The 44,165-nt window shown below is 51.2% G+C and carries 33 protein-coding genes, 1 tRNA gene and 1 CRISPR repeat array (1 of these 35 only partly in view); of the genes, 13 read left to right on the forward strand and 21 right to left on the reverse strand.

Going from position 1 to position 44,165, the window contains the following annotated elements:
• Positions 1-942 carry the start of a 5-methyltetrahydropteroyltriglutamate--homocysteine S-methyltransferase gene (gene metE, locus JW499_RS12425; protein ID WP_205210911.1) on the reverse strand. 1,341 nt of this gene lie to the left of the window's left edge, so only the first 942 of its 2,283 coding nucleotides appear in the window; the start codon lies at positions 940-942; its stop codon lies off the left edge, out of view.
• 172 nt (positions 943-1,114) lie between these two features.
• Complete coding sequence (locus tag JW499_RS12430; RefSeq protein ID WP_205210912.1) at positions 1,115-1,528, reverse strand: YbaN family protein; 414 nt, start codon at positions 1,526-1,528, stop codon at positions 1,115-1,117.
• Positions 1,529-1,943: 415 nt separating this feature from the next.
• On the opposite strand from JW499_RS12430, the gene JW499_RS12435 reads away from it, so the two are divergent.
• The 3 genes from JW499_RS12435 to JW499_RS12445 all read left to right on the forward strand — a co-directional run bounded on the left by JW499_RS12435 (position 1,944) and on the right by JW499_RS12445 (position 5,943).
• Positions 1,944-3,131, forward strand: coding sequence for an acyl-CoA dehydrogenase (locus tag JW499_RS12435; protein ID WP_205210913.1), 1,188 nt, complete (start codon positions 1,944-1,946; stop codon positions 3,129-3,131).
• Entirely contained in the window at positions 3,131-4,339 is a 1,209-nt protein-coding gene (locus JW499_RS12440; protein ID WP_205210914.1) for a CaiB/BaiF CoA transferase family protein, read from the forward strand. Before JW499_RS12435 ends, JW499_RS12440 begins: the two co-directional genes overlap by 1 nt.
• A gap of 146 nt (positions 4,340-4,485) precedes the next feature.
• Positions 4,486-5,943, forward strand: a complete 1,458-nt coding sequence (locus JW499_RS12445; RefSeq protein WP_205210915.1) for an NAD-dependent succinate-semialdehyde dehydrogenase — start codon at positions 4,486-4,488, stop codon at positions 5,941-5,943.
• Between the two features lie 853 nt (positions 5,944-6,796).
• On the opposite strand, the gene tal is transcribed toward JW499_RS12445, so the two are convergent.
• From tal to JW499_RS12485, 8 genes are all read right to left on the reverse strand, one after another.
• Positions 6,797-7,753: a transaldolase gene (tal, locus tag JW499_RS12450; RefSeq protein WP_205210916.1), complete on the reverse strand. Its 957-nt coding sequence runs from the start codon at positions 7,751-7,753 to the stop codon at positions 6,797-6,799.
• A 25-nt stretch (positions 7,754-7,778) separates the two neighbouring features.
• Positions 7,779-8,714 carry a tRNA dihydrouridine(20/20a) synthase DusA gene (gene dusA, locus JW499_RS12455; RefSeq protein ID WP_205210917.1) on the reverse strand — a complete coding sequence of 312 codons (936 nt, stop codon included), beginning with the start codon at positions 8,712-8,714 and terminating at the stop codon, positions 7,779-7,781.
• Between the two features lie 438 nt (positions 8,715-9,152).
• Complete coding sequence (locus JW499_RS12460) at positions 9,153-9,413, reverse strand: Txe/YoeB family addiction module toxin (RefSeq protein ID WP_205210918.1); 261 nt, start codon at positions 9,411-9,413, stop codon at positions 9,153-9,155.
• Positions 9,385-9,669 (reverse strand): type II toxin-antitoxin system Phd/YefM family antitoxin, encoded by a 285-nt coding sequence (locus JW499_RS12465; RefSeq protein ID WP_091356575.1) that lies wholly within the window; start codon positions 9,667-9,669, stop codon positions 9,385-9,387. The genes JW499_RS12460 and JW499_RS12465 overlap by 29 nt, the downstream gene beginning before the upstream one ends.
• A gap of 400 nt (positions 9,670-10,069) precedes the next feature.
• Entirely contained in the window at positions 10,070-10,822 is a 753-nt protein-coding gene (locus JW499_RS12470; protein WP_205210919.1) for a helix-turn-helix domain-containing protein, read from the reverse strand.
• Between the two features lie 152 nt (positions 10,823-10,974).
• Positions 10,975-12,903 (reverse strand): FAD-dependent monooxygenase, encoded by a 1,929-nt coding sequence (locus JW499_RS12475; protein WP_205210920.1) that lies wholly within the window; start codon positions 12,901-12,903, stop codon positions 10,975-10,977.
• A 438-nt stretch (positions 12,904-13,341) separates the two neighbouring features.
• Positions 13,342-13,560, reverse strand: coding sequence for a hypothetical protein (locus JW499_RS12480; RefSeq protein WP_205210921.1), 219 nt, complete (start codon positions 13,558-13,560; stop codon positions 13,342-13,344).
• A gap of 195 nt (positions 13,561-13,755) precedes the next feature.
• Positions 13,756-14,442 (reverse strand): class I SAM-dependent methyltransferase, encoded by a 687-nt coding sequence (locus JW499_RS12485; RefSeq protein ID WP_205210922.1) that lies wholly within the window; start codon positions 14,440-14,442, stop codon positions 13,756-13,758.
• A gap of 86 nt (positions 14,443-14,528) precedes the next feature.
• Between JW499_RS12485 and JW499_RS12490 the strand changes: the two genes are divergently transcribed.
• Entirely contained in the window at positions 14,529-14,924 is a 396-nt protein-coding gene (locus JW499_RS12490) for a diacylglycerol kinase (protein WP_205210923.1), read from the forward strand.
• A 5-nt stretch (positions 14,925-14,929) separates the two neighbouring features.
• Here JW499_RS12490 and JW499_RS12495 read toward each other — a convergent pair whose 3' ends face one another.
• The 9 genes from JW499_RS12495 to JW499_RS12535 form a co-directional block, all read right to left on the reverse strand.
• Entirely contained in the window at positions 14,930-17,617 is a 2,688-nt protein-coding gene (locus JW499_RS12495) for a nitrate reductase (protein WP_205210924.1), read from the reverse strand.
• 124 nt (positions 17,618-17,741) lie between these two features.
• Positions 17,742-18,077, reverse strand: a complete 336-nt coding sequence (nirD, locus tag JW499_RS12500) for a nitrite reductase small subunit NirD (RefSeq protein ID WP_091357126.1) — start codon at positions 18,075-18,077, stop codon at positions 17,742-17,744.
• A gap of 16 nt (positions 18,078-18,093) precedes the next feature.
• Entirely contained in the window at positions 18,094-20,640 is a 2,547-nt protein-coding gene (nirB, locus tag JW499_RS12505; RefSeq protein WP_205210925.1) for a nitrite reductase large subunit NirB, read from the reverse strand.
• Positions 20,637-22,004, reverse strand: a complete 1,368-nt coding sequence (locus JW499_RS12510) for an NAD(P)/FAD-dependent oxidoreductase (RefSeq protein ID WP_205210926.1) — start codon at positions 22,002-22,004, stop codon at positions 20,637-20,639. Before JW499_RS12510 ends, nirB begins: the two co-directional genes overlap by 4 nt.
• Positions 22,005-22,263: 259 nt before the next feature.
• Complete coding sequence (locus JW499_RS12515) at positions 22,264-24,018, reverse strand: bifunctional protein-serine/threonine kinase/phosphatase (protein WP_205210927.1); 1,755 nt, start codon at positions 24,016-24,018, stop codon at positions 22,264-22,266.
• A gap of 68 nt (positions 24,019-24,086) precedes the next feature.
• Complete coding sequence (locus JW499_RS12520; RefSeq protein ID WP_205210928.1) at positions 24,087-25,556, reverse strand: NarK family nitrate/nitrite MFS transporter; 1,470 nt, start codon at positions 25,554-25,556, stop codon at positions 24,087-24,089.
• Between the two features lie 233 nt (positions 25,557-25,789).
• Entirely contained in the window at positions 25,790-26,698 is a 909-nt protein-coding gene (locus JW499_RS12525) for an ABC transporter ATP-binding protein (RefSeq protein ID WP_205210929.1), read from the reverse strand.
• A gap of 18 nt (positions 26,699-26,716) precedes the next feature.
• Entirely contained in the window at positions 26,717-27,700 is a 984-nt protein-coding gene (locus tag JW499_RS12530) for an ABC transporter permease (RefSeq protein WP_205210930.1), read from the reverse strand.
• Positions 27,701-27,788: 88 nt separating this feature from the next.
• On the reverse strand, positions 27,789-29,198 hold the full coding sequence (locus JW499_RS12535; protein ID WP_205210931.1) for a CmpA/NrtA family ABC transporter substrate-binding protein: 1,410 nt from the start codon (positions 29,196-29,198) through the stop codon (positions 27,789-27,791).
• Positions 29,199-29,633: 435 nt separating this feature from the next.
• Here JW499_RS12535 and gltX point away from each other — a divergent pair, with 435 nt between their 5' ends.
• On the forward strand, positions 29,634-31,127 hold the full coding sequence (gltX, locus tag JW499_RS12540) for a glutamate--tRNA ligase (RefSeq protein WP_205210932.1): 1,494 nt from the start codon (positions 29,634-29,636) through the stop codon (positions 31,125-31,127).
• 1,395 nt (positions 31,128-32,522) lie between these two features.
• A tRNA-Ala gene (locus tag JW499_RS12545) sits at positions 32,523-32,598 on the forward strand.
• 128 nt (positions 32,599-32,726) lie between these two features.
• Here the strand turns inward: JW499_RS12545 and JW499_RS12550 are convergent.
• The gene (locus JW499_RS12550; RefSeq protein ID WP_205210933.1) at positions 32,727-32,882 is read right to left on the reverse strand and encodes a hypothetical protein; all 156 of its coding nucleotides are present in this window, start codon (positions 32,880-32,882) and stop codon (positions 32,727-32,729) included.
• A 100-nt stretch (positions 32,883-32,982) separates the two neighbouring features.
• Entirely contained in the window at positions 32,983-33,321 is a 339-nt protein-coding gene (locus JW499_RS12555; RefSeq protein WP_332874431.1) for a HipA domain-containing protein, read from the reverse strand.
• Positions 33,322-33,507: 186 nt separating this feature from the next.
• Here JW499_RS12555 and JW499_RS12560 point away from each other — a divergent pair, with 186 nt between their 5' ends.
• From JW499_RS12560 to cas6f, 7 genes are read left to right on the forward strand one after another with little or no spacing between them, the layout of a single operon-like run.
• A complete protein-coding gene (locus tag JW499_RS12560) occupies positions 33,508-33,843 on the forward strand; it encodes a hypothetical protein (protein WP_205210935.1) in 336 nt (111 codons plus the stop codon).
• Between the two features lie 29 nt (positions 33,844-33,872).
• Positions 33,873-34,820, forward strand: a complete 948-nt coding sequence (cas1f, locus tag JW499_RS12565; RefSeq protein WP_205210936.1) for a type I-F CRISPR-associated endonuclease Cas1f — start codon at positions 33,873-33,875, stop codon at positions 34,818-34,820.
• 2 nt (positions 34,821-34,822) lie between these two features.
• Positions 34,823-38,173, forward strand: coding sequence for a type I-F CRISPR-associated helicase Cas3f (gene cas3f, locus JW499_RS12570; protein ID WP_205210937.1), 3,351 nt, complete (start codon positions 34,823-34,825; stop codon positions 38,171-38,173).
• Positions 38,174-38,230: 57 nt separating this feature from the next.
• Positions 38,231-39,601, forward strand: a complete 1,371-nt coding sequence (gene csy1, locus JW499_RS12575; protein WP_205210938.1) for a type I-F CRISPR-associated protein Csy1 — start codon at positions 38,231-38,233, stop codon at positions 39,599-39,601.
• Positions 39,598-40,530 (forward strand): type I-F CRISPR-associated protein Csy2, encoded by a 933-nt coding sequence (csy2, locus tag JW499_RS12580; RefSeq protein WP_205210939.1) that lies wholly within the window; start codon positions 39,598-39,600, stop codon positions 40,528-40,530. The genes csy1 and csy2 overlap by 4 nt, the downstream gene beginning before the upstream one ends.
• Before the next feature lie 2 nt (positions 40,531-40,532).
• Positions 40,533-41,537, forward strand: a complete 1,005-nt coding sequence (gene csy3 / locus JW499_RS12585; RefSeq protein WP_205210940.1) for a type I-F CRISPR-associated protein Csy3 — start codon at positions 40,533-40,535, stop codon at positions 41,535-41,537.
• 5 nt (positions 41,538-41,542) lie between these two features.
• A complete protein-coding gene (cas6f, locus tag JW499_RS12590; protein ID WP_205210941.1) occupies positions 41,543-42,109 on the forward strand; it encodes a type I-F CRISPR-associated endoribonuclease Cas6/Csy4 in 567 nt (188 codons plus the stop codon).
• 130 nt (positions 42,110-42,239) lie between these two features.
• Positions 42,240-44,012: direct repeats of the CRISPR family, unit length 28 nt; unit sequence GTTCACTGCCGAACAGGCAGCTTAGAAA.
• Positions 44,013-44,165 lie beyond the last annotated feature (153 nt).

Here is a 44,165-nt window from a genome sequence, read left to right on the forward strand (position 1 = left end):
CTCAGCAACCGGTGTGAGACGCTCAGCCACGGCTGTAATATCGGTTTTCCAGATATTGCGACCATCGATGGCCCCCACTGAGAGCACCTGGTCTGTTCTGAGCTGTTCGCTGAAACGGATAAACTCATCACCGCCACGCACTGCATCCAGATGAAAACCATCCACTGGCAGGTAGGCAGTGAGATCAAAGTTATGGTCCAGCGCATCAAAGTAGGTGGTCAGCATCAGCTTCAGTCCGGTGCCACAACTGCTCAGGGTCTGATAAGCCTCGCGATAGGCTTCCTGCCATTTAGGTGACAGCTCCAGTACCAGCGCCGGTTCATCGATCTGCAGCCAATCGATATTTTTGCGTGAAAGTAGATTCAGCAGACCTTTATAACTGTCAAGCAGAGCAGGTAACAGCGTTAGTTTATCGAACGCCTGTGAAGCACATTTAGCCAGCCACAGGTAGGTCACCGGGCCGATAATTACAGGCTTTACCTGATGGCCGGCTTGCTGTGCTTCGGCTATCTCCGCCAGCAGTTTTTCCGGATTGAGAATGAACTGTTGTGTAGCAGTCAGCTCTGGTACCAGGTAGTGATAGTTGGTATCAAACCATTTAGTCATCTCGCAGGCACGGGTTGCCTTGCCTGATGGTGCCCGTCCCCGGGCCATGCGGAAATAATTATCAAAGCTATCACAGCTGCCATCGCTGAAACGCTGAGGAACCACACCCAGCAGTACCGAGTGATCCAGCACCTGGTCATACAGAGAGAAATCATTGACAGTGACCAGATCCATGCCACTTTCAGCCTGAATATTCCAGTTTTGCATTCGCAAAGTCTTTGCCACATCAGCCAGCTCATTGCGGCTGGATTTTCCATGCCAGTAGTTCTCAAGGGCGAACTTCAGTTCGCGCTGAGCACCAATACGGGGAAAGCCCGGAATATGTGTTTTCACCATCTTCTCCTGTTGATAGTTCTTTAGAGTCGTTCTTTGAGACAGCGGTTTGTCCCGAAAGAGGAGATGATTATGGTGATGATTTAATATGAGGTAAATTGATATAAAATCACAAATTATTGAATTAAATTAATAATGTCGTTTTTCCCTATCCCATGATCAAAAATAGATGGGGCTATTTCAGGGATTGCTCTGATGTCGTGTCAGCAGATAGCGGACGTTTTGAGGGTTTTCGCCAGACATACCAGAGCGCCAATATAACCGTAGCGGCAGCGACCGCTTTCAGACCAGGATGGAAACTCAGAAATAGCAACGGATAGCTGATCATTATCAGCATCATGCCGCTGGCGAATAGCTTTGCCTTCAGTGGGATCACCCCGTGCTCTTCCCAGTCACGGATATAGTGACCAAACCAGCGATGGTTGAGCAGATACTGGTGCAGACGCTCCGAACTGCGGGAAAAGCAGAATGCTGCAACCAGCAGGAAAGGGGTGGTCGGGACCAGTGGCAGTAACAGTCCGATAATCCCTAACAGTACGAAAAAAAAACCGCTCAGCAGGAAAAGTGTCCGGATCAGTGTTTGTCGCACAGTGTGTCCTCAATGAATTGTCTTGATTCATCCTAGCAGGCTGATGACCTCAGATCTTCAATTATCGTATCGCGATGGAAAGCTGCAGCAGAGACCCGGCGGTTTTGGTCAGTATTTTAAACAGTGTCCCGGAGGCGTCTCCCTGCAGACATCAGCACCATTACAGGTCCGTTAGTGCGGCAGATAGACTGTAATGTTATGCATTCTTCTACCTCCCCCGGATGGGGCATATACCTGAAAGCGGGGGCAGCGGTAGTATCGCTATCAGGACAAAATCGATATCGCCATCGTTGTTACATAGGCTTGATTTTGTAAAAAATAATGAACAATATGCTGCTATCATTCCTAACAGAACCGGTGGAAACCGCTCTCAGAAGCGGTGGCTGCACATAACGAGAAGCAAGAGGCGTGTTCCATGAGCAAATCTTCTACAAAGCCTGCATTTAACTGGGAAGATCCGTTTTCCCTTGAAACTCAACTGACCGAAGAGGAGCGGATGGTACGCGATGCCGCCCGTGATTACTGTCAGGGTCAGCTGTTACCGCGGGTTACAGAAGCCAACCGTAACGAAATTTTCCACACCGAAATTATGCAGGAGCTGGGTGAACTCGGTTTATTGGGTTCCACCCTGCCAGAGCAGTACGGTGGTTCAGAAGTTAACTATGTGTGTTACGGACTGGTTGCGCGTGAAGTTGAACGGGTCGACAGTGGTTACCGTTCTGCGATGTCGGTGCAGTCCTCGCTGGTGATGCACCCGATCTATGCTTACGGCAGCGAAGAACAGCGGATGAAGTATCTGCCCAAACTGGTTACCGGTGAGTGGATCGGTTGTTTTGGCCTGACTGAGCCTGATGTAGGCTCAGATCCAAATAACATGAAAACCCGCGCCACTAAAGTGGAGGGTGGTTACATCCTTAAAGGCGCGAAGATGTGGATCACCAACTCGCCGGTTGCCGATGTGTTCGTGGTCTGGGCGAAGCTGGACGGTGTGGTCCGCGGTTTTGTACTGGAGAAAGGGATGCCGGGACTGAGTGCGCCTAAGATTGAGGGTAAGTTCTCTCTGCGCGCCTCGGTGACCGGTGAGATCGTCATGGAAGATGTGTTTGTCCCTGACGAAAATCTGCTGCCCGGTGTTGAAGGGCTGGCCGGTCCGTTTGGCTGTCTGAATAAAGCCCGCTACGGTATCGCCTGGGGTTCACTGGGGGCGGCTGAGTTCTGCTGGACCGCTGCCCGTCAGTACACCCTGGACCGGATTCAGTTCCAGCGTCCGCTGGCCGCAAACCAACTGGTGCAGAAAAAACTGGCCGATATGCAAACTGAGATCTCTCTGGGTCTGCAGGGCTGTCTGCAGATGGGTCGTCTGATGGATGACAATCGTTGCCCGGTTGAACTGATCTCGCTGATGAAGCGCAACAACTGTGGTAAGTCTCTGGATATCGCCCGGGTTGCCCGTGATATGCACGGAGGTAACGGTATCTCCGATGAGTTTGGTGTGATTCGTCATGTAATGAACCTGGAAGCAGTCAATACCTACGAAGGCACCCACGACATTCATGCTCTGATTCTGGGGCGTGCGATGACAGGCATTCAGGCGTTCTTCTGATGGCTGGCGCGCTGAGTCATATCAAAGTACTTGATCTCAGCCGTATTCTGGCAGGCCCCTGGGCCGGCCAGATGCTGGCAGATTTTGGTGCTGAAGTGATTAAGGTGGAGCGTCCTGGCTGTGGTGATGATACCCGTGGCTGGGGGCCTCCGTTTGTTAAGGACCCGGATGGCAACCCGACAGACGCCGCCTATTTTCATGCGGCGAACCGGGGTAAACACTCAATTGCAATTGATATGACCACCCCTGAGGGGCAGGCGCTGATTAAGCGTTTGGCAGCAGAGGTCGATGTTGTTATCGAGAACTATAAAGTGGGTGGCCTGAAAAAATATGGTCTCGACTATGACAGCCTGAAAACGGTCAATCCCGGGTTGATCTACTGCTCTGTCACCGGTTTTGGTCAGGACGGACCCTATGCGCAACGGGCCGGTTATGACTTTATGATTCAGGCGATGGGCGGCTTGATGAGTGTTACAGGTGATGCCGATGGTCAGCCAATGAAGGTGGGCGTTGCACTGGCGGATGTGATGACCGGTCTGTATGCCTGTAATGGTATTCAGGCGGCGCTGTTGCACCGTAATGAAACCGGTGTGGGGCAACATATCGATATGGCCCTGCTGGATGTACAGGTAGCAACGCTGGCGAATCAGGCGATGAACTACCTGGTGGGGGGCAAGCCACCGGTACGACTGGGGAATGCCCATCCGAATATCGTCCCTTATGAGGCGTTCCCGACCGCCGATGGTCACATTATTCTGGCGGTGGGCAATGATGCTCAGTTTGCCCGCTTCTGTGCCCTGGCGGGCGCCCCGGAACTGGCGGATAATCCCGCTTTTGTCACTAACTCATTACGGGTTGAAAACCGCGCACAACTGACACCGCTGGTGGCCGGGCTGATGCGTAGTCACAGCAGTGACTGGTGGCTGGAGAACCTTGAGTTGCAAGGGGTGCCGTGCGGGCCGATCAATACGCTGGATAAAGTGTTTGCTGATCCGCAGGTGAAACACCGGCGGATGCAGGTAGATCTGCCACATCCTGCGTGTGGCAGCGTGCCTGGCGTTGCCAGTCCGGTGAAATTTTCCCACACCCCGATAGAGTACAACGCTGCGCCACCGATGCTGGGGCAGCATACCGATGAGGTACTGGCCTCTCTGGGACTGAGCGAAGCGGAAATTACACAATTAAAAGAGCTGAACGTTGTTGCCTGAGATCTGGTTTACTACCTTTATAAGGTCTGTATAACGTTCTGAATATAAGAGTGCTGGATATATAAGCGCTGTAATTAAAAGTTCTGTCTGTTGATACACGCCCCGATATCGGTATCGGGGTGTTATTGCTGTTTTTGGAGTTACACATGATTACCCTGAAAGATCCGTCGCTGTTAAAGCAACACGCCTACGTCAATGGTCAGTGGATTGACGCCCTGAATGGTGAAACCAATGCGGTACTGAATCCGGCCACCGGTGAGCAGATCGCCACCGTGCCGGATCTGGGGGCAGAAGAAACCGAAGCGGCCATCGCCGCCGCTGACGTGGCTTTTAAAAGCTGGAAAAAGAAGACGGCTAAAGAGCGTTCTGTACTGCTGCGTAAATGGTTTGAACTGATCGTTGCCAACAAGGATGATCTGGCTATTCTGATGACCGCAGAACAGGGCAAGCCCATTGCAGAATCAGCCGGTGAAGTGTTGTATGGCGCGTCATTTATCGAATGGTATGCGGAAGAGGGTAAACGGGCCTACGGTGATGTTATCCCGTCCCACGCAGCGGATAAGCGCATTATCGTGACTAAAGAGCCGATCGGCGTAACCGCAGCGATTACCCCCTGGAACTTCCCCAATGCGATGATCACCCGTAAATGTGCCCCGGCCCTGGCAGTGGGCTGTACGATGATTATCAAGCCCGCTGAAGATACGCCGCTATCGGCGCTGGCATTGATGGAGCTGGCAGACCGTGCTGGTATTCCGGCAGGTGTTGTCAACGTTGTCACCACTAAGCGTCCAATCGAAGTGGGCAAAACCCTCACCGATAGCCCGGTGGTGCGTAAGCTCTCCTTTACCGGTTCTACGCCGGTGGGTAAACAGCTGATGCGTCAGTGTGCCGACACAGTGAAGAAAACTTCGATGGAGCTGGGGGGGAATGCCCCGCTGATTATCTTTGATGATGCGGATCTCGATAAAGCGGTGCCAGCCGCGATCGCCTCTAAATATCGCAACTCCGGTCAGACCTGTGTCTGTGCTAACCGTCTGCTGATTCAGAGTGGTATCTATGAAGAGTTTGCTCAGCGCTATGCCGCCGAGGTTGCCAAACTGCAGGTGGGTAACTGTTCTGAAGGTGAGTTTCAACAGGGGCCGCTGATCAATAAGGCCGCGCTGGATAAAGTGACCTCGATGGTTGATGATGCGGTGGCCAAAGGGGCGCGGATTATTTCCGGAGGCAAACCCCATGCTCTGGGCGGGAATTTCTACGAACCGACCATTGTTGCTGATATCACTAACGATATGCGTCTGGCCCATGAGGAGATTTTTGGCCCGGTGGCGCCGCTGTTCCGTTTTGACACTGAAGAGGAAGCGGTGCAGATCGCCAACGACACTGAGTTTGGTCTGGCGGCGTACTTCTTTACCCGAGATTATGCCCGCGTCTTCCGCGTGTCTGAAGCGCTGGAATACGGCATGGTCGCGGTTAACGATGGCATTCTGTCAACCGAGGTGGCTCCGTTTGGTGGTGTTAAAGAGTCGGGTACCGGCCGGGAAGGTTCTAAGTACGGTATGGAGGACTACCTGGAGATCAAATACACCCTGGTGGGCGGGCTGTAACAGCACTGACCGGTTAAAAAGGTTCTTCACGCCAGAGAGTACTGGAAGAGGGTACCGGAGCAGGGGCCTTTAGAATCTAAAATAGGTTCACCACAGAGGACACAGAGAGCACAGAGAACAGCCGGTTAATAGTACTTCTCTGTCCTCTGTGATCTTAGCATGCCCTTTGGGTACTGTGGTAAAACGCTTTTAAGCGTCAGGCGTTCAGATTTTTGCCTGTTGGTTCTGGTTTGCCGGAAAAGCCTTCCATCGTGGTAGATAGTACCGGAGCAGGGGCCTTTAGAATCTAAAACAGACTCACCACTGACTCACCACAGAGGACACAGAGAGCACAGAGAACAGCCGGTTAATAGTACTTCTCCGTGTCCTCTGTGATCTTAGCATGCCCTTTGGGTACTGTGGTAAAACGCTTTTAAGCGTCAGGCGTTCAGATTTTTGCCTGTTGGTTCTGGTTTGCCGGAGAAGCCTTCCATCGTGGTAGATAGTACCGGAGCAGGGGCCTTTAGAATCTAAAACAGACTCACCACAGAGGACACAGAGGACACAGAGGACACAGAGAGCACAGAGAACAGCCGGTAAATAGTACTTCTCCGTATCCTCTGTGATCTTAGCATGCCCTTTGGGTACTGTGGTAAAACGCTTTTAAGCGTCAAGCGTTCAGATTTTTGCCTGTTGGTTCTGGTTTGCCGGAAAAGCCTTCCATCGTGGTAGATAGTACCGGAGCAGGGCCTTTAGAATCTAAAATAGGTTCACCACAGAGGACACAGAGAGCACAGAGAACAGCCGGTTAATAGTACTTCTCCGTGTCCTCTGTGATCTTAGCATGCCCTAGCGTTGATTAATTTCAGCCGGGTTATAGCTGGCTGAGCAGCTGCTCCAGTTTCACCTGATCCGCGGCGAAGTTGCGGATACCCTCTGCCAGTTTTTCTGTGGCCATGGCATCCTCATTCATTGCCCAGCGGAACGCCTGTTCACTGTTTTCAAGCTTTGGCTCATCACTCATCGGAGCATCAGCAAAAAGTTTCTGGTCCAGCGGTATTCTGGTTCCCGCCAGTTCTTCAATTAGTCCCGGGCTGATCGTCAGACGGTCACAGCCTGCCAGTTGGCGGATCTCTTCGCTGTTGCGGAAGCTGGCTCCCATGACCACCGTGTTATAACCGTACTGTTTGTAGTAGTTGTAGATCCGGCTGACCGAAAGTACGCCGGGATCTTTAGGGCCACTCAGTTCTGTGCCTTCAGGGCTGTTGGCTTTATACCAGTCAAGAATCCGACCGACAAACGGCGAGATCAGGAACACCCCGGCATCGGCACAGGCCACCGCCTGGGCGAAGCCAAACAGCAGCGTCAGGTTGCAGTTAATGCCCTCTTTTTCCAACTGACGGGCCGCTTCGATCCCTTCCCAGGTCGATGCGATTTTGATCAGCACCCGCTCATTACCGATGCCCGCTTCGTTATACAGGCCGATCAGTTTCTTCGCTTTGGCGATGGTTGCCTGGGTATCAAACGACAGGCGAGCATCCACCTCGGTGGAGATACGCCCGGGGATCAGCGAAAGGATTTCGCAGCCAGCCAGCACCGCCAGCTTATCGGTCATGTTGGCCAGTTGTTCCGCTTCGCTGCCACCCTGACTCAGCGCCCAGGCTCTGGCCTGTTCCAGATAGGGGCGGTAAGCCGGGTCCTGACTGGCTTTCAGCAGCAGGGAGGGGTTGGTGGTTGCATCCACCGGTTTCAGATCGCGGATCGCATTAATGTCGCCGGTATCGGCAACAATGGTGGTCATCTTTTTAAGCTGATCCAGCTGGCTTTCCATTGTTATATTCCTTTTCCATAATCTTTTAGAACGCAGCTACTTTAGCAACCGCGTGTTTCAAAACGTCGACATCAGCGCCGGCCTTGTGAGCATTTTCGCTCAGATAGCGGCGGAACTGGCGTCCGCCCGGCTGGCCGTGAAACAGGCCCAGCAGATGGCGGGTGATATGGCCCAGATAGCAACCCTGACTGAGTTGTTCTTCAATGTAGGGGTACATCTGCTCGATAATCTCTATGCGGGTTTTCACTGCCGCGTCCGGGTTATAGAGCTTGTCTACCTCCGCCATCATATAGGGGTTGTGGTAGGCTTCCCGGCCGATCATGACACCATCAACATGTTGCAGATGTGCTTTGCTTTCATCCAGTGTTTTGATACCACCGTTTATCAGCACTTCCAGATCGGGAAACGCCTGTTTTATCTGGTAGACCCAGTCATAGTTCAACGGTGGTATATCCCGGTTTTCTTTCGGACTTAACCCCTGAAGTATCGCTTTTCTGGCATGGATTATAAAGGTCTTACAGCCGGATTCCCGGACAATCGAGACGAATTGATGAAGTTCTTCATAGCTGTCCATATCATCAATGCCCAGCCGGTGTTTCACCGTCACCGGAATGCTCACAGCGGACTGCATCTTTTCCAGGCACTCAGCGACCAGATCCGGATGGGCCATCAGGCAGGCACCGATCATATTGTTCTGCACCCGGTCGCTGGGGCAACCCACATTGAGGTTAACCTCATCATAGCCAGACTCTTCGGCCATCCGGGTGCAGGTGGTCAGGTCATCGGGATTACTGCCGCCCAGTTGCAGCGCCAGAGGGTGTTCCTGCTGGTTGTACTGCAGAAACCGTTCCCGGTCGCCATGAATCAGCGCGCCGGTGGTGACCATCTCGGTATAGAGCACAGCGTTCTGACTGATAATCCGGTGGAAATAACGGCAGTGTCGGTCGGTCCACTCCATCATGGGTGCGACTGAAAAGCGTCTGTCCGGCGTATTCCGCGGGGTTGCTGGGGTGTGGCTGTTTTTTGCTGATGTTTTCAATGGTTTGTTTTTGGTTAAATTAGGTTGTTTTAGGGTGTTTTTGGGGAAGCAGTGCTACAAAGAATGCTCCATTTTGTCGAGGCACACTGATTGATAGAGCACTGAGTGCTGACTGTTTACACCCCATACCGCTGCGGCCGAATCTGTTGCGTATCACGCCCTCATCTGTAATCAGCGGAAAGGCGCGATTATATATCAGGAAAGAAAAACATTCGATCAGCATAAAGCCGCGAAGTTGTGGGCGAAACAACAGGAGATAAAACCGTCCCGGTCTGAAATGGAGTTCAGAAAGTGATGGGGTGATTGGTAGACGCTTTTTGTAACTTAAAGATTTTTCTATGGCTATAGAAAAAGTCTGATTTAGTAGTGATAACGGCACTGGGCAATAAGAATCGTGTCGTTGTCTACGGTATAAATCAGCCGATGCTCTTGGTTTATTCTGCGAGATACAAATCCGGATAGATCTCCTTTGAGTCTTTCCGGTTTGCCTATCCCTGTAAATGGAGTGCGCATTGAAGCTTTTATTAGCTCATTTATTCGAGCTAAAATTTTCGGATCGTTTTTCTGCCAGTATAGATAATCGTCCCAGGCTTCATTTGCCCAGCTCAATTTCCTCGCCATTTTCGATATCCTGTAGGTCGTGTACGACCACTCTACCAGCCTTTATATCTGCTACTGCGTTTAGTAAGCGCTCGGCGTTTCGAGGGCTTCTGAGTAGATATAATGTTTCGTTGATGCTGTCGTAATCCTCTTTAGATAGCATTACAACATCACCGCCGTTTTTTCGGGTGATAACAGTTGCTTCGTGAGAATCACAAGTCGCATCCATTACACTCTTTAGACTGGCGCGAGCATCGCTGTAGTTAACGATGTTCATGTCAAACCCCTTGTTTGCTCTAACCAGGATACTATTTTGCAGCCTGGGTATGTTTCTTTAACTCGGTTTACGAGCTACGTGTTTATGATCTATGCATTAATAGTTGTACAGGTAATTGTACATTTATATTTTGTGTTACGTCAAACTCTACCTTCTCATCCAGTATATATCTTCAGATTATTCTGACTTATTAGTTAGGCGTTTAGTGTTAAAAAACAAAAATGGTTATTTATATTTTATAAATCAATAGTTTATTTGCATAAAAATTTTTCTGATATGCAAGGATATTAGTCGGCCTTAGCGCCTCTATGAACTATTTTCTGCACAACGCCGAGCCATTCTTTCATATGGCGGAAGTAGAGTATTGCCATTCCGAAAGCCTGATAACGTCAGTTGCTAATCACACAAACCGGACCAGTTCGGATTTGCGACAGATCTTTAGTTTTTTGAATGCTCTTTTTTTGTAGGTGATGATAGTCGATTCCGATAATCCAAGTTCATTACCAGTCGATTTGGCGGTATGGCCCTGCAGAATCATATCGCAGATCTGCGCTTCGCGTTCTGAGAGGCCTGATACCAACAGGGATTTAATCACCCCGCGCTGTTTGCGTTCATCGCGAAAATGTTTAAGCAGCAAAGATCCGATCAGTGACGATACCTGTTTCAGTGAGTCAAGCTGTCCGTCAGCAAAGCCATCCTCCTTTTTGCTGTAAAAGTTCACATAAAAGAGATGTTGGCTTTTTCGGTCCAGCACGATAAATGAAAACTTGGTATCGAAATGGGGGACGTTAAAAAAGCGCCGGCGATAAACGGGAGGGAGTTGCCTTTTTTCCAGCAGGCGGTAGGGCGCCACGTCCGTTTGGCAGAGCACGGACGCCTTGAGTTCCTGCAACATCGGGTCATCCAGATAGGCGCCATCCAGATAGAGTGAAGCCAATTCGAGTCCCAGGTCAGGATGCTCGACATTATGCGCCAGGCGGCAAGTCGCGTACTCGCCATTGGGCGAGAACTCGAACACCATATACTGATCGATCTGGGCGAGGGCTTTCATCATCTGAAAGAAGCGGGGATAAAACTCACCACTGCCGAGCCGGTCAATGCAGCCTGCAACCTGCTCAGCTATATCTGGCCAAATATCTCGTGAGCTGTGCATATCGACCTCTGATAGCAGAAATAACGCCAAGTATAGTGCTACAGCTGAGTTAACTCACGCAGCAGGGCTTGATCAACCTTCTGAGTACAGTGTTTCTTCGTGAGCGGGTTAGCGCCTCCGGAAAGGTTACTTCCGGGGCGCTTTAAACCTGTTTATGAAAGCATAAAACCATCAAAGAAAGCACTCAGCTGATCATATCCATTGAGGGGGAGGATAGTGGCAATATGCTGATCGGGTCGCACCACGACCATACAACCGCTGCTGCGATCAATACCCCGCTGCTCAAAAACATCCTTACCAGGGTCAGCACGGAATATCTTTTCGTAATCCCTCAAGCCGTACTTACCTTTGGCAGGCCAGAGGAGTTCAGGCATCGCTTCGATTGACAGATCTTGCTGCTGGAATACTGCATAGAGATCAATCACCGAGTCGACGTCTGCACCGGCAGGCGTATATTTCCGCACCGGTGAAGTTTCAGCGTTTGCCAGGAAGTCGACCAGTTTGCCTGAGTCGGAGGTTGCATCCAGAGGGGATTGCTGACTGCCAAAGATAAAGAGCCGCCAGCGGCCATCGGCTTTATTCAGGTGGCCCAGGTGTACGGGGCAGCCATCCGCCAGGCGAACCGCTTTGGCCGAATGGAAGCGTTCTCCGATATGGAAGCCGGTTGCCAGGCGCTGGTTTTCGTGACCGGTACAGAGATAGGATTCATCGTAGCCAATAGATGTACCGGCAATAAATCCATTCTGGCGGGCAACGAATTGCTCGATATCTGCCGTACTTTTTTTGACCGGCTGTGAATTTCTGTTTGCCGTTGGGCGAGTGGCGACCAGGGCTGACATTTCACGGTCAGCATTGATCAGCATAAAGGCGACTTTGCGACGCTCTGTCTCATAGGTTTGCAGCAATCGGGGATCAGACCTGCCCTGCAACACAGCGGCCAGTTTCCAGCCCAGGTTAAAGGTATCAGGCAACGAAGTATTCAACCCCCAACCCCCTTTGGGGCTGTGTGTATGGCAGGCATCACCGGCCACAAACGCGCGCGGAATCAGGCCTTGCGGATTACCCGCCGGGGTGTCGTCAAAGCTCTCAGCAACACGCTGACCCACCTCGTAGATTGACCACCAGGCGACCTCTTTAACATCCAGTTGGTATGGCTTCAGGATCAGTTTCGCCTTGGCAATAATATCGTCGACAGTCAGATTAAGCCCGGACGCTCTATGCCCCCTGGCCAGCAGATCGAGCTCGACATAGAGGCGGACCAGGTAGCCACCCTCGCGGGGGACGATCATTACCGCGCCGTTGTCTTTCGACTGGATAAAGCTTTTCACCCGGATATCCGGAAAGTCGGTGACCAGCAGAACATCCATCACGCCCCAGGCTTTGTTAGCCGAGTCACCCTGTAGCTCAATTCCCAGGTTTTTACGCACCGCACTGCGTGCACCATCACAACCGACCACATAGCGCGCTTTAACGGTCTCGACCTTGGACGATTGCGTTGCATCGTTGCGTTCAAAGGTGGCCGTGATGGGGTGCGCACTCAAGTTCTGGGTGAGACCCTTATCAACCTCCAGCTCAAGCAGCCGACGGTTATAATGTGGAATCAGGTGCGTGACTGAGTTTTCCATGCCTTCGAGTAAGATATCGTGTAGCCGTGCCTGATTGACTACCCCATGGGTAAATTCGGAGAGACCCAGTCGTGCATCGGGCACTTTGTGGGTTCGCTTAATGTTCTCCGGATGTTGGGCATCCGGCTCCCAGAATGCATTCTGGTGCAGTTGGTAGGTTTCTTTCACAAGCAACTCACTGCTGTTAAACCCTTCCATAATCTCCATCGTGCGACAGGATATGCCATCCGCCTGACCAAATAACAGTGGCCCGGATTTCTGTTCAACAATACAGGTTTTAATATCGGCGAACTCCGACAGCTGTCTTGCCAGCGCCAGCCCTGCAGGGCCACAGCCGACAATTAAAACGTCCACCTCGGTTGGCAGGTCCGCCATCGGTGGTGGACTAGCGGGTTCCCGGGCTGAATCTGGAATCTGATAGTTACCGGGTTTAAAGCCGTTGAGATGATACTGCATCACATAATCCTCTTAGCCTGACGTAGTCGCTGGCGGGTATTGTTATTGTCTGTCGAGAGTTGGCATTCAACATTGATCGATAGTGTGTAGTTTGATCGATAGTGTGTAGTTTATGTGGATATGTTCGCAGAGCCTGTCACCTGAAAATGGGGACAATTGAGGGATGGCTATAAACATGCTGATCGGAAGCGGTAAGCCGGCTAAGGTATTCAACTGAGGGTATTCAACCAGGGTATTTATCGCTTATTTTCGGGTAGGGGTGAGCCCTGGCCTGACAGCCAGTTGTTTTTTGAAGTGCAGCATTTTGCTCCCTGATTTAATCCGTGAAAATAAATCAGGGAGCTGTGGGGTGACTATGCTTGTCTGTCATCAAGACTATGCTGAAGACTTATTTTTTGTGGCGCAGTGTTTTTATCAGCGATCCTGTTTCGATTCAGGTTATTGCCGTTTGGATATTTCCCGCATCAGACCACTCAGATCAAGCCCCTGAAGTTCTGCAAGTTTCTGAATATCGTTCTGGGTACGGGGAGGCACTTTGCTAGCGGCTTTAATGGCCTGCTTTTTCTCTGCGGTTTTTTGTTTAACTTTTTCCAGCAGATTATTTAACTGTTCCAGACTGAGATGACTCAGCTGTTCATCTACTTCATTACTAAACATCGGATATGTAAATTTTCCTGAGAGACGATCTAATCCTTACGTTCCTGCAGTGGTTGCAGATCACTCATACATCCATGGTAGACCGCGCAACAGCGAGCCAGAGGCGGTTTTTGCCGTCTGCCTGGTTAAGCAACGTTAAATTATCTCTGAGCGGGTTGTGCGGGAGGCTAACTATAGCACTCAAACCGTTTGTTTTTAAACTGATATTGCAGCTATTCTCACTGCCCGGCCATTTTTAAAGGTTTCAACGGCTGAAATCTCAAAACCACACTGTCGCAGCAGCGCCGTAATATCCTCAGGGTGATAGCGGTTATGTTCCTGAAAATGCTGAAACGCATCCACCAGGGCATCGTAGTCCGGCGTCTGGCTTGCCAGATCGATCTCACCATATTGATGCTGCAGATAATCCGCCAAAGGCTGGCGCACCATATCGCAGAGAATAAGCACACCACCGGGTTTCAGCCAGTGGCGCAGTTTACTGAACAGCGTTACCGGCTGGTGCAGTTCATGAATCAGCAGATTGGCCAGGGCGATATCCACTGAGTGTTGCGGCAGTTCGGTTGCGGGGTTGTTGAGATCATCACAGATAATGCTCACATTAGCTGCCAGATCGTCCATCCGCTCCAGCATATAGGGCGCCAGCTCAAACCCTGTCAGAGTCGCCTGAGGATACTGTTGTGCCAGTTGGTTCAGCCACAGACCGGTGCCGCAGCCCAGGTCGATAACTGAAGCCTGATCTGACAGCAGTGCAGCGCAATGATGCTGCCAGAACGCCTGAAAATCTGCGTCATGATTTTTTGCGTAGCTCTGAACGGTTTTTTCGGCCGCTTTCTGACCATCACCACCATGATGATGGCGCAGATATTCGGTGGTTTTTTGCATCTTTGTTACAGTGTCCCGCTGACCATAGTATGGCGATTATTTTCATGTTTTAATGCCCGCTTCGCAAACTAAAAGTTGCTATTCAGATGCATCAGATCAAGCGTACCGGCGTTAAACGTTTCTATTTTGCCACTAAATATTCAATGCAGGGAATTAAAGCCGCCTGGCAGGAGGAGCCTGCTTTTCGCTATGAGGTCTGTGCAACCGTGGTTATGCTACCCGCGGCCTTCTGGCTGGCCCAGTCAGGCATTCAGCTGGCACTGTTGCTGGCTTGCTGTTTTCTGGTGCTGGCGTTTGAGATTGTTAACTCGGCGATTGAGGCGGTAGTGGATCGTTGGGGGCCGGAATATCATGAGCTGGCCGGGCGGGCCAAAGATATGGGCTCCGCCGCCGTCTTTATGATGCTCAATATGACCTGGGTGGTATGGGCTGGTGTTGCCTGGGACAACGGCTATCTGGATTTTGTCAAAGCGCTGTTTTAAAAAGATTAGTTCAGCAATGCTCTGATCTCCGGCAGGCAGGAGCCGCAGTTACTGCCGCACTTCAGTTTGGCCGCCAGTTCGTCGGTGCTCGCCGCGCCCTGACTGATCGCCTGCTGGATCTGCTTTTCCCCCACCTCAAAACAGCTGCAGATAATCGCACCGCAGTCGGTGCTGTTATCCACCGGTTTACCGGCCAGCAGAGCCATCCGTTGTGCCGCAGTACTGATCGGTTGGGCAAACTGCTTACTCAGCCAGGCGCTGTTGGGCAGAGCCTCTTTCAGATGAGCTTTTTTCAGATGAGCTTCTTTTGGATGAGCCCGGCTGGCGGCGAAAAACAGCAGTTCAGGCTGGTTGCCGTTAAAGCTTGCCAGACGATAGGCGGATGTTGAATTCAGTTCGATCCGGTCTGGGCTGATAGTGGTGATACTGGCCAGCCACTGCTGCCAGCTATCGGGTTGTTGCAGGCCTGCCAGCTCATAGCGGAATCCTTTTGTCAGGGGAACCTTACACCAGTATTCGCAGGGCAGGTCGGCGAGCTCTTTATCGCTGATCAGAATACCCCGCCAGAGGCTGTTCAGTGTGCGGATAGTGACCGGACAATACTTGGACTCGGGTTGCCCGGCAATCGGATCACAGATCGGGGCTATCAGGCTGTCCACCCGGGCCTGTGAGGTAAACTGCGCGCTCCAGTGGATCGGCATAAACAGTGAACCGGCAGGCTGCCTGTCGGTGACGTTGGCACGCACCACACAACGGCCGAGGGCGTTGCTGACTTCCACCAGATCATTATCAGCGATCTGTTTCTGTGCGGCATCTTCAGGTGAGATCTCCACAAACGGCTGATCAATATGATTGAGCAGGCGGCTGGCTTTGCCGGTGCGGGTCATGGTGTGCCACTGATCGCGGATACGGCCGGTGTTGAGCACCAGAGGGAACTGTTCTGAGGTTCGGTTAACCGGCGCTGTCGGCGTGACAGCAACCATCCGTGCCCGGCCAGACGGAGTGTTGAACTGACCACTCTGAAACAGCCTCTTTGGGTTTAAGTTTGCTTGCTTAGCTGCTGGCCAGCGGACCGGCTGCAACTGGTTATACTGTTCTTCAGTGAGGGATTCCAGGGCGCTGATATCGAAGTAACGCCGGCCGTTATTCCTGTATCCGGAAAGGGCTGCATGCTCGGTAAATATCTGCCCCGGTGAAGTGAATTCAAAGCCCGCGTCAAACCCCATGGCCCGGGCCACGGAGCAGATAATCTGCCAGTCATGGCGGCTCTTGCCAGCGGGTTTGAGAAACCCCCGCTGCCGCGATATAACCCGTTCGGAGTTGGTGACGGTGCCGTCTTTTTCTGCCCAGCCGGTGGCGGGCAGCAGTACGTTGGCGCAGGCGGTGGTGTCGGTTTTTTCAATGCAGTCAGACACCACCACTAACTCGCAGCGTTGCAGTGCCTCGCGGACAAGATCGGCGTCAGGCAAACTGGCGACAGGGTTGGTGCCCATGATCCAGATCGCTTTGATGCGGCCATCATGCACCGCCTGGAACATATCCACCGCTTTCAATCCCTCCTGGTGGACCATGTTCGGTGCCTGCCAGAAGGTCTCAACCAGTTCGATATTAGCCGGATCACTGAAATCCATATGCGCCGCCAACTGATTGGCCAGTCCGCCGACCTCCCGTCCACCCATGGCGTTGGGCTGGCCGGTAATGGAGAAGGGCGCAGACCCCGGTTTGCCGATCTTTCCGGTAGCAAGGTGGCAGTTGATGATCGCATTGCCCTTATCGACCCCGGATGAGGACTGATTGATCCCCTGAGAGAACAGGGTGACGACTTTCTCCGTGCGGCTGAACCAGTCATACAACAGACCCAGACCGGTTTCAGGCAGACCACAGCGTCGGGCGGATTCTGCCACACTGCCGGTCAGTTGCTTCGCCGCTAGCAGGGCGCTGTCAAAGCCCTCGGTATGGTTGTCGATAAAGGTGGAATCCAGGGCGTCATTGTCCGCCAGATAACTCAGCAGGCCGGTAAACAGATAGCCATCGCTACCGGGTTTGAGTGGCAGATGCAGATCGGCAATATCGCAGGTAGCGGTTTGCCGGGGGTCGATAACCACGATCTTCATCTCGGGGCGGGCTTTTTTGGCAGCCACAATCCGCTGATAAATAACCGGATGTGCCCAGGCGGTGTTCGAACCGGTGAGAATCAGCAGTTCGGCCAGTTCCAGATCTTCATAGCAGCCGGGCACCAGGTCGGCACCAAAGGCCCGTTTGTGGGCCGCCACTGCAGAGGACATACAGAGGCGGGAGTTGGTATCGACATTGGCCGAGCCGATAAAGCCTTTCATCAGCTTATTGGCGACGTAATAGTCTTCGGTCAGAATCTGACCGGAGAGGTACAGTGCGACAGAGTCGGGGCCGTGCGCCTCGATGGTTTTACGAAACCCCTGGGCAACATGATCGATGGCCTGCTCCCAACTGACGCTGGCGCCATCAATCCGGGGTTCCAGCAAGCGGCCTTCCAGGCCGGTTGTTTCATGCAGGGCAGACCCTTTTACACAGAGACGCCCCTGATTGGCCGGATGATCCCGGTCGCCGCTGACCGCGATCAGCTGGTTGTCGCTGACCTCGGCGTTGACACCACAACCGACGCCACAGTAGGGGCAGGTGGTTTTAACCTGGCATGTGTCTGAGGTGTTCGTCATCTATCAGGGTTTCCTGTGTATCTGTTTCTCTGTTAGGGGGTTCACTCAGCGGTTAAATCAGCGCTGACATCAGAGCCGATATAAGAGCCGATATAAGAGCCGATATAAGAGCCGATATAAGAGCTTATATAAGCACCTCGACCTGACCCTGCTCAATCCGGGCAGGCCACGCCTGAATGCGGGTGTTTTCATCATCCAGGCAGCGACCGGTTTTCAGGCAGAAATGCTGTTTATAAACGGGCGAGGCGACAAACAGATCATCCCCTTTTGAACCGATCAGTCCCCGTGACAGGACATTGGCCTGGCTGAATGGGTCGTGGTTAGCAATGGCAAATACCGCTTGCTGCTTTTTGACATAAAACAGTGCCACCTGAGTGTCTGCCACCAGGGCGCAGATGCCAGAGTCAGCGATCAGATCATTTTGGCTGCATACGGCAGTCCAGTGTTTGGTAGTAGTCATCATTCTTTCCTCTGTATCAGCTCACCAGTTTGATCGGTTCGGCCTCAACCTCAGCCTTTTCCTGCGGAGTTGCCGGGCGAATTTGCTGGCGCTCCTCGACAAATACGACGTTGCTGTCTGGGGCTTCTGAGTTAACGAAATGGCGGAACCGCTTCAGCGCTTGCGGGCTTTCCAGGGTGGTTTTCCACTCGCACTGATAGGTGGATACAACATGGGCCATCTGTTGTTCCAGCTCCTCGCCCAGGCTCAGGCTGTCGTTGATAATCACCTGACGCAGGTAGTCCAGCCCGCCCTCCATATTTTCCATCCAGACGGAGGTGCGCTGCAGGCGGTCCGCGGTCTTGATGTAAAACATCAGGATGCGGTCGATGTAGCGGATCAGGGTGTCACGGTCGAGGTCGGTGGCAAACAGGTCGCCGTGGCGGGGTTTCATGCCACCGTTGCCGCAGACATACAGGTTCCAGCCTTTTTCGGTGGCGATCACGCCGATATCCTTGCTCTGCGCTTCAGCGCACTCGCGGGTGCAGCCGGACACGGCAAACTTGATCTTGTGCGGCGCACGCAGCCCCTTGTAACGGTTTTCCAGATCGATCGCCAGACCGACACTGTCATCCACCCCGAAACGGCACCAGGTGCTGCCAACACAGGATTTAACGGTTCGCAGGGATTTGCCGTAAGCGTGGCCGGTTTCAAAGCCTGCCTCGATCAGCTCCTGCCAGATATCCGGCAGTTGCTCCAGCCTGGCACCGAACAGGTCAACCCGCTGACCGCCGGTGATCTTACTGTAGAGGTTATATTTCTTCGCTACCTGACCCAGTACAATCAGCTTGTCGGCGGTAATTTCACCACCGGCGACCCGGGGCACCACCGAATAGGTGCCATCTTTCTGCATGTTCGCCATAAAGGTGTCATTGGTATCCTGCAGGCTGACGTTTTGCTCCGTCAGGATGTAATCGTTCCAGCAGGACGCCAGAATACTGCCCACCGCAGGGCGGCAGATTTCACAACCATGGCCGCGGCCATGTTGCTCCAGCAGCTCATCGAAACTGCGGATCTCTTCAATGCGGATGATGTTGTACAGATCCTGACGGGTATAAGGGAAGTGCTCGCACAGATCACGATTAACTTCGACCCCCATCTCCTCCAGTTCATGGTTTACCAGATCGGTCAGCAGGGCCGAACAGCCGCCACAGCCGGTAGCCGCTTTGGTGGTTCCTTTGACATCGGCCAGGGTGCAACAGCCGCCATCCAGCGCCATGCGGACATCGGCTTTGCTGACATCGTGACAGGAGCAGATCTGGGCGGTTTCCGGCAGCGCCGCAACCCCCAGGCCGGTTTGTTTGTCGTCGCCGCGGTTGGGCAAAATCAGCGTGTCCGGGTATTCCGGCAGGTGGATACCGTTGAGCATATACTGCAGCAGCGTGCCGTACTGTTCAGCATCACCCACCAGAATAGCGCCCAGCAGTAGCTTACCGTCCTCTGACACCACCAGTTTTTTGTACACTTCGGCACGCTCATCGACAAAGCTGTACACCCGAGCTCCAGGCGTCTGGCCGTGGGCATCGCCAATACTGGCAACATCGACCCCCATCAGTTTCAGCTTGGTGCTCATATCGGCACCGGTGAAACTGTCGCTTCCACCGGTCAGGTGAGACACCGCGACTTTGGCCATCTGGTTGCCGGGTGCCACCAGGCCGAATATCTGTCCGTTCCACAGGGCGCACTCACCGATGGCATAGATCGAGGGGTCGGAGGTCTGGCAGTTGTTATTGATCACGATACCGCCGCGCTCGCCTACCTCCAGATCAGATTGACGGGCCAGTTCATCCCGGGGACGGATGCCGGCAGAGAACAGGATCAGATCGGTCTCCAGCACCTCGCCATCGGCAAAGTTCATTTTGTGGAAACACTGTTCGCCGTCATCGATCAGTTGAGTATTCTTTTGCGTATGCACGCTCACGCCCAAAGCTTCGATCTTCTGCCGCAACATGGCACCGCCGCCATTATCCAGCTGCACCGCCATCAGTCGTGGGGCAAACTCCACTACATGGGTTTCCAGGCCAAGGTCGGTGAGCGCTTTAGCCGCTTCCAGCCCCAGCAGGCCGCCACCGACAACGGTGCCCACGCGGGATTTTCTGGCCGCTTCGGCAATCGCATCGAGATCGTCAATGGTACGGTACACCAGACACTGTTGACGGTCGTGGCCGGGTACCGGAGGCACGAACGGATAGGAACCGGTCGCCAGCACCAGCTTGTCGTAGCTCAGTTCGCGGCCTTTGTCGGTGGTCACCGATTTATACCCTCTGTCGATCCCGGTAACGGTTTCACCGGTGAGTACATTCAGTCCCCAGCTGCGGTAGAGATCCGTATTCCCCATCGCCAGGTCTTCAGCGGTCGCCCCGGAGAAGTAAGCGCTCAGATGCACCCGGTCATAGGCCAGTCGGCTTTCTTCACAGAACACGGTGACTTCAAAATTATCCAACTGACCACTATCGGCCAGGCTCTGCAGAAATTGGTGGCCAACCATACCGTTGCCGGCGATTACCAGTTTTGTTTTACTCATGAGGTTGCTCCTGTTGCCAGACATAATTCAGGTGCTGAAGTCCGGATCTCTTCTACACCGACAGGGGTTAATTGGGGGATCGATTCAGCTTCGCAGTAGCGCCGGCCAAAAATCAGGTCCGGCGTCAGGTGCTCAACCTGTTGCTGGGTCTGAATCAGTTCGAAGTACCAGTTACCATCATTCACAGCGCCATAGAGCACGGCGCCGGTGAGTCTCTGGTCACGGAAAATCAGTTTTCGATAGGTGCCGCTGGTGAGGTCCTGACAGATCACCGACTCGCTTTCCGGGCTGTCGAGAAACTCACCGGCGGAAAACAGGTCAATGCCTGAAACCTTCAGTTTGGTGGCACAGGGCTGCACCCGGAAAAGGCTGTCTGAGGTGCGGCACAACTGGTCTGCCAAAACGGTTGCCTGATCCCACAGGGGGGCAACCAGGCCGAAGGTGTGGCTGCCGAACTGGGTGCATTCTCCCAGGGCATATACATTCGGATGAGAGCTCTGCAGCCGGTCATTGACCAGCACCCCTTTGTCGCAATCGATTCCGCTGACCTTAGCCAGCTTGTGATTGGGCGTGATACCGATGGCGATAACGGCCAGTCCGGTGTGTATCACCGAATCATCACTCAGGGTTACCTGCTGAAGTGTTTCCGGGCGTGGGTGCACTTCGCTTTTTGAACCTCCAGAGAGGTAGGCAGAGTTCTCATCAGAAGATACCTGACCGGAGAACTGGCTGATTTCAGCATTCAGCCGGAAGGTGATGCCGCGTGCTTCCAGCGACTGTTGCAACATTTTGCCTGCTGCGGGATCCAGCTGTCGGTTCAGCAGCCAGCCACCGCGATGGATAACGGTGACCTCCAGCCCCTGTTGACGCAAGCCCCAGGCGGCTTCAAGTCCCAGTAATCCACCGCCGATCACCGTAGCATGCCGGGTATTGCTGACTTTGCTCATGATGCGGTCAATGTCATCGAGATTGCGGAAGCTCAGGATGCCATCCAGATCACAGTTCCGGGCTGCGGGAGGGATTACCGGTTCAGACCCGGTGGCCAGCACCAGTTTGTCATAGCTAAAGAGGCTGCCGCTTTGACAGGTCAGGGTCTGGGTTGCCGTATCGATTGCGATAACCGGGTCGCCACTGTGAAGGGTGATACTGTTTTCCTGATACCACTGCTCTGAATGGGTGATAATCTCATCTGCTCTGATCTCTCCGGCGAGTACGGGCGAGAGCATTATGCGGTTGTAATTGGCATAACCCTCAGCGCCGAATACGGTGATCCGGTAGAGATCCGGATCCCGTTTCAGAATCTCGTCCAGCAATCGGCCGCATGCCATGCCGTTGCCAATAATGATGAGATGAGCTTTAGCCATAAAAAAAATCCAAAAAAAAATGGCATTCACCAACCAGTACGAGTGCGAAGTACTGGAGGATGAACACCATTGTCCAAAAAAATATGAGAAGCCTAAGATAGGCATATCAGATAATGCAGATGCTATGCCATTTATTTTTTAGTCTTTTAAAAATAATTAGTTACAGTTGTTCTGGTGATTATTTAGTCATCCAGAAGGTCTTTTTCGTGCACCAATAATGCTAATCTGGTCGAATACCGCACCTTTGTGGTGCCACGATTTAGCGGGTGTACAGATACAGCAGCACCAGATCAGACATCAGCAACAGCAGACAGAATATCTGCCATACCAGCAGTGGGTTTTTCCTGATCAGCGGCTGCTTGCTGATATCCGCCGCCAGCTTCTGATTGGGGGTGGTAAAGTCCTGAATAAATTCCGACAGCGCCTGATAGCGATGCACCGGGTTGGGTTGCAGGGCTTTCTGCAGGCAGCCTTCCATCCACAGTGGCAGGTCTCTGCGCTGGTGGATCGCGGGCCGGTAACTGAGTTCGGTATAGTTGGCGATGCTGACCTGCTTAACCGAGTGCTCCTTAAACGGCAGTGTGCCCGTGAGCATTTCGTAGCTGATGACCGCCAGAGAGAAAAGGTCCGAGCGGAAGCTGCCTTTTTGTCCCATCAGGTATTCAGGGGCGATATAGTTGACCGACCCCTGGGGCACCGACTTATCCAGTGGTGAGCCCAGTTCGTTGATGCCGGCGATCAGCACCGTTCCGAAATCCAGAATTTTAACCTGGCCATCCCGGTTGAGCATGATGTTTTCAGGCTTCAGATCCTGATGCACCATATCCTGCCGCTGGAAGGCGCGCAGTCCTTTGATCGCCTGTTGAATAATCGGGGGCACCAGATCGGGAGAGGGGTGTGGATGATCATCCATCCACTGCCGCAGATTTACCCCCTCTATATACTCTCCTAAATAATAGAGGAAGCGTTTTTCCCCCGCTGGACTGAAGGTTTTCATCACATTAGGGTGGTTTAGCTGTTGGCCAACCCACTCCTCACGCACGAAGCCGTCGAGATAGAGCGGGTCATCGTCAAAGTTGACGGAGGGGGCTTTGAGGGTGTAAATCTGGCCACTGCTGAGTTCCCGGACTTTGTACATATGGCTGCGGGTACCACTGAAAATAATATCCAGTACCTCATAGTCGTCGATTCTGTTACCCACCTTCATGACCGGCGGGATCGGTAAGCGGGTCAGTCTTCGGTGACTTTCATCCAGCGTCTCAGCTGGCAACTGATCCACCCGTACCAGCAGCACGGTGAGATTGTCATCGCTGCCGTTTGCCAGGGCCTGCTCAACGATGCGCTTTGCTACCGTTTCAAGGCTGTCTTGCTGAATATGGCTTAGCAGCGCCTTCAACTGGTTCACACTGAGATATTCATGAACGCCATCGGTACTCAACAGCAACAGATCGCCGTTGATCAGATCCTGCTGCGAAAAATCAACTTCAAGATGCCGGTCAGCGCCCAGTGCCCGGGACAGATAGTTACGCCCCCGTTCCGTGCGGCTGTGATCGTTGGTGAGCTGTTCCAGCTGCTGATTGCGCCACTGATAGATGCGGGAGTCCCCGACATGAAAGGTGTACAGCGTACTGGACTTAATGATCAGTGCCGAAAAAGTTGTCAGCATACTGTCGCGGTGTGCCGGGAGGACGTTGTTCTGCTGATGCAGCCAGCTGTTTAGCCCGGTCACCACCCGTGAAACCGACTGTTTAACACTCCAGCTGTGCGGGGTGCTGAAATAATCCTCAATAAAACTGGTCACAGAGGTCTGACTGGCGATATGCGAATCCTGACAGCTGCTGACACCATCGGCAATGGCGGCGGCTGCCCCTTTAAAGCGGCGGCTGTTGTTGTCCGGCGGCTGGTGAGCGGCGAAGGCATCCTGATTGACCGGTTTTTGTCCTGCGGTTGAATAGCCGCCAAAGCTAACTTTAAGGTCAGCAGAGGCTTTCTGCGGGCGTTGCTGTGCGGTCATACTTTCACCTGTAATAGGGGTGCTGTCCCGATACTGTTCGAAAACAATACCCGGACAGCGGTGCTTCTTCAGGTCACACTAATCAGTTCTACGGTTCCATCATCATTAACTTCTGCCATATGGCCTTTAGGCTCTTCCAGGAACAGCAGCGTGACAAAGCCCAGCACGGCGGTGGCGGCGATGACTGTAAAGAATGTCTGGTAGCTTACCATAGACAAGACTGTCAGATAGAACACCGCGCCGACATTGCCATAGGCGCCGGTCATGCCTGCCACCTGGCCGGTCAGACGACGCTTAATCAGAGGGACGACGGCAAAAACGGCGCCTTCACCCGCCTGCACGAAGAAGGAGCACGCCATCGCTGTGATCACTGCGATGATCAGAGGCCAGCTGTTATCGATCATCGCCATCAGTGCATAACCCACCGCCAGACCCGCAGTAAGAATCAGCAGGGTCTTTTTGCGGCCGAAACGATCACTGATCCAGCCGCCTCCGGGGCGGGACATCAGGTTCATAAAGGCGTAAGCCGAGGCCAGTAGCCCCGCAACCACCATATTCAGTTCAAACACATCTGCAAAGAGCAGTGGCAGCATCGACACTACCGCCAGTTCTGAACCAAAGGTGGCGAAGTAGAGGATGTTCAGTACCGCTACCTGCTTAAACTTGTATTGTTCAATCTCTGGCACCGGTTTTATAAACACTTCCCGGTTAACGTTGTAGGCGCTGTAGCAGTCATAGATGAATATAGCGATCAGCGACAGGTTGATAATCAGTGCGGCGGTTGCACTGATAACACTGACACCCGCCGGGGACAGCTTCCAGGTCAGCAGCGCCAGCGCGGCATACATCGGAATCTTCATAATCAGCAGAAACAGGAAATCCCCTTTGCTGGTGACCTCCAGCCCGCCAATTTTTTTCGGTTTGAAATAGGTTGAGCCTTTCGGTGTATCGCTGACGTTGGCGTACCAGATGAAGCTGAATACCAGACTGATGAGACCGGTCAGACCGACCGCATAGCGCCAGCCATCGTCACCGCCAAACAGCAGGGCGAGGGTTGGCAGGCTCATGGCCGCGGCGGCTGAACCAAAATTACCCCAGCCGCCATAAATACCCTCGGCGGTGCCCAGTTCATTGGCTGGAAACCACTCACTGACCATGCGGATACCGATGACAAAACCAGCCCCGACAAACCCCAGCAGAAAACGGGAGATAGCCGCTTCGGCGAAATTATCCGCCAGGGCAAACATAAAGCAGGGGATGCTGGAGATCAGCAGCAGTGCGGCGTAGGTGAGTCGTGGGCCGTATTTATCGGTCAGCATACCGATAATAATGCGGGCCGGAATGGTCAGGGCGACGTTAAGAATCAGTAGTGTTTTGATCTCAGCTTTGCTCAGGCCCAGCGATTCAGCAATCGCACCCAACAAGGGGGCATGGTTGAACCAGACAAAAAAAGTGATGAAGAATGCGATCCAGCTGAAATGCAGGATCTTCATCTTCCCGCTAAGCGAGAAAAGATTAAATTTGGTGGCTTCATTCATGCGTAGTGCCTTTGCTTATTGTTAATAATCCGGAACAAAAAAAAACGCCCGGAAACCTTCCATACATTGATGGAGTTTCCGAGCGCCATTGCTCAAATAAGTGCGCCGAACAGATTAATTGCCTCTTTTCGGTGCACTTAATTAACCCTGTTAATCTCTGGTGCTTCCCGCTAAAAGATAGATTGCGCGCTAACTGTCTGTTTCTATGTAACTATTCTTGTTACGCCAGATTGTCAGGCGGCTTCCTCGCTGTTCTGTTCTGCGCTTGATTGTTCAGTATCATGCAGGTTTTGTGCCTGTTTATCGCTTTCAGTCTTTTTTTCAGATAACGCGGAGACCTTTACCTCTTCACCGGGTTGGCGCTGCTTTTCATAGAGGAAGCTCAAAACTGCGGCACGATAGTGGTTATATTGCGCATCATCCGCCAGCTCCAGTCGATGGCGGGGGCGCTCGAGATTGACCTCAAGTATCTCTCCCACCGTGGCCGCCGGGCCATTGGTCATCATTACGATGCGATCAGAGAGCAGCACCGCCTCGTCAACATCGTGAGTGATCATAATCACGGTGTTATTCAGATCCGCCTGAATCTCCATCAGTGAGTCCTGCAGGTGCGCACGGGTGAGTGCGTCCAGTGCGCCAAAGGGTTCATCCATCAGCATCACCGTGGGTTCCATCGCCAGTGCCCGGGCGATGCCAACCCGCTGCTTCATGCCGCCAGAGATCTCATCCGGGCGCTTATGCATCGCATGATCCATATGCACCAGCTGCAGGTTGTGTTCGATCCACTCCTTCATCTCGGCTTTAGATTTGCTGTTTTTAAAGACCTGCTTTACCGCCAGCTCGACATTCTCATAGGCGGTCAGCCAGGGCAGCAGCGAGTGGTTCTGAAACACCACCGCCCGTTCCGGGCCGGGTTCGTTAACCTCTTTGCCATCCAGTAGTACGCCGCCTTTAGTGGCCTGATAGAGGCCGGCCACGATATTCAGCACGGTGGACTTACCGCAACCAGAGTGACCGATCAGCGAGACAAATTCGCCCCGCTCGATCTTCAGATTGACATTACTCAGGGCTTTGAAGGGGCCGCTGGGCGTCGGAAAATCGATATCGACGCCGGTAAGCTCCAGATGTGTTTTTGCAGTCATGATCTTTCTCCTTACCGGTTAACGCAGTTCCTGAGTCTTATCCCAGGAAACCTTCTTCTGTAGCATCAGCATGATCCGGTCGAGCATAAAACCGATCAGGCCGATCACAATCACCGCCACCATAATCCGTCCCAGTGAATTGGAACTGCCGTTCTGAAACTCATCCCAGACAAACTTACCCAGCCCGGGGTTTTGCGCCAGCATCTCGGCGGCAATCAGCACCATCCAGGCGATCCCCAGTGACAGCCGTAAACCGGTGAAAATCATCGGAATCGCTGAGGGGATAACAATCTTGATGACGTGAGTCAGCCAGGACAGCCGCAGCACCTTGCTGACATTGTTGAGATCGGCACTGATGGAGGAGACTCCCACCGCCGTATTCAGCAGGGTGGGCCACAGGCAGCAGAGCGACACGGTGATCAGTGAGGTGACAAAAGACTTCGCAAACATCGGATCATCGCTGACATACAATGCGCTGACCACCATAGTGACCAGCGGTAGCCAGGCCAGCGGAGAGACCGGTTTAAACAGCTGAATCACAGGGTTGAAGGCGCTGTAGAGGGTTTTATTCAGGCCAATCACGATGCCTGCCGGGATGGCGATCAGCGATGCGGCAAAAAAACCGGCCAGTACGGTGACCAGGCTGGTGCCGATCTGATCGATAAAGGTCGCTTTGCCGGTATAGGCGCGGAACTTGATCTCAGCGTCGGGATTTTTCGCCAGTTTCTTAGCATTGCGGTCATCCTGGCGCTGATAAAAAGCGGCTTCTTTCTGGCGCTCCCGGTTATGTTCAGCGAGCAGGTTTTTACTCTGCTCGTACACCTGCGCGGGGCCAGGAAACTCCCCCAGTGAGGTGTGGATATTGCGGGCGCCGATATTCCAGATAAACAGGAAGATCAGAATACCGGTCATCGGTACCACCAGTGCTTTAATCAGCGCTGCCAGGTTGAGCTTTTCCACTAAGCCGAACGGCTTTAACAGTTTCAGTGCCATGCTACTCATAATCAGTCTCCATCGGGTCGCCCGGGGCGACCCTTTGGTTTTCTTTCCGGGGGTTTCCTGAAGGCTTATTCACAAGCGCTTTAATCAGTTAAATTTTGCTGTCGGGTTTCAGGCCGATCTTAAACTTCGTCAGATACTCGTTAGGCTTATGGCCGTCATAGGTGATGCCATCAATAAACTGAGTCTGAGGGGCCTTAAAGCCGGTTTCAGTGGCAAAATCCGGGAACTCACTGGCATTCAGCTTACCCTCTGCAATCAGCTCTTTTGCTGCAATGGCATAGATATCGGGGCGGTACACCTTCTTCGCGGTTTCCATAAACCACTCATCGGATTTAGGCTCAGCAATCTGACCCCAGCGACGCATCTGTGTCAGGTACCAGATCGCATCGGAGTAGTAAGGGTAGGTCGCATTGTGACGGAAGAAGACGTTAAAATCGGGTACCTCGCGTTTATCACCCTTCTCATATTCAAAGGTGCCGGTCATCGAGTTGGCAATCACATCGTAATCGGCCCCCACATATTCCGGACGGGAGAGAATATCCACCGCTTCCGGGCGGTTGCCGTTGTTATTGTCATCCAGCCATTTTGCTGCGCGGATCATCGCTTTAACGACCCGGATATGGGTGTTGGGGTACTGATCCGCCCAGGCTTTGGACACGCCAAACACTTTCTCGGGGTTGTCTTTCCAGATCTCATAATCGGTCACGACCGGAACACCGATACCCTTAAATACCGCTTGCTGATTCCAGGGCTCGCCAACACAGTAGCCATAGATAGTGCCGGCTTCCATGGTGGATGGCATCTGTGGCGGTGGTGTGACGGAGAGCAGGGCATCCGCATCGATCTGTCCGGCAGTGTCGCCTTTCTGAGGGGCGTAATAGCCAGGGTGGATGCCTCCGGCGGCCAGCCAGTAGCGCAGTTCATAGTTGTGTGTCGAAACAGGAAACACCATGCCCATCTTAAAGGGCTTACCCTCGGCTTTGTAGGCATCAACAACAGGCTTCAGTGCATCGGCTTTAATCGGGTGCAGCGGTTTGCCGTCGGCCCCTTTTTCCACATAGGGCTTCATCTGTTCCCAGATATCGTTGGAAACGGTGATCGCGTTGCCGTTCAGGTCCATACTGAAGGCGGTAATGATGTGCGCCTGTGTACCAAAACCGATGGTTGCCCCCAGTGGCTGACCCGCCAGCATGTGCGCGCCATCCAACTGACCATCAATTACCCGGTCCAGCAGCACCTTCCAGTTTGCCTGGGCTTCCAGTTGTACGTAGAGACCTTCATCTTCGAAGTAGCCTTTTTCATAGGCCACCGCGAGCGGTGCCATATCGGTCAGCTTGATAAAGCCGAACTTCAGCTCCTCTTTTTCCGGTTCGCCCACGCTGGCCTGAGCCGCGTTCAGTGTCAGCAGGCTGCTGACGGCAACCGCGCCGAAGGTTTTTACCGCGTTTTTCAGTAGCGTTCGGCGGCCTGTCATTTTAGAAAGCAGAGTGTGAGTCATGTTGTGTGGCTCCTGAATGTGCAAAAAAAGCAAAAAAAAACGCCTGCCCCACCGATAAAACTATCGGTAGGAGCAGACGTCGTTGTCAGGTGTGAAATCAGGGGATACCCGATTTCTGAAATATTGTACTTGTTACCCCTTACAAAGCAGACCGCATGCCAGAATGTTAATAGTTCTTATTAAACAAATAGTTATATGTTTTATGCTTGGATGCAGAGAGTTGAGTATTGATAAAGCGCACTTTAATTGTGCTGTTTTTTGTTTCTGATGGCCGTTCTGCGCTCAGATTGAGCAAAACATATGCACGGCATTGTTGGCGCTTTGAAACACTCACACTCCCGGGTGAATACGGTAGGCGCATAACTGTCGAGCAGGTATAATGCGCAGCAATTCCGTTGTAACTTCCTTTTAATCAGTCTGGATGCATATTTTCTGATGACCGTACGTACCCGTATCGCACCGTCTCCAACCGGTGATCCGCACGTAGGCACCGCCTACATCGCCCTGTTCAATATGGCTTTCGCCCGTCAGCATGGTGGCGAATTTATTCTGCGTATTGAAGATACCGATCAGACCCGCAGCACCGCAGAATCAGAACAGATGATTCTGGATTCATTGCGCTGGCTGGGGCTGGAGTGGGCGGAAGGCCCGGATAAGCCGGGTCCTCATGGCCCTTACCGGCAGAGTGAGCGGGGCGAGATCTATGCTAAATACACCCAGATCCTGCTGGATAACGGCAGTGCGTTTAAATGCTATCGCACCGCAGAAGAGCTGGATCAGTTGCGCAATCAGCGTCGCGAACAGGGCCTGCAAAGCGCCCTGAAAGAGAGCGATCTGGCACTGCCTGCAGAGGAAGTGGCAAAGCGTGAAGCGGCGGGCGAACCCTATGTGGTACGTATGAAGGTGCCTGAAGAGGGCGTCTGCGTTTTTGATGATATGCTGCGCGGATCTATCGAAGTGGACTGGGCGCAGGTTGACTGTCAGATTCTGATGAAATCCGACGGTATGCCGACTTACCACCTGGCGAACGTAGTGGATGATCACCTGATGGAGATTACCCACGTACTGCGTGGTGAAGAGTGGATCAACTCTGCTCCTAAGCATCAGTTGCTTTATAGCTACTTCGGCTGGGAGATGCCAAAACTGTGTCATATGCCACTGCTGCGTAACCCGGATAAGTCCAAACTATCCAAGCGTAAAAACCCGACCAGCATCATCTACTATCAGCGCATGGGCTACATGGCGGAAGCGCTGATCAACTATCTGGCGCGCATGGGCTGGTCGATGCCGGACGAGCGTGAGAAGTTCTCAATTGAAGAGATGATTGAAAACTTCGATATTAACCGTGTCTCCCTGGGTGGCCCGATCTTCGATCAGGAAAAACTCAGCTGGCTGAACGGTCTGTGGATCCGCGAAGAGCTGACCGATGAGCAGTTCGCCGCGGCGTTCCAGCAGTGGGCGCTGAATCCTGAATACCTGATGCAGATTATTCCACTGATCAAGCAGCGGGTGGAGAAGTTTTCCGATGTGGCACCGGTGGCGGGCTTCCTGCTGTCCGGAATGTTGCCGATCACTGAAGAGAGCTTCACCCACAAGAGCCTGCAGAAAGATGATATCCGCCGCATTCTGCAGTTCGCCTCCTGGATGCTGGACAGCGAACAGAACTGGAATAAAGATCACCTGTTTGCCCAGTGCAAAGCGCTGGGTGATGCGATGGGCTATAAAGTGCGTGACTTCCTGTTCCCGCTGTTTGTTGCTATCGCTGGCACCAGTGCCAGTGTCTCGGTAGTGGATTCCATGCAGATCCTTGGCCCGGACATGAGCCGCGCCCGGGTGCGTCATGCCCTGGACATCGTCGGTGGCCCGTCGAAGAAAGAGACCAAAACCTGGGAAAAAGAGTATCGCGCACTGGCTGAAACCCTGGCCTGACCGCTTTCTGATAAATATTAAAAGCCCTGCACTGCAGGGCTTTTGTCGTTCAATGACTCAGCCGAATGTAGGAGCCCCGTCCCGGGGCGATTAAATATTTACAGCACAGAGAACACCGAGGGCACAGAGAAAGATTCGATGAGTGTAGGAGCCCCGTCCCGGGGCGATTAAATATTTACACCACAGAGAACACCGAGGGCACAGAGAAAGATCAGATGTGTGTATGAGCCCCGTCCCAGGGCGATTAAATATTTACCTCAGAGATCACCGAGGGCACAGAGAAAGATCTGATGAGTGTAGGATCCCAGTCCCGGGGCGATTAAATATTTACACCACAGAGACCACCGAGGGCACAGAGAAAGATCTGATGAGTGTAGGAACCCCGTCCCGGGGCGATTAAATATTTACACCTCAGAGAACACCGAGGGCACAGAGAAAGATTCGATGAATGTAGGAGCCCCGTCCCGGGGCGATTAAATATTTACACCACAGAGACCACCGAGGGCACAGAGAAAGATTCGATGAGTGTAGGAGCCCCGTCCCGGGGCGATTAAATATTTACACCACAGAGACCACCGAGGACACAGAGAAAGATTCGATGAGTGTAGGAGCCCCGTCCCGGGGCGATTAAATATTTACACCACAGAGAACACCGAGGGCACAGAGAAAGATCTGATGAATGTAGGAGCCCCGTCCCGGGCCGATTAAATATTTACACCACAGAGAACACCGAGGACACAGAGAAAGATTCGACGAGTGTAGGAGCCCCGTCCCGGGGCGATTAAATATTTACACCACAGAGAACACCGAGGACACAGAGAAAGATTCGATGAGTGTAGGAGCCCCGTCCCGGGGCGATTAAATATTTACACCACAGAGACCACCGAGGGCACAGAGAAAGATTCGATGAGTGTAGGAGCCCCGTTCCGGGGCGATTAAATATTTACACCTCAGAGACCACCGCGGGCACGGAGAAAGATTCGATGAGTGTAGGAGCCCCGTCCCGGGGCGATTAAATATTTACACCTCAGAGACCACCGAGGGCACAGAGAAAGATTCGATGAGTGTAGGAGCCCCGTCCCGGGGCGATTAAATATTTACACCACAGAGGCAACAGAGGACACAGAGAAAGATAAAATGTGATAAAGCTCTGTGGGAGAGGGCATGCTAAAGGGGCTCCTACAAAAGAGGATGCCGGACTGTGCTCTTTCGGCCCCCAGACCTCGCCCCCCTGTCGTATTATCGACTTCATCAGGGCCCGCGAGTTGCTAATTGACTGAGAAAGAACCGCTAAAATAACCGTTTAAAAATCAACACTGTTTGACGACAAAAATAGTCAACTTCATTGCTTGACAGACAACGGGGTCGCCATTAATATAGCCGCCACTTGGTTTTGGGGCCTTAGCTCAGCTGGGAGAGCGGTTCGCTGGCAGCGAACAGGTCAGCGGTTCGATCCCGCTAGGCTCCACCAATTCCTTCCTCTTCACTTATCTCTTCAAGAAGAGAAGAACCATCAGACCAGCACTTTGCTGGTTTTTTTGTGCCTGAAATTTCTGAACGGGCTAAAGTGCTTTTATATTGAAGATAAGCTGCCATTTTTTAAATGGCTTTAAGTTGCTGAATCATATCTTCAATGATGCCGAAACGTATCTGCCTCAACAGGTGAAGTTTGCCTTGTCGGTCAGGACCTTCGATATTCTGCTGTGACAGCTCTTCGATCAGTGACTCCGCCTGTCTTGTTATATTTTCGGTCATCGTTTTGAGCGTTCGTTCCACATAACGGGCGATAGTTTGAGAGATGCTGCGACGGACTGGATATCAGTGAGGGTTACCTCTTTAAGCTTCCGTGCTTTGCCTATGGGCCATACCAGCTTTTCTTCGCCCACTGGTTGTCCGCTGCATAGATAGCCGTGCTAATCAGATCATAATGAGGGGTTAGATTGAACTCCTGGTTTGCTGCGAAAAATGACAGGTTTTTGAGGTGATCATCGGTATTGCCAACCAGTAGATTGAAGACTAACCATTGAAACAGACGCTGACGAGTGACGGCTTTTGAACGACTGAACCCGATCAACCGCTCCAGTGATTCGGGTTTACATTCTGAGTATTTGTAAATTTTATCGAGGGTCAAGAGTTGGCAGAAATCCAGGGACGGTTTTAACCGGATATCGCCTTTCAGGTTTGCAGAGTGGATTGATAACGTGACTTAGATAACGATGCTGCCAACGAGTTTCTCCTACCTCTCCTGCCGGATAATTCAACGCTGCTGATAGACTATGAGATAGAGTACATGTTATAGATAATTTCAGAATGCCACGGATGTATAGCAGGGCCTGTTAAATGCGACAGGCATAAACAGGCATAATGTGTAGAAGGATTTATGGTTGAAATTATTCCTGTCCTCAAAAAACAGACGTTCAGCCGGATGGCCTCCGGCGAGAATCGTTTTGTCTCACGTTCCAATGATTTATTAGAAGACGATTGTCTTTCCCAGCCCGGCCTTTCGGTGAATAAGGTGCGGCGTTGTCACGGTTTTATAAAGCTTCAACCCAGTCAGTGGGGGTTTGTTTTTAGACGGCGAAGACTGAAAACTGGCCACCCGGAAAGACCGTATCCCGGAGCTGTCCGTATGCCCAGTGGGGATGATAACGGTACAGCACTTCTGTCTTCTCCAGCAGTGTTGAGTCGCACGTTGTGGAATTTTCAGGTTAGCTAAACACATATAGATATAGGATTTCAGGGACGATGGAACAACTCAGCGATCTTAAAGCAATACTGCACTCTAAGCGCGCCAATATTTATTACCTGGAAAAATGCCGGGTAATGCAAAAAGATGGCCGCGTACTCTATCTCACCGAAGCCAAAAACGAAAACCAGTACTGGAATATTCCGATAGCTAACACCACCTGCCTGCTGTTAGGCACTGGAACCTCAATCACTCAGGCGGCGATGCGCATGCTGGCTTCCGCAGGTGTATTGGTAGGCTTTTGTGGTGGCGGTGGCACACCATTGCTGATGGCGACTGAAATAGAGTGGTTAACTCCACAAAGCGAATATCGACCGACAGAATATCTTCAGGGCTGGATGCAGTTCTGGTTTGATGACAATAAGCGCCTCATCGCCGCCAAGCAATTTCAACAGGCTCGAATCAGTTACCTGCAAACGCTGTGGAGTAAAAATCGTGATCTTAAGGCGGAAGGCTTTAATAGCGCCGACATCCAACCCGCACTGGATAACTGCCTCGCTAAAATAACCGCCGCTAATCAGGTAACGCGCCTGCTACAAGCTGAAGCTGAGCTCACTAAACAACTTTATAAATATGCCGCTCGCTCTACTAACTACGGTGATTTCACCCGCGAACGTGAAGCAATAGACACCGCAAACGCCTTCCTGAATCACGGCAACTACCTGGCCTATGGGCTGGCAGCCACCACACTCTGGGTGTTAGGTATACCCCATGGATTTGCGGTTATGCATGGGAAAACAAGGCGCGGCGCGCTTGTTTTCGATATAGCCGATTTAATCAAGGATGCCATCGTTTTGCCCTGGGCGTTTATCTGCGCCAAAGAAAAAGCGACAGAACAGGAATATCGTCAGCAATGCCTGCAAGCCTTTACCGACCATAAAGCTTTAGAGTTTATGTTTGATCAGGTTAAAGCCATTGCCTTGAAACAAGATTGGGAGCCGATGTAATCATGATGGTCACCTTTGTTTCTCAATGCGAAAAGAAAGCGTTGGCGCGTACCCGTCGAGTGCTGGACGCGTTTGCAGATCGCATAGGCGATAACACCTGGCAAACCATCATTACTCAGGAAGGTCTGCTTGCCGTTAAAAAACTGCTACGTAAAACCGCGAGTAAAAGCACAGCGGTAAGTTGCCATTGGATACGCAGCCGCTCCCGGTCTGATCTGGTTTGGGTAGTAGGCAATAAAAGAAAGTTCAATGAGCTTGGCCAGGTGCCAGTTAATAGCACACATAAAGCTTTTTCCATTAACCATGATGAAACAAAGTGGGTTCACGCTCACAGCATTCAGATTATCGCTGTTCTATCTGGCCTTCTGCACGATATTGGCAAAGCCACGATTGGTTTTCAGAATAAATTACTGAATAACAGTGGCAAGAATATGGGTGATCCCTATCGTCACGAATGGCTTTCCCTAAGGCTGTTTCAGGCAATGATTCATGGTTGTAAAAGCGATGATGAGTGGTTAACCCGATTAATGGATTTTGACGATTTTATGCGGACGAATCCTGCTTGGTTAGAGCGCTTACCGAATGATGCATTAACCAACAAGAAAGGTGAATTGAAAGCAAACAGGCTGGACAAACTTCCCCCTTTAGCAAAGCTGGTTGCCTGGCTGATTGTTACTCACCACCGTATGCCAACCTACTTGCCATCGCAGTACGAAGCAAGAAATCGCCAGCTTGAACAGCGGAACCCTCGTGAGTGGGGGGAAGAAATAGATGTAGATGAGTTTTTCGCCAATATTGAGCCTTTCGATAAGTGGGTGAAAAATGGAAAAGTGCCGGATAATCAAGATTTTTGGTGTTTAAAAGACGTCATAATGGCGAGCAAGAACTGGCAAAAAGGAGTCCGTCGCTGGGCCAGAAAAGCAAAAGATTGTGTGCCGTTGCGGGCGCTGGCAACGCAAACAATATCCGACCCGTTATTTATGAATCTATCGCGGCTGTGTTTGATGTTGGCCGATCATAATTACTCCAGTCTGCCCAATGGTGAAGACCGAAGACGAGTAAAAGGGGATGTCGACTTTTTAGCTAAACTGGCCGCCAACACTGATAAAAACCGTCAAGTAAAACAAGCACTCGATGAACACCTTATAGGCGTTGGCGAATTTGCCAAAAGAGTTGCACTCGAAATCCCGATGCTAGTGCAAACGTTACCAAGCCTGTCGGATAAGCTTAAAGCATTTACTGAGCAAACCAGGCATCCTGTTTACTCATGGCAAAACGGCGCATTTGCGCTGGCACAAAAGTTACAACCTTTAGCCCAGGATCAAGGGTTCTTTGGGGTAAACATGGCCTCAACGGGGCGCGGAAAAACATTAGCTAATGCCAGAATTATGTATGCCTTAGCTAACCCGGAAACCGGTGCGCGTTTTACCATCGCTTTAGGGTTGCGAGTGCTGACATTGCAAACAGGGCAAGCATTGCGCCAGCGACTCACACTGGATGAGGATGATCTGGCGGTACTCGTGGGTGGTTCAGCTAATCGTGCGCTTTTTGATATGGCGCAAACTGAGATAGAGCGAAAGAGGATTACGTTCGAAGAGCAGGGCAGCGAGTCGTTAGAAGAACTGCTTGATAAAAGCGAATGGGTAGATGGCGATATCCTACCGGATGAATTCGGTACGCTGGTATCCGACCCTAAAACTCGGCAGTTGCTCTATGCACCAGTCGTAAGCTGTACGGTTGATCACATTATGCAGGCATCGGAATGCGTCAGAGGCGGAAGATACATCGCGCCAACTCTTCGTCTGCTGACCAGTGATTTAGTGTTAGACGAACCCGATGATTTTGATCAGTCGGATCTGCCTGCGCTATCGCGCTTAGTTCACATGGCTGGCCTATATGGTAGTAAGGTGTTGTTATCCTCAGCTACCCTGACGCCTGATCTGATTGCGGGCTTATATCAAGCCTATGCAGCGGGTCGAAAAATATGGAATAGCCATATGGGGATTCATCCGAATTTACCCATCTGTTGCGCCTGGTTCGATGAATATAAACAACAACAGGTAACGTGTGCGAACGTCGATCAATACACAACAGCCCACCTGGAGTTTGCACAAAAACGAGCGAAAGAACTTGGTAAGCAACGGCCAAGGCGTCATGCAGAAATACTTCCCCTTGATCTGCCGCCACCGCCAGAGAATGAAAAAGTTGATATGTCAGCGCTGGCTGCTGAGGTAGTCAACGGCGCTATTCAACTACACCGGAATAATTCAGAAATCTGCCCTAAGACCGGCAAACAAGTCAGTATCGGTTTGGTGCGCATGGCGAATGTGAAACCTATTATTGGGTTAGTTCGCGGTCTTTATCAGCAAGCTGATTTTGATACAGATACGCAGATTCATCTTTGTTGCTATCATGCGAAACAGTTATTGATGTTGAGGGATGCCCTGGAGCGGAGACTCGACCGAATTCTGACCCGTGTAGAGCCTAACGCCATTTTTTCTCATAAAGAGATACAAACAGCGATATGCACTAATCCCGCCAAGCATCACCTCTTTATTGTCGTGGCCAGTCCGGTGGCGGAGGTTGGGCGAGATCATGATTATGACTGGGCGATTGTCGAACCGTCGTCGATGCGATCTCTTATTCAACTGGCAGGCAGGGTTTGGCGTCATCGCCCCGATAAAGTAGCTGACAAACCCAACATGCTGATTTTGGATAGAAATATTCTTGCTCTGAAAGGGAGTGCAGTGGCGTTTGTCCGGCCAGGTTTTGAGAATGCCGATTTCGTTTTAAGCAGTCATTTTTGTAAAGACTTAATTAGCGCAGACCAACTGGCCAATGTGGATTCAGTACCAAGAATCGTGCGTTCTAACGAGTTGCAACCAACAGAGAGTCTGGCCGATTTAGAGCATGCTGTGATGCAAAAATTACTTAATAATCGCGATAACTTCGTCAGCGCCTTTTGGCGCGAAAATAACGGTAATCGCGCGTCGGCACACTTGCAAAAAATCAGTCCGTTTCGTGCCAGTGATGGTCCTCGGGATGATTTTGTATGTTTGCCGGTGGCAGATGATCCAAGCGGTTACAAGTTCACATACGCAGAAGACGCATGGGAAGACCTTAATCACTGCACATTTCAGAGCAAGAAGATCCGCTTTGCTGAATTTAACCCCGAAAACGACAGGGTATCACCGTGGCTGACAACTGAGTTAGATGAGGTGCTGCAAGAGTTGGCAGATAAACGGGATGAGTCTAATGTATCCCGCATTGCCCGGCAGTTTGCCACGGTCTCTCTGGAAAATCGTGAAGACCGTGTCTGGTGGTATCACCCGTGGTTAGGATTCTGGCAGTGAGTTATCCACTGATCTTGAAAAATACATTTTTGGAAAATGAGTACACAAGGAGTGCTTATGGAAACCATAACGGAAGGGCAAGTGAAAGCCACGGTTCTGCGTTTTTTAAAAACGCAGTGTGATAAAAAACTCGAGCCAGAGTTAAAAGCTATAGAGAAGTTAGATGCTGTCAATGATGCGGAAAAAATCGCCTCATTGCAGACTAAGATCACCGCTGCTCAAGCCAGGTACGAATTAGAAAACTGGATGCCGGATGCCGCCAATAGAATGGCGAAGCAGCTATATTTTGGTACACACATTTCAAAGGGTGTTCATCCAGATTCTAAGGGTGACAACTTAAACTTTGATACGTCGCCCCCTCTGCCAGACGGTATTGTTGGTTCGCAAACGTTGAGTGAGTTGCCGATAGATGCTAATGGCAATGCTGCCGCCTTGCCTCTCGCGACTTTTTTTGAAGAAGAAGTAGCTGAGAGCAATGGCGTAAAGCTGCGAACATTGATTCAGTCACAACATCCTGCGGTGGAAGGTGCATTTAGTTTGAATGCTGAGTTATCTGCTCAATATGCCAGCAGCTTCAAAGCGGCATTAGATAATGTGATAGACGAACCGATAACTTACGAGCGTAATAAGCAATTACTGTGGCCATTGAATAATGCGATTACCGATGATGCTTATGTTGCCGTGGTGCCGTTGTATCCGTCTGCGTTAACGAGTCAGGTGTTTCAGAAAATAAACCATTCACGGTTTAGTGAAGAAAATAAACTGGCGCGAGAAAATAGAAAAAAGAAGAGCGTAGAGCAACAACCTTATCGGTCGATACCGGATATTGCCATTATTCGTCTCGGTGGTACTAAGCCCCAGAATATAAGCCAGTTAACCAGTAAGCAGAGCGGGCGTAGCTATCTACTCTCTTCAATGCCGCCCAACTATGACACTAAGTCGCAATACCGTATTACAAAATCACAGACATCATTATTTAATGCGCGATTAGTGCAATGTTGTGGTCTTGGGTTTGGTCAGCTATACCAAGTAATTTCAGATTTCAAAAATAACGTTAACGTGCGCGATAGCCGGAAAGAAGCACTGGATTTAATTCTAGCGAGTATTCTTGCGCTGGTGGAGCAGATTCAGCAAACGTATACACCGGGATGGAGTAAAGACTATCAACTTAGTATGCATGAAAAATATTGGTTAGACCCATATAGAGCAGACTTAGAAGGTGAAGAGACCTTTGCTGAAGATAGACTATCAATCGATTGGCAAGACACCATCATTGATCAGTTTTCGTTATGGGTCAATGCTCGCTTGCAGAAGCGATTTAAAAATATTGCTAAGGATTTTGGTGATGCGGAATACATTGAATGGCAACGTGAAATTGAGGATGCCATTAAAAGTAGCTTACGCTCAGGGAAGGAGATATTTGCATGAGTAACCCAAGTCATTACCTATTGTTAGACCGCATTGAAATTGAAAGCGCGAATGCGATATCAAGTCCTCTCACGTATGGATTTCCGGCCATCTCCGGCTTTCTTGGCGCGGTGCATGCACTCAATCGAAAATTAGTTGAAGCAGGCATTACGCTTGATTTGTCGGGCGTATTGATAGCTTGTCATGATATTCAGGTGCAGCGTTATCGTCCGCATGCCTACACTGATTACAGTTTCAACCAGTCGCGTAACCCGATCAAAAAAGATGGCAAGACCGCTTCTATTATTGAAGAGGGGAAAGTGCACCTGACAGTCAGTTTGGTTGTTGAGGTGTCTGCCAGTCGAAAAGAAGCCAGAGATATAGATGATGATATCGACCATATTGAAGAGCGCTGTCGGCAAATCATCTTTCAGCAGCGGATGGCAGGGGGCAGCGTAAGATCGATTAAGCAGGTTCGTTTTTTCAATACGAGTGATGGTGAGCAGATCAAACGGTCGTTATTACCCGCATTTGTATTAATGGATGCAAAGAAAGATTTGGTCGATATTACCCGTACTTTGCAAGAATCTAACCCTGAGGCCAATAGCCTGGATGCCTTAATTGAAGTGGCAACGCTGCACCATGTTCCGGTTGAAACAAAAGTCAGCAAGAGTGGTTGGCAAACGCAAAGCCCCAAAACAGGCAGGGGCTGGTTAGTGCCTATGCCGGTTGGTTATCAGGCATTAAGTCCGAAGTTCGATCCAGGGCAGTTACAGAATTGTCGCACTGTCGATTACCCAAGCCATTATGTTGAAGCACTTTATAGCTTAGGCAAATGGCTGTTCCCAAATCGTTTACCCAATGATCTATCAAGCTGCTTTTGGCGCTACAGTCAAAGCGACAACCTTTATCTTATGACCCAAACCAGTAATGGTCTTCAAGGAGAGTAACCATGACATTAAAAACCGCTAGCGTATTAGCTTTTGAGCGCAACTTAGATATTTCAGACGCTTTTTTCTGGCAATTTGATAGTCACTCAAAAACCACGGAATTAAAACCGGTAGGTATTCAAACTAAATCGGTACGAGGCACTATCAGTAATAGACAGAAAGCAGCAATTGCTAATGATCCGGCAAAACTGGATGCAGAGATCGAAAAGGCTAATCTACAAACGGTAGATGTCGCCGCATTAGATCACGATTGCGACACGCTATTAGTAAAATGGAGTTGTAAGGTATTACCTTTTAGCGGCAAGCCAAGCGTCTGTAATGACCAGGATTATCAAACTAAATTACTCGAAGTCGTAAATAGTTATTTAACGGAACAGGGTGTTGCTGAACTCTCTCGTCGCTATGCTGCAAACATCGCCAATGCGCGTTGGTTGTGGCGCAACCGTTTAGGTGCAGAAACAATTAAAGTAACGGTATCTTTATCAGCTAATGGTGACGACTCTGTTGCGGAAATAGCTGATGCAAAAAAACTGTCACTGACGAATTTTGATGATGTTAATGCGGATGTTGCCAAAATATCAGCCTTCATCGAAAAGGGTTTAAAAGGTGAAGCCTTTGTCATTCTTTATGTCAAAGCCGAAGTGAAAGTAGGCTACGGTCAAGAGGTCTATCCATCTCAGGAACTAGTGCTTGATACCGGTAAAACCAAAAGCAAAGAGCTTTATAAAAAGCATGATATTGCCGGTATGCACTCACAAAAAATCAGCAATGCTATCCGCACGGTTGACACATGGTATCCCGATGCTCAATTCCCTGTCGCTGCAGAACCGTATGCTGCGGTGACCACCTTAGGTACAGCTTTTCGTCAGCCTAAGCAAAAGCAGGATTTCTACAGCTTGTTTGATGGCTGGGTACTTAATGACGCCAAACCGAGTGTTGAGCAACAGCATTATGTTATGTCTGTACTTATTCGTGGTGGTGTATTCGGTGCCAGCGGCAAGGAATAATGATTATGGATAGCTATTTTGAAATAAAAGCGATCCCCGATCCCGAGTTGCTGCAATCCGCTATCGTCGCACAGCTAATGCAGGCGTTACATGGGTTACTGCCAGCCTATGAAGGGCGTGTAGGCATTAGTTTCCCGGCCTATGGTCAGGCGAGGGCATTAGGTGGAATCTTACGCCTGCATGGCACATCTGAGGATATGCAAAGGTTGCTTGACCAGGCACATGATGATTCTGTGCTGTCGAACTACGCCCTGATCACCGATGTCTTAATGGTTCCCGAAAAGGTGAAGGGCTATGCCTTGTATCGACGCAGGCACGTAAAGGGAGAAAGCGATATCAGGCGATTGGTTAAAAGGCATAAAGCACGGGGAACATGGACCGCAGAATTAGAGGAAGCGATATTTGCAAAGTATCGACAACCTCGGAACTGCCCCCACGTTACGCTTAAGAGCTATACCACGAGGCAGGCAAAGTTCATGTTGTTTATAGAACAGGAGATGCAGGGTAAAGCGGTTGAAGGGGAGTTTAATGCATACGGCCTGTCTAAAGGCAGCACAGTACCCTGGTTTTAACCCTTTATTTTATGCTCTTTAAAAACTTTTTAAAAAACAGATAGTTGCAGAAAGCGCTAAAACCATTGGTATTTTTTCCAATATCGGGGCAAGTGTTTGATGCAGCTATTTTTTTCTGCGTTATACTTCAGTTCACTGCCGAACAGGCAGCTTAGAAATCACTCTCAAACACTAAACCCATACAGGTAAAGTTCACTGCCGAACAGGCAGCTTAGAAAATCCCCGGCTGTGGTGCCTGGCTGCTAACACCGTTCACTGCCGAACAGGCAGCTTAGAAATCCGTACAGTGCAGAAAAATAGTCATGAGTATGTTCACTGCCGAACAGGCAGCTTAGAAATGTTGGCGTAACCGATCTGCTTGCTGAGATAAGTTCACTGCCGAACAGGCAGCTTAGAAACCAGTTAAGGGGCGGGGGCGCTAGTTGCTAGTGGTTCACTGCCGAACAGGCAGCTTAGAAAAGCTGGCTTGCTCGTCTGCAGCCTGCTGGCGTGTTCACTGCCGAACAGGCAGCTTAGAAAACGTAATGGCAAGGCTAGGCATGGCACCCATTGTTCACTGCCGAACAGGCAGCTTAGAAAAGATGAAATTGCTGGGGCTAATGCTTTATCGTGTTCACTGCCGAACAGGCAGCTTAGAAAGTCAGCTACTGCCCAGGCCACCGAACAGAACCGTTCACTGCCGAACAGGCAGCTTAGAAAGGCGAGACAGAATCGGCGCAATTCATGTATTCGTTCACTGCCGAACAGGCAGCTTAGAAATCAGTGTAACGACCGTAACGCTTATTGATTGCGTTCACTGCCGAACAGGCAGCTTAGAAAGGCAATCAGCTTTGTGTCATGCCACAGCTTACGGTTCACTGCCGAACAGGCAGCTTAGAAACAGACCCGTTCTACCCGTTTGGCCCACGCCTCGTTCACTGCCGAACAGGCAGCTTAGAAAGTGGGGTTGATCGAAAAACAGTTACCGATTTGGTTCACTGCCGAACAGGCAGCTTAGAAAATCCCATCGGCAGGATCGCCAATTGTTTCGGAGTTCACTGCCGAACAGGCAGCTTAGAAAAAAGCCCCACCAAAACCCGTTTGGAACGGGGGGTTCACTGCCGAACAGGCAGCTTAGAAAATCGCCAGAGCGGCAGCATTGCTCTTCTTGTAGTTCACTGCCGAACAGACAGCTTAGAAATCTCCGCAGTGTTCGCAGTAGAAATAAACATTGTTCACTGCCGAACAGGCAGCTTAGAAACAGAGCAGCGCAAACGTATGGAGTCCGGGGAAAGTTCACTGCCGAACAGGCAGCTTAGAAATTATGGTCTAAGTTTGGATCATATAGCATCACGTTCACTGCCGAACAGGCAGCTTAGAAAAGATTCATGAGCAAGATAAGCAACCGAGTCGGGTTCACTGCCGAACAGGCAGCTTAGAAAGGGTATAGGGCTGCTTGATAAGGCCTTCGAACGTTCACTGCCGAACAGGCAGCTTAGAAAAGTATGGGGGCGTTGCTCTGCGTTAAGCGAAGGTTCACTGCCGAACAGGCAGCTTAGAAAAACGCTTCTCAGCAACACGACAGCTCCGTATGGTTCACTGCCGAACAGGCAGCTTAGAAATTTGTGCCCTGTCTGAACGGGGTGTGTTGCAACGTTCACTGCCGAACAGGCAGCTTAGAAATGGTTGCATGAGCATCACCGACGGGCAGGATCGTTCACTGCCGAACAGGCAGCTTAGAAAAGGCGAACCCTCTCGGCAAAGTAAAAACACCCGGTTCACTGCCGAACAGGCAGCTTAGAAATGAGCATTGCGATAGGCGGCCTGCACCTGGGAGTTCACTGCCGAACAGGCAGCTTAGAAAGTCTACCGGAAGGCTACAACAACAAGGCATCGGTTCACTGCCGAACAGGCAGCTTAGAAAATCGAATACTGGAGATCGCATAATGTTAGCTAGTGTAGTGTTTCACTCTTGATGATTCTTAATGTATCCTCAGCTCAAATACCCTGAGAGAATCGGACTTATCGCATGCGAATTGCCACCCCTATTGTGCTTACTGAAGAAGAAAAGGCTGAG

The sequence above is a fragment of the Amphritea pacifica genome (assembly GCF_016924145.1).
GTDB classification, from domain to species: Bacteria; Pseudomonadota; Gammaproteobacteria; order Pseudomonadales; family Balneatricaceae; genus Amphritea; species Amphritea pacifica.

Coding starts and splice junctions, on each gene's coding strand:
- JW499_RS12435 (WP_205210913.1), top strand. CDS start 1,944: ATGAGCAAATCTTCTACAAAGCCTGCATTTAACTGGGAAGATCCGTTT.
- JW499_RS12440 (WP_205210914.1), top strand. CDS start 3,131: ATGGCTGGCGCGCTGAGTCATATCAAAGTACTTGATCTCAGCCGTATT.
- JW499_RS12445 (WP_205210915.1), top strand. CDS start 4,486: ATGATTACCCTGAAAGATCCGTCGCTGTTAAAGCAACACGCCTACGTC.
- tal (WP_205210916.1), bottom strand. CDS start 7,753: ATGGAAAGCCAGCTGGATCAGCTTAAAAAGATGACCACCATTGTTGCC.
- dusA (WP_205210917.1), bottom strand. CDS start 8,714: ATGATGGAGTGGACCGACCGACACTGCCGTTATTTCCACCGGATTATC.
- JW499_RS12460 (WP_205210918.1), bottom strand. CDS start 9,413: ATGGCGAGGAAATTGAGCTGGGCAAATGAAGCCTGGGACGATTATCTA.
- JW499_RS12465 (WP_091356575.1), bottom strand. CDS start 9,669: ATGAACATCGTTAACTACAGCGATGCTCGCGCCAGTCTAAAGAGTGTA.
- JW499_RS12470 (WP_205210919.1), bottom strand. CDS start 10,822: ATGCACAGCTCACGAGATATTTGGCCAGATATAGCTGAGCAGGTTGCA.
- JW499_RS12475 (WP_205210920.1), bottom strand. CDS start 12,903: ATGCAGTATCATCTCAACGGCTTTAAACCCGGTAACTATCAGATTCCA.
- JW499_RS12480 (WP_205210921.1), bottom strand. CDS start 13,560: ATGTTTAGTAATGAAGTAGATGAACAGCTGAGTCATCTCAGTCTGGAA.
- JW499_RS12485 (WP_205210922.1), bottom strand. CDS start 14,442: ATGCAAAAAACCACCGAATATCTGCGCCATCATCATGGTGGTGATGGT.
- JW499_RS12490 (WP_205210923.1), top strand. CDS start 14,529: ATGCATCAGATCAAGCGTACCGGCGTTAAACGTTTCTATTTTGCCACT.
- JW499_RS12495 (WP_205210924.1), bottom strand. CDS start 17,617: ATGACGAACACCTCAGACACATGCCAGGTTAAAACCACCTGCCCCTAC.
- nirD (WP_091357126.1), bottom strand. CDS start 18,077: ATGACTACTACCAAACACTGGACTGCCGTATGCAGCCAAAATGATCTG.
- nirB (WP_205210925.1), bottom strand. CDS start 20,640: ATGAGTAAAACAAAACTGGTAATCGCCGGCAACGGTATGGTTGGCCAC.
- JW499_RS12510 (WP_205210926.1), bottom strand. CDS start 22,004: ATGGCTAAAGCTCATCTCATCATTATTGGCAACGGCATGGCATGCGGC.
- JW499_RS12515 (WP_205210927.1), bottom strand. CDS start 24,018: ATGACCGCACAGCAACGCCCGCAGAAAGCCTCTGCTGACCTTAAAGTT.
- JW499_RS12520 (WP_205210928.1), bottom strand. CDS start 25,556: ATGAATGAAGCCACCAAATTTAATCTTTTCTCGCTTAGCGGGAAGATG.
- JW499_RS12525 (WP_205210929.1), bottom strand. CDS start 26,698: ATGACTGCAAAAACACATCTGGAGCTTACCGGCGTCGATATCGATTTT.
- JW499_RS12530 (WP_205210930.1), bottom strand. CDS start 27,700: ATGAGTAGCATGGCACTGAAACTGTTAAAGCCGTTCGGCTTAGTGGAA.
- JW499_RS12535 (WP_205210931.1), bottom strand. CDS start 29,198: ATGACTCACACTCTGCTTTCTAAAATGACAGGCCGCCGAACGCTACTG.
- gltX (WP_205210932.1), top strand. CDS start 29,634: ATGACCGTACGTACCCGTATCGCACCGTCTCCAACCGGTGATCCGCAC.
- JW499_RS12550 (WP_205210933.1), bottom strand. CDS start 32,882: ATGACCGAAAATATAACAAGACAGGCGGAGTCACTGATCGAAGAGCTG.
- JW499_RS12560 (WP_205210935.1), top strand. CDS start 33,508: ATGGTTGAAATTATTCCTGTCCTCAAAAAACAGACGTTCAGCCGGATG.
- cas1f (WP_205210936.1), top strand. CDS start 33,873: ATGGAACAACTCAGCGATCTTAAAGCAATACTGCACTCTAAGCGCGCC.
- cas3f (WP_205210937.1), top strand. CDS start 34,823: ATGATGGTCACCTTTGTTTCTCAATGCGAAAAGAAAGCGTTGGCGCGT.
- csy1 (WP_205210938.1), top strand. CDS start 38,231: ATGGAAACCATAACGGAAGGGCAAGTGAAAGCCACGGTTCTGCGTTTT.
- csy2 (WP_205210939.1), top strand. CDS start 39,598: ATGAGTAACCCAAGTCATTACCTATTGTTAGACCGCATTGAAATTGAA.
- csy3 (WP_205210940.1), top strand. CDS start 40,533: ATGACATTAAAAACCGCTAGCGTATTAGCTTTTGAGCGCAACTTAGAT.
- cas6f (WP_205210941.1), top strand. CDS start 41,543: ATGGATAGCTATTTTGAAATAAAAGCGATCCCCGATCCCGAGTTGCTG.